This is a genomic window from Bacillus sp. SRB_8 (assembly GCF_003264205.1).
In the GTDB taxonomy this organism is placed as follows: domain Bacteria; phylum Bacillota; class Bacilli; order Bacillales; family Bacillaceae_G; genus Bacillus_A; species Bacillus_A mycoides.
On the sequence record NZ_NADT01000019.1, the window covers coordinates 366,437 to 422,573 of the forward strand.

The window sequence follows — 56,137 nt, forward strand, 5'->3', positions numbered from 1 at the left end:
ATAGAAGACTCATATAAATAACTTTTTAGTGCTTCCCTGTTTCTCTTTCCAAACCAACCACCTATCCAATCTATTAATCCCATTTCTTCACCCACCTTTCTAATAAGTCCTTACTTTGAATGTCCCTGGAGTGAGTTGTTTATATTCATTTAATTCCGAATCAAAATTCAAGGCATGCAAAAAAGCGAAAAAACCATCTGTTTTTCGCTTCTCTTTCTCTATCTTTTTATATTCAATATTTCCATTCATTTTTTCTTCTTTGTATACATTACCAACATACCAACGCATAAGAGGGTCGTCTCCAAAAACAATTGCTTGTTTAATAAACATTTCCTCCACAAGTGGGGCTAGCATACTATGTGTTGCTGGTCCACGACGTACAATTTCAACCTCAAATCCCGCTTCTGTTAATGCTTCTTTTAAAATTGTAGAACGATACAAGTCCATACTAATTTTCTTGATGCGATATGTTTTGTTCATCATAACAAACCAATTCAGCACATGTTCCGAACTTATTGACTTATCATATATAACAGTTAACAAGCCTTTTTCAATAGCTAGTTTAATTATATCTTGATTAATATCTTGTAATTTTGGAGCTGTATGATGCATGAAGGTATGTTGCACCCAATAACGTTTCCCATTTGCTTTAAATAGAAGTCCTACTGAACAAAAATCTCTAATTTGTGCAAAGTCTACTGCGCCTATACATTCCATACCTTGTAGATTTTTTGGTAATGCTTGCTCAGTCGCTAAACGATCTTCATATGTCGCAACCTCTTTCAATACATCTTCCATTGGGAGATTCATACGCTTAGTCATGAACTCTATACGAAAAGAACTATTATGTTGCATATCATGATATTCTTGTTTCATCTCATCTTGAAGATTTTCATTATAAGGGTATGATGGATTTGCTTTCTCCCACATTTCCTCATTGTCTACTTCTGATTCATGGTCCAATTTACAAATAAAAGGGAATAGAGTTGATTGAGGAAGATCTTTATTTAGCACCATTTGAGCTTCTTCTTTCAAGTCGTCTAATACACCGCCACGTACACGTCCATCTGTTGTAATGTAAAACGTACGTGGATCTTTTTTCTTACCTAATCCCGATGTAAAAACCTTCACACTATCGTAATTCTCGTATTCGTGGATTTCATCAAAGATAACAACTCCACTACGCTTACCATCTTTTGTTCGAGCGTTCGAAGTATTATATTCTAACTTTGATTTTGTTTTACGATGTTGAATTAGCATCTTAGATTTATAGAATATCTTTTTCATTTTCTTTGAGAACTTAGGATCATCCAAAACATTGTATACATCTTCAAAGGATGTTTTCGCTTGTTTTTCTGATGTTGCGACAATATCTATGTCATAACTCCTTATGCCATGATGCCCTGTCATCATATGAAAACAGTTATAAGCAATATAACCGTTCTTTCCCGCACCACGCCCTAGTAACATAAAAAATCTATTGAACATTAACTTACCATTTTCATATTTAACACCATAAATAAATGCATTACAAAATCTTTGCCACGCAAATAATTCGAATGGAAAATATTTCTCTGGAACACTCACAGAGTTTTCAATCGCTTCTGCATCAATGACGACTCCAGGCTGATCTAGCTTCCAACGTAAAAATCCCATCAGTTTCTTTTGCTCTTTACAAGCTTGAATTTCCCCTTCTTCAACCATCCTCATGTAATCATCGATGTAAGGGTGATAGTTATACATCTTCTTCGCCTTCATCCCTGTTTAAGCTTTCCAGTCCCATCTTCTTCAGAAGTTCTGTCATACTTTTAATTGTTTCACGATATTCTTTCCCCGCAGGGTTTGGTTTAGTTCCTTTCTGACCACCACCATTGTCCCATGAAATCATTCTTTCTTTTTTCCATTCTCTTTCTAAATCTTTTGCTGCATCCCACATAGCCATGTACTTATCAACTAGGTCAATGTATACTGCGTTATCCATCTCTGCGACTTCCAATTGTTGTAATAAATCTTCTTTAATTTGCATCCTTTTAGATAGTTTCCGCAATCATACCCCCCCTTTACATTAAAAAATCAAAAAATGTTTTAACCGCTCTCCCCCTCCCGTTGAAAGCTCCCCCGAAAGAAAGTCGATTTTATTTTAAGGGGGGGACTTATTTAACTTGTATATATCGTTCAACAAAAGAAATAATGTAATGTATTTCTTCTTCTGTAATTTGCAAGAACATTTGAACTCTATCTATATCTAATAGTTGTTTTACTTTATCCATCGTTAAATTATTACATCGATTACGATTAATAATATCTCTAACTTGTGTGTATCTATAATAAATAAAGCGAGCACCTGCATTAAAGATGTCTCGCTCTATGCTTGTTCTGTTCGTTGGTTCTGACATCGCTACTCTTTCAAGGTATTCAGTGTCGTACTCACGACCGTTATCGTTTATAATCATGCTTTACCATCTCTCTTCGTTAACAAACGCTGGTGGCTTGTCCTGTACCTTTAAACGGTCATGTACTTCATTGTGACATGTATTACAAAGAGACATAAGGTTATCAAATGTTAATGAAAGCTCTGGATATTCTTTTACTTCCTTGATGTGATGAACACAATCAGCCTTACGATACTTCCCTTTATCTCTACACATACAACATTCAAAGTTATCTCTCTTCAAAGCCTTGACCCTTAGCTCACGCCATTCCCTAGACTTATAGAACTTCATAAGCTTGTCATCTCTTATTAATTGAATGAGCTCATTTGTCTCCACCCTTATTCATCATCCTTTTCAATTAAATGCTCAATCCCCTTTAACCCATCACCGTCAACATGCATAGTTACTCTTCTTAGGATTTGAATCACATCATCTAAAGTTTTAATCTTATTTGGATCAATCTTATGCCTATATGGAGATTTAAGTGTTATTCTTTTATCTTCCATCATTCATCCTCCTCTAAAATAAAAAGCACCCGAATGGATGCTTTTCTCTCAATTATTCATTTATGTTTCAATTGTGGTACGTGAAGTTTTATTCTTTTCCCAATCACCTAATGTTGTTACATTCATCTGCGTCAAAATTATTAAGTAACTGGAAGAAGAGCAAAAGCCCTTCTCCGTATACACAACGTGAATTACAATTGGATATGAAATCAAGAAACAACTATTCATCCAATCTGCAACCATCGCCATCGGTCATGACGATCCATTTTCGATTATCTGGAATCTTGTAAGTAATGTTTTCCGCTACTACTTACAATACAAATATATCATGTTAAAAACCAAAGCGTGTCCGTAAATAGTTCGCAAATTGTCCGCGAATAGTTCGCATTTCTTTATAATAACGATAGATCACCAATCCATGTCAGCATACCTTTCCGCCAACATTGCTTCACGTCTAAAGAAAAACTCTAAGTTTTCATCTGACTTTATAGCATTTTTATATAATGTTAGGTTTTCATCATCAAAATATATATCCATTCCGGACTTAATTATTCTCATAGCTCTTGCCCATTCATTATCTTTACATAAATATGTTTCAAATTGCTCAATAACTTGACATATCTCCATAAAAGTTTCCTCATTTTCATTTATGAGTGAAAAGTGATTTCGCTGTGTCATACTAACTGGAATAAATCCTATCCCATCAACTTTTGCTGATAACGAACCATCTTTTTTTTCAAATCCACCATGAGCAAATTTATTACGATGTTTTTCCTTAATCGATTGTAGTTTGTCAAAATACTTCATTACTTCTGGTTTTCTACTAGGTTTAAATACTTTTGTGAATTTTAAAGTCCAAGTATCTGCAATAAAAATTGATATACTTTCAGAGTTTTTATCAAAATCACTAAATGGTAAGAGTAATACCATTAAATGCTCTTGAAAACTAAAATAAGCATCTAACATAGCTTGAGTATAAAAAAATGCCTCCTTATTCCTCTGCACTTTTTCATAAAAATTTGTATAACCAATTTTATCAGTTGTTTCAACCTCACATTCATTCTGATTATATAAGTTGTGGGCTTTTTCTTTAAAATACAGATACCTATCTCTCAGCAAAGAACTTTCATTAGAAAATGTAATATCACCTTTATTAACAATTTCCTTCAATACTGGAGACATTAAATTATCAACAATTTTAATAGCTCCATTTATTTTTTTAATTAACGACTTCACTATCGATTCATCATCCGTTTCAGAAATTAATCTAAATCCGAATTTTCTAACCGTAAAATAAAAGTTTATTCCTTGATATTTAAATGGGACTTCCCACAGTACTTTTTCCATTGGTTGATATTCATACTCAAACCCTTTCAAATCTACCAGCATAAAAAAGACCATGTCAGGCTGCGGTAATTTAATTTCTAATTTATTCGCCATAAATCTATCAACTTTTAAAACTTCTTCCACCTCAAAACCTTTCAGCTTTATAGCTGTAAATCCTTCAGTACATTTCTCAAAATTATTCCACTGTTTTATATTCTCCTTTTTAAACCTAGCTACATAATCTACCACTATGTTCCCCCTAATTAACTTATTGATATTTGCTATTAATTTATCATATTTTCATTGTTTTTCATTAATTTATTTAGAATTTGAATTAGCTATAACCTAGATTGTGTTGAATTAGACCATCTCGTTTCCCCTTAGAGCTATCAAGCTTTTCCATACTTCTTATAAATGAATTTGACACTTTTCTTTTGTAGCTAATTCAAAAATGGCTAAAAAAAAGAACTGTTTAGATTTTGAATTTCTTTTGATAATCATTTAATGTATCTTGTTCAATCCCTATATATCTTAATGTTTCTTTTTGATCTGTATGATTTAACATTCTTTGCAAAACAACTACATCTTTAAATTGTTTGTAGTGATGGTATCCATATGTCTTCCTTAGTGAATGAGTCCCAATTCGTTCTAGTCCGAATTTTAGGGCCGCTTGATTCAAAATTACATATGCCATCGATCTAGTAATAGGTTTATTCTTACCATTTCTACTTTTAATAAGAAACTCGTTCTTAGGTTTCCCCTTCGCATATTCCCTCAATGCTTTCTTTAAATCAGAAGGCATCTTTACCTCTTTAACCTTTTTGGTTTTCTTTTCACGAATAAATATACTCCATCCTTCTACATCACGTACTCGTAAACGTAAGATATCCGAAATACGTAATCCTGTATTAATCCCAAGAAGGAACAGAATGTAATTGCGCTCATTCTGTTCCTTAAAATATTCTTTGAGCTCCTGAATCATTTCTTTATCTCTTATTGGTTGAACGAGATTCATACGCTTGGCACCTCTTTTTGTCTACGCGTTTTTTGATATACCTCTTTTTTTAGATTGAATGCTAGACGTAGTATAGCTCGTCCTTTTAACTTATAATACTTTGTTTTACCTATACCTAAATCCATCCAAATGTCTGGATCATATCCAACTTCATCTTCCATATAAAATTTCACTATGACTTCACGTTCATCATCTCTCAAACGATTCACAGCATCATAAAGCCAATCCATGAACTCTTTTCTTTCTTGCTCATACTCTATTCTTTCGATAGCAATATTCTCTGTTGAACTATTAAATCCATTTGTAACTGATGGAGGAACAATTGAATATGACGGCGTCACTTTTGGCAACATATCACATGGCATTGTTGCTAAATATCTACGATAATCTTCGAATACTTTTTCAACCTCTTGTTTTGTTCTTTTCCCATCTACAATTGGCATTTTAAATGATAATTGTTTATTCATATTAAATTCCTCCATTTTTATTATTTTTGTCTTAATGCACCACGTCTACGTTCATAACGTGGTCCATAAACCCCCATTAAATTTTCAATGTCACGAGTGGTTAGCTTCTCTTCTTTCTTTTTCTTATGTTTCTTTTTTGCTTGCTTAGATTGCTTTTTCCATTCACGTATTTGATCTTTTAAGTTCTTCATTCTCCACATCCCCTTTCAAAAATAAAGAGGACACCATTTCTTAAAACAGCTTGATTGCTGCTCTAAAAATTGGTGTCCTCTAGTTTTCTAGCCGGACTATATTCAGTTTCTTTTCACTTTAAAATACCAGCTTGTACAAATATGTTTCTCCAAGCTCTTTTAACTCTATATTTTTCAAAGGATTTCGCACGTCGAGCAATAGCTTTTCTGGTTTTCTTTTTCTTTAATTTAGACATTTCTCTTAACCTCTCTTTCTATTCAAAGGATTATTTTATTAAGAATTAATTATTTCTTTAATTCTATTAAGCTTGTCTAAGTTGTTATCTTGTAATGTTTCTCGATCAATACTGATGCTTGCTCGTCTACGTGTATTCATCGTTTCGATATAACAAGAATGTTTATCTTCCTTATCCTTAGCAACCATTTGAATCCCTTCAAAAGACGCATCACATACATACTTGGTATCTTCGAACAATTCTTTCCACATTTCCTTTAGATACAGTTTCATGTAATACTCTATATCCTCACCGCACGAAACGCTTAACTCCACTTCAAACTGATCGTCCATTGTTGCCACAAGAAAAATCATATAAGCTCTTATTTCAGTTAATTTACCTATGTTTTCTCTCATTTCCCTCTACCTTCCTGAATAAAACTCAATATTCCGTCCATACTATAGATAACCCATCTTTAATGTGCTGTAACCAGTTAGATCTTCTTCAAGAATGAGCAGTTAGCTTTTGTTAACTGCTCTTTTATCGTTTTGGATGGCCACACGCTTCTGTATAATCCCAATACCCTTTACATTCAGTTGAGTTAGATGTCATTTTGAAGTCTGCTAAGCTTTCTGATACGCATTCCTTTGAATTAGAACGATTAGGAAAATACATATTCCAATAACACTCTGTGCAGCTACACGTTAATTCTTGATCACCCTGCACTTGAGCCACTTTTGTAAATAACGCTTCAAATTCATCACCCATATCAATTCCTCCTTGAATAAATCCCCAAATTTCGTTCATACTATAAATGGGCTGATACAGCTTGAATTCACAGTGACCTCTGTAATTTTCTTTTTCCCTTTCTCCGAGGGCTGAGCAGTTAGCTTTTGCTAGCTGCTCTTTAATATTCTGTTGATGCAATGATACAAGGACTTGTAATGTTGTCATTTTTAATTACCCATTCAAATGTCTTGCGGACTACTATTGAATTTCCAAGTGGTCTTCCACATTGGAAATTATCCTTTTCACTTTCTGGTAATTCATCTATGTCTACATACGTAACTTCTTGCAAACTAACCTCCCCAACAAAACCTTCGTTTATATCTTCATCATCAAATCCGCATTCTTTCTTGTAATACGCTTTTGCTTGATCTTCAGTTTCAGCACAAACCCAATCAAAATCATTCATTTTAAAAACCTTCATCATATCCATTCCCCTTTTCTACAAAATGAAATTTTTATTAAAGTACTTATACTTTATTTCTCAACCACAACGTATGGAATCATAATGAAATAAATGGTAATATATAGACATCTCAATTACGTTAGAGCTTGTTTCCCTGCAAGCTCTTTTTTTATTAAAATAGCGTTTTTATAAAAAATTAGTCGTTCCACTTAAAATGGATGTAATGTTCATAGTAGGAGCCTCCTAGAAGGCTCTTCTTTTCTTCTTTCTTAAATTCAACTTTCACACCGTCCATCAATTCTTGTAACTTTTCTATAAAAATTTTCGAAAGCATCATATGCTTATCTGGATTATCATAACGAATTTGATACTTATAACCTGAATATCCCTTTCCAGCACTTTCGATTATTGCCGATTCCATTTCCTCTGCAAATTCCAATACTTTTTCATCGATGGCTTTTCCTTGGATTTCTTTCAAATTACCTAATAAGGACATTTTCATTCTCCTTTTCTCTCAAATAACGATTTTGTTTAGTTTTCTTCCTTAATTTCCTTCGCTAATTTAACCGTTCCAATGTCTTCATAAGGCTGATCACTATAACCTTTATCATGCAGAATCTTAACTACATCTTGCATATCCTTCCAAGCTGCTGTACCTTGTCCAAATTTAATAATCACTGTATTCATTTTTCATTCTCCTTTTTATCAGTAAATTTAAATATAATAATTGAAATATTTAGTAATTTGATATAAAATATTCTAGTCATATTAACTCCAGCATTAAGAGTTCTCGAATTTCAGCCCCTTGACGCGCACCGTTAGGGGGCTGAAATTATTTAAATAAAGATTTTATAAACAAAACCAATACTGGTATTTTTCTTTCTTTCCACATCTTTTACATGTCCACTCTTCTTCAAATTCACAAACCGTATCCTTAGTTACTTTTGAGCTCCATTTATGCCCAATAAAGAAACATTTGATTTTAGGATTCAAAGTTATATTACCTATGGAGGTTTTCATATCTCATTCTCCATTTCTCTCAAATAAGGATTTTGTTTAAATTAAGATTTAACAACATCTGCCCCGTTCAGAAATTCTTTTAGCGATTCTCTGCAATTTGAACACATATCAACTTTGCCAGTCGCAGTTACATCATCGTATTCATCTAATCCGTTCATTCTTCGTTGAATTGATGCTAAATAGCTTTTTACATGTTCACGAAATTTAAATTCAAATGTAACTGTGCATGTTTCTTTAGGATTAATAGCTGCTTTACAACGATCACAACACTTTGCCATCTCTCATTCTCCTTTGTTCATGATTTTGTAACAGATGTATACAAGTTTGTGTGTTACACTAAATTCATTCGAAGAAGTCATTCGTTATTGACCCGAAAATTCTTGATACCCTATCCCCTGCCCTAGCTTCCCTTGCTAGGGCTTTATTATTTTCCATTCAAATAACTATTTTGTTTAATTTTCTAGTGCTACCTTACTTTCTACAAAATAAGTAGGGTTTACATCTGACGCATTGTAATAGGTACCACCTATCCGAACTGCATTTTTATGAGGATTATAATATTCAACAAGCAACAGTGCTTTATCGTTATCCGCTGGTGTTACAACATCACCATTTTTAAATCCATCAATTGCACGTCCATGTTTTTCAAATAATCTACGACGCTTTTCTTGTGCAATTTCTTCTGCATTTGCTTTTCTAATGTATTCTGTTCGCGCAACCCTTAAGAGTTCACCTGGCGCCGCATCGTACTCCATTTCTATCTCATCGATTACTATAAGTTTTCCAATCGTTTTATTTTGATTAACTTCACATGCAACCCAATCTCCAATTTCAAACGGTTCCTCATAATCAATAAACTCTTTTCCAAAGAAATAGGAAATATCTATAATTACATTCTGCCAAGGTAACTTACTTGCTTTAAAACTAAATTCAATCAAATTCATTTCCTTGTTATATCTATAAATAGACTTCCCATCGTCAATTACATTTGTTTTCAGTCGTTCAATTGCTTCAAATCCTGTATATTTTTTCATCTCTCATTCCCCTTTACGAATAATCTTTTTTTGTATTACACATACTACCTCTAAGCCGATCTCTCCCCGGCTTCACTCTTTCAAATCGGAGATTGCTCCTCCGTGTCGCTTAAAAACATGGTGGGTAACTTAGTCAATTACCTGCCATTTTCTATTCAAATAACGCTTTGGTTTAGTTTCCCAATAGCTCTGGGTTAACAAATATATTCCCAATTATTATTCCTGATAAAATACTTTCATCGATTGGCCAATTTTCACCATCACCATTTACACTTGCGCAAATTCCAATCTGGCCATCTCGTTCTTTGCTACCGATTGGCTCTACAACCCATCTATTTTCTGGGGTTTCTATAATATCGCCTTCGTAAATTTTTGTTCCTTTTGAATCATTCTGGCCAATAAATTGAATCATGTTTAACTCCTTTAATTCTCTGCCCCAGTATTCATTAGTTTTGGGATTCTTAATGTGAATAATGCCGCTATCGAAATTAATGTTTAAAACATCACACATCACTTTCTTGTACTTGTCATACGCGCGAAACTTAATCATTGCGATCATTCCCCTTTTCTAATAAAATTCAAATTTGGTTTTACTTCACATCAACACGTTTTTGACTAGCTTCCCTGCTAAAACCGTCTGGATACCTTTTCGCTAGTTTAGAAATGTTCATTTCAGCAATATCTTGTAAGGTATATCCCATTTCGTGCGCCATAATCCCTACGTAATACATAATGTCTCCCAGCTCTAAAGCTAGTTTGTGAACATTTCCATTCTCTTCTCCTGGACAATGAGCTGGCTGAAATCCATGCCCATGATAAATTGCTTTTTTGACTAAATCAGCAACCTCGCCAGCTTCCCCTGTAAGCCCTAAAGCTGCATTAGAAACACGGAATCCAAAATCATTTCTCTTATTCCAAGTACGTAAAGTTGCTTCTTGATATTCATCCAGTCCACAAATTTGATTGATATTCATTACAGCTTGTCCTCCCTTTGATTGACTAACTAATTTAGTTGTTGCATATACACCGTTTTCCATTGCTTTCATTTTGATTTCCCCTTCCTATTTAGCAAATCCCAAATCCTATTGGACGATTTTCAATCATATATTTATCAGCTTGATCTATAACAAGAAGTGCCACCTCTGATTGGTGTCTCCTTAATGCTTTTGCCATTTCTAATAAACTCATATTTTGTTTCCACATTTCACGAAAACGTATAATGTCCCTTTCATCCCAAATGAAGTTAGCTTCTTCTAAAGCGATGTAAATTTTCAAACGTGATTCCTTCATCGCTTCATGATTTCTTGCTACACTCATAAGCGAACCTACCTTCTAAAAATGATTATTTTATCTTTTCAGTAAACTTAGTATCCACACGATCAACTTTCCCGTTAACCCAAACGGCAACTTGCTCGCCGAATCCACTCACTGGCGGATTAACCGCTATAACATTTCCATCCTTAACTACATAAAGCTTATTGCTAGTAACATCAATTTCTATTTTTTTCATATGTCCATCTCCCTTTTACTACCGCATGTATTCGACTACATCAGGTTTAAAACCACTTCCTAAATAAATCCTTACCGAAATAGCTTCTTTGTTATCCCTTGCTGCCTTACACAATTCTTCAGCTGTATCCCAATTAAAAAACTTATCTAAAGCACGTTGGAATCTCCATATTGCCATTACATATTGCTCAAAGATGTCATAACGATCATCTTGTTTAGTAGTGCGAGGTAATTCATCCGTACCCTTTGCACTCTTTGGAACTTGGACACGTACATCAGCATATGTAACGCGTCCAGTTCCTTTCTTCACATTGGCTTTCATTACATCAAACTCACAAATGGCTGGCTCTACATCGAAAATATTTAATTGCTTAGGCATGTGTCATCACACTCTTTTCAAGAAGGTCCAGTAACTCACTTGCCCCTTTCTTACTCAAAAACATTCGTCCGTCCAGCAATTCTATGTTTGATTCAGAAACTTCACCTGTTACAAAGCATGACTTTTCATGTTTTCTTAAAACGATGTTTTCCCCATCAACATGAAAGTCTAATGCTGTTCCTTCAGCAATTCCCAAAGTTCTGCGTAACTCTACTGGAATTACTACACGCCCTAGATCGTCCACTTTTCTTGCAACACCTGTGTTTTTCACTGTTACTCCCCCTTGTTAGCTTGCTTTTTGTTGTCTTTTCCGTTCTACTTCTTGCTTCATTGATTCAAAGCGTACTAGCCATGCTTCCCAACGCGTTTGATTTTCTTCTTGCTGTTGTTTTGCCACTTCACAATTACAACCGTTCGTTTCAATTACACCTGGATAAGTTTCTTTACGAATAATTCCTGTATCATGGCATAATGCACACATTGTTATTCCCCCTTTTTAAAATTGCGTAATCTATAATTATCCCCATGCATTTCTAACATTTCGGCGTTTTCCATCATCCGACTAAAATCACGTTCTCCATACATTCCTGCTAATTCACCGACCGTAAAATTAGTAGTAAATAAAGTACTTTTACCTATACGGCTATCTACAATTTCGTTTGTCTTCGTTTGCTTCCAAGTGACGCCTTCTTTATCTTTCTCCGTGAATTCCGCTCCAAAGTCATCGATAATCAAGACATCAACTTTTGCTAGAAGGGACATAAGCTTGTCCTCTGTCATTTCACTGTTTTTATTCCAAGTTGATTTGATTTTGGTAAATAGCTTATTCATTTGAATAAACATTGCACTGTGACCCTTTTTCATAAGTTCTTTAGTGGCTGCCACACACAAATGACTTTTCCCTACTCCATAATCACCCGTTATTATCATGCTTGTTGGTTCTTCTCTATTGAATGAAGTAACAAAATCCATAATCGTTTCTTTCGCATCAGCCAATTCTTTTTTAGTTGGTACATAATTTTCAAATGTAGCTTTTTTGAGTTTGTCATTTATTAAGCTGTTATCAGCAAATGAATCATATAAATGAATGATTTCGTTTTTCTTTTTTATAGCTAGTGTTTCTATAGCTAATTTCTGATCTTCTTTTTCTACCGATCTACATTGAGGACAAAATTCCTCATTTGTTTCTATATCTATCAACATGCGTTTACTGCAAACGTCTTTAAATTTTTCTTTCCCTACCAAAAAGGCATTCTTGCATCTATTAGGAGACAATACATATTTTTGATTAGCGTTTCTTGAAGTCGTATTTGTCGATGAAGCTACTATCTTTTTGATTGCTTGCATTGTTTTTCTCCCCCTTTTTACCTTTGTTTTTAAACTCTGTTTCTGATGCATGTACATCTGCTAATGTACGAATGTTTTTATTAACCCACTGTTTTAAAATTCCCTCAGCGTAGTTCCATTTTTTCTGTTGTTTCAATGCACGTTCCATGGATGCTTGTACAAGTTCTTCGCTTGTATCGTTTGCCCATTGGGTAATACTATCGGCTACGAATGGATTTAAAATCCCAAAATTATTTTCATAGAATGAGAAGATATTACTACTACTTACATTCTTTGTAGTATTCTCTGTAGTAATCTCTGTATTTGTCTTTACTTCTAAGTTGGGAGAGTCCTTACTTTTAAGTAAGGAGGGTGATGACTTTGGAGTAATAGGTCTATTTACTTCAAAGTAAACAGGGTCTTCTTTATTTTGATACATACTAGAGATCAGTTTGATTTCATTTGCTACCGGTTCTACAAACATCACATTATTTAAAACTTTCCCTTCAACATGGATAGTTCGAAATTCAACTTTGATAAGAGTCATTTCCGTTAATAAATCACATGCCCTTTTCACCTGTAATTTTGAAAACCCGAATGTTTCTGCTAATTGTTGATAACTCTTTTGCAATTTATCTGATTTGAATTTTTTCTTGTATGTTACTTTTCCGCTTTCTTCATCACGGATAACCGTAGGTCTGTACCAATAAACGATTTCACTTAAAACCATAATTGCTACAATATGAGGTTTGCCATTGCTAAAAGTGATGTAATTAAACCATTCATGATCTACCACATTACCTTTAAAAGTTAATCCACCAATTTCAAATATAGTGTTCGTCATAAACTATTACCTCCTAATACAAATCGCCAGATGTGCTTGTCCGCTTTTAATAATTTTTTGAATCTCATACTGTGGATAACGAACACTGAGATACTGTTCAATCATTCGTTTTAATTCATCTTTGCTTTTTGCTAACCCCCAGAACGTATTAGGTAATAGCACTTGATAAACAATTAAATCCATGTACTATTTCTCTACTTTCCGTGATACACTAATAACAACTTGTTTTTTGAAAAGGACCCACTGCAATGGGTCTTTTTATTTTCTTTCACATCACTCCAAGCCCATTGTTTTATTGGTTCGTAAGTAATGTAAAACAACCATACACTACATGCGATTAACATTCCGAATATAGCTAACAATGTTGAATCTTCCACTAAATCACTCCCTTTCTATATAAATTCAGCATATTATTAATCATCAATTTCAACTGTTACATGGTGAATCTGTGTTTTTAGAGAAACCTGTTGTGTAAGTATGATAGTTGATGTTGGTTCACCATCTTCAATTAACCTCTTAATCTTACGAGTTGCTTCTGCTTTTGATTCACACTCGTAAGCATTTAGTCCATATCCCCTGTTGTGAAGTACAAAATATTTAGTTTTCTTCATTTTCTTTTCCTCCTATTGAACTTCCGTCATATTTATTTGTGCATTTGTAGCTGTAATTTCTTCATCTAAAACCGTTGGAATTGAATATTCTTCATTGATGATTTGGATTGCTCTATCTAAATGATGACGTTTGATAGCTTTATAACTATTCACACCAAACTCTCTATGTAGTTGACTATAAATATCGCTATATAGTTTTCTTCTAAGGCTAATATCCTGGTATGCATTAGAATCCTTACCACCCAGCAGAAGAACGCCTAACTTTCTTACAGCCTTTGATATTTCGTCACATTCAACAGCATATAAAGGGGCATTTTCACGTAAGTCCTTTACATCAGATTTAATCTCCTGGATTTCCTGAGTATGCCCTTCCAAAGCTTGAAACGTTAGTTTTAAAACACCCATTGGATCTGTTGGTATTTTTTGCTGATTTTGTATGCGTTGTTTCATTCGCTTGAACTCTTCAATAAACTTAATCTTCATTTGTACAGCTTCTTTTGTGTTGTAGCTCATTACAACTAATGTAAAGGCTTCTTCAGTCAGGTCGATTTTAGGATAACGGCGCCCTCTGTTTTCATAAGTTCGCTCCTTAAAATTTAGGAGTGAAAATTCTACTCCTGCATAATCCATTTGAGTTTTGATATCAGACATAACATTGTCATGACGTTTATTAAATACTTCTGCAATCATCAAACTATCTGTAACAACTTTCCCATTACTTTCAAACACTAGCTCACTATGTATTGGTGTTTCGTTAACTTCAGTTAATTGATTCATTTCAAATCCCTCCTATCTATAAACTTGGAATAACCTTAGTTTTATTCATATTACGATGTACCAAATGTAATCCATTACTTACTTTTTTGAAAATTAACCAATTATCAGGATTAAGATTGCATGACTCAATATGAATCTTTTCCTTCTTGGTTGGCTCTTTATCATTCTTCAATTAACTCACCTCCCTTCGAGATGAAACTTTACGGCTCATTGCATACATTCTTTTCTTCACTACTAATTCGGTAATTATCAATAAAGCTGGGTTATTTCGCATCTCAGCACATCGCTTACGTACTTCAGATGCTTTCATTAATTTACTCGCGGATAATACTCCGTTCATGGCCTTTCACCATCCTTAATTATTTTTTAAAAAGAGTATCAATCGTTGTTTTAAAATGTTTAGCAAGTATTTTTGCTTCAGTAAGGCTAAAATCTCGTTTGCCACATTCTTTTAAGTGATAGCTTTGCTTTGTTATACTTATCACTTTGGCTGCTGCTTCCTGTGTCATGCGTTGTTCTCTACGAGCAATAAAAAGATTTTGATACATGTTTCATATCACCTCGGTTCGAAAATTATTAATAAATAATACGTAATATCTTATTAATTACTAATTTACGACAGCATTTTTCGACATTTTATTTTTAAAAAAAGCGAGACTTTTCTTCTGAAAAACACTACCTTTAAACGGTAGTTATGTTTAAAAAAAATCATCATCAAAGTTCCCATCGTTTATTATGGGTAATCTAATGTAATCAGAAGGAATTTTGTATACAATAGATGCTTTTTGCAAAATATGACCTGGAATAGCAGTTATACCCTGTTCATAATTACGTAGGGTTTTTCCTGTAATATCTAATATTCCAGCTGCTTCATCTTGTCTTAATCCTGCATTTACTCTAGCAGCTTTTAATGTTATCTGAAACATCAAGTTACCTCCTTTCGATAATTTCTAAACCCAATATACTACCTTTAAACGGTACGGTCAATACCAAACATTATATAAAATACTTTTAAACGGTATTTTATATCTTTACACAACTACCGAAAAACGGTAAAATACTATTATAAAGTGAGGTGAGAAAAAATGGATGCACAAAAAATGAAAGAAATTTTTGCAGCTAACTTAAAAAAATTTTTAGAACGTAATGGTATCACACAGACTTATCTAGCAAACGACATAAATATCCCTGAAACAACTGTTTCAAACTGGATTAAGGCTAATACTTATCCAAGACCAGATAAAATACAATTATTAGCTGATTATTTTAAGATTAATCGTTCTGACTTAACTGAAGATAAACCCTCTAATTTATATGATGCTAATGTTCATCCGGTTAAGGTGCCGAAATTAGGAAAAATTGCATGTGGTCTACCTATATGTGCTGAGGAAAACTTTGAAGGGTATCGTTATGAAACATCTGATATTTTACCACATGGAGAAATATATTATTTAGAAGCCAAAGGAAATTCAATGGAACCAACTATACCTAATGGGGCTTTTGTATTAATTAGAAAGCAAGATGATGTGGAAAACGGAGAAATTGCAGCAGTTCTTGTTAATGGAGATACTGAAGCTACTTTAAAAAGAGTAAAAAAGCAAGGCAATGTTGTAATTTTGATGCCAGATAACCCTTCATATGAACCAATAATTATCACTCCAAATGTACCGGCACGAATTATTGGGAAAGCAATACGCTTTACAAGAGATCTTTAAATTTCTAGCGCTAGCAATTTAACATCGAGAGAGTAGACGACGGTCTACTCTTTTACTACAAGAAAGGAGATTCTTATGACAATTTATAAAGATGAAAAAAGAGGAACTTATTACTTTATCGCGAGAATCCGACAGTTTGATGGCACTTTGAAACAAGTAAAACGACGTGGCTTTAAAACACAAGAAGAAGCACGAATTGCAGAAGCAAAAGCTCTCATTCAAACGGAATCTAATTCCAGCTTAACCTTTTCACAATTAGCCGAAGAATATTTTGAATGGTACTGCCAGAGGAGAAAACAGTCTTCTATAAACACTATTAAAAATATGATATATAATCACTTACTAAAAGAATTTGGAAAAATGAAGATAGATAAGATTACACCAAAACATGTCATGAATTATCAGAATAAGATTATTCATGACTATTCAGCTGAAACTTTAAAAAAGATTCATAACGTACTTTCCGCTATATTTAATTTTGCAAGTAAGTTTCACGGCTTAAAACGTAATCCAGCACGAATTGCAGGAAATTTTGAAATTGAGTCTAATAAAAGAATGAACTTCTGGGAATTTGAAGAATTCAAAAGGTTTATCAGTGTTGTAGACGAATCGATATATATAGCCTTTTTTTCAACACTCTATTATAGTGGAGCTAGAAAAGGCGAACTTTTAGCTTTAACTTGGGAGGATGTTAATTTTGAAGAAAAAACAATTGATATCAATAAAACAAGCTATAATAAACATATTACTAAACCAAAAACGAAAGCATCCAACCGAATCATTATGTTACCTACTATTGTAATGGATCTACTAAAAGAAATAAAAAATAATGCTACATTAGAAATTCCTTTGAAAAAGGATTATGTGGTGTTTGGTGAATTTTATGATAGTATAGCAACTACCACATTAGCTAGAAAATATAAAATCTTTTTAGCGGTATCAGGAGTGAAAAAGATTGTACTTCATGAATTCAGGCACTCTCATGCATCTTACCTCATTAATAAAGGTGTAAGTCCGCTTATCGTAGCCCAACGCCTAGGTCATTCAAATGTAGCAACAACTTTAAACACTTATAGTCACTTGTATCCATCCAAACAAGCAGAAGTAGTGGCATTTATGGAAGAAGATTTGTTATAATCGTTACCAAAGCGTTACCACAACCGTCTAAACGGTTGGTATTACTAGCTTGAGGTATATGTCGCTAGTAAAAACCAAAATAACTTAGGGCGCTTTTTCATAAAGTGAATTCCTTCGAACAATTGCTTCTTAAATGTTGCTTTCCGTTTTACTTCTTTTTTCTTTACATACGGTATACATAAGAAAAGAAAAAATGCTCCTGCAAAAGTTAACATATCCACTAACAAGATCCATTTCAAAGAAATAATCTCAATTAAAAAGCTAGCAGCTGCGCCTGAAATAACTTGCGTTAATTGTCCTTGTATTTCCATTGTGCCACTTAAACTTTTATAATGCTCTGATTGAAATATTTCTTGGTTAAATGCAAATATTGTGGGATAGAATAATAGATAATAGAAAGAACCTGCTATATAAATAATAATGTAATGAATAGAATTGTATGATTGCCCAGCAAATCCCCAAATGGCCATCATTCCTATAATGGCTATCCCGATACCTTCGTTACATAACAATAAAGATTTTCTTGAAAAACGATCTATGCTTTGCCCAATGAATGGTGTTAGTAAAAACATGATGAGAGTTGCAACGATAGAAACATAACCAAATGTTGTCTCTCCTCCACTTTCCTTAATTAACAACCACGGAATCGTTATCATAACAATCCCGGAACCAATAGCTGATAAACTATTGGCTCCTAGAATGTAATACAAGCGAGAATCATGATAAAGAGAGGACATATCACTCAACTCCTAATTGTTTTTTCACCTCTTTATATACGCTCATATATGCTTTTAATTCTTTAACTAAATCATGAATTAATGGTTTTGCATCTTCTCCAAGTTCACTATCTTGCACATGTAATCCATCAAGCACGACTTGTTTTGGAATTGCGTTTGCGTAAACGCCTCTAGCGACAGTGCGCATACTATTTAATGCGTTTATTCCCCCTTTACCTCCTCCAGCAACTGCTAGTAATGCGACAGGCTTATGGATGAATTCACTGCTACTTAAGTAATCTAACGAATTTTTCAGCGCTCCGCTCATCGCATTATGATATTCTGGTGTACATAGTACTACTCCATCCGCAGCTTTCACTAAAGCTTTTAATTTTTTTACTGCCTCTAATTCACGTTGTGATTCTTCTCCATTATATAAAGGCAATTCCGCTACTGCTAAATCGTATAACTCCCCTTCAAATTGCTCTGCAATATATTTTGCCACAACGCGAGTTCTACCGAATTTTCTTGGTGTACCGTTAATAACGACTAGTTTCATAATTATTTCTCCCCTTTGTTTTCAAGTTACATTTATATATTATCAGAAATTTCTATACAAAACACAGTAAAAAGAGGGAAAAACTTTCATTAAATAGTATGAGAAATAAAAAAAACTCATACTTTCGTATGAGTTTCACAAAACTAATATTTCCTATTTTTTCACAACCTCATGTCCACCGAATTGATTACGAAGTGCAGAAACCACTTTTCCGTGGAATGTATCATCTTCTTGTGAACGGTAGCGCATAAATAATGACATAGCGATAACTGGTGCCGCTGCTTGTAATTCAAGCGCAGTTTCAACAGTCCATTTCCCTTCTCCTGAAGAGTTCATAACACCTTTAATGCCATCAAGTTTCGGATCTTCTGCAAATGCTTTTTCAGTTAAGTCCATTAACCAACCACGGATAACCGATCCGTTTGCCCATACTTTTGCAACATCTTCATAATTGAAATCAAAATCACTTTTATCTAGTACTTCAAATCCTTCAGCGATTGCTTGCATCATTCCGTATTCAATACCGTTGTGAACCATTTTTAAGAAATGCCCACTACCGACGCGGCCTGCATATGAATAACCATTTTCTACTGCTAAATCTTTAAATAAAGGTTCTAGTTGATCATAAATTTCTTTTTCTCCACCAACCATTAAGCAAGCACCGTATCTAGCTCCTTCCACACCACCTGATGTACCGATATCTACATAATGTAAACCAAAGCTTTTCGCTTCTTCAGCACGGCGTAACGTATCTTTATAGAATGAATTTCCGCCTTCAATAACGATATCGCCTTCCTCTAATAATGGATATACATCTTTTAGTACTGACTCGACAACTTCTCCTGCAGGTACCATTACCCAAATTGTACGAGGTGCTTCTAGTTCAGCAATCATTTCTTTTAACGTATGACGAGCAGTAATCCCTAATTCCCCTGCCTTTTCAACAAGCTCATTATTTACATCGTATACAACTACTTCATGCTTGTCTTCATGTAAGTGTTCAGCTAATGGGAATCCCATTTTTCCTAATCCAATTAAACCTAGTTTCATATTAATCAATCTCCCATTCTATACAAATATATTTAATAACGAAATTAGCCCAAGTGCTACAACAGATAATATTGTCTCCATTGCGGTCCATGTTAATAATGTTTCTTTCACAGTCATTCCGAAATACTCTTTAATCATCCAAAATCCAGAATCATTTACATGCGATAAAATTAATGACCCTGCTCCTGTTGCAAGTGCCAGTAACTCTACATTCACTCCTGGTGTACTTGCCGCAATCGGTGCCACTATTCCTGCTGCTGTCATCATGGAAACAGTAGCAGAGCCAGTCGCGATTCGAATAAGTGCAGCAATTCCCCAACCTAATAATATCGGTGAAATATGTGATTCTTTCGCTATCTCCGCAATTGTAGTTCCAATTCCAGAATCTAATAACACTTTATTAAAGGCACCACCTGCACCGATAACTAACAGTATGTTTGCAATTGGGCCTAAACAATCATTTGTAACTTGTAAGACTTTGTCTTTAGAAAACCCTTTTGCATAGCCAAGACTAAAGAAAGAATATATCGTTGCAATTAATAATGCGACTATTGGATCTCCAATAAAATGCAATACTTGTGCAAGTTGGCTTGTTTTATTTAATGCTACTTCCGCTATCGATGCACCTAGCATAAGAAATACTGGAAGTAAAATAGTAAACAATGTATTTCCGAAGCTAGGAAGTTCCTTCTTCTTATCTCTTTCAATAAATTGCTCCGCTATATCTAACGGTACTTCTTTATGTATACGAGCACCAATCCATTTCCCGTAAAGCGGACCTGCAATTATTGCAGTTGGAAGTCCGACAATTAATGCATATAAAATTGTCTTCCCTACATCTGCTTTAAATATACCTACCGCTGCCATTGCTGCTGGATGCGGTGGAACAAGTCCGTGTACAACCGAAAGACCTGCTACTAGCGGAATACCGATTGTAATAAGTGATACCCCTGTTTCTAACGCAATTGTAAATACTAACGGAATTAATAGTACAAATCCAACTTGGAAAAATACCGGAATCCCTACTATAAATGCAACGAACATCATTGCCCAGTGAACACGCTTTTTCCCAAAACGTCCAATTAATGTGTTAGCAATTCGTTCAGCACCGCCAGACTCAGCCATCATTTTTCCAAGCATTGTTCCTAAAGCTAAAACAATCGCTAAAAACCCTAACGTATTACCAAGACCTAATTTAATAGAATCGATAATCCCCGGATGTTGTGGTGAAGTTCCAATTAAGGGCATCCCCATTGCTAGCCCAACTCCGATTGCTGTTAAAATTAACGCGACAAATGGATGCCATTTTACTACCGTAATTAGTAAAAGTAATATAACAACAGCCGCTAGTACGATCCCAACTACCATTTCTCCCAATCCCCCTATTGTTTACGTTGGAAAGCGGCTATACAATCAAATTCTTCTTTCAAACGATTGTAAAGTCGTTCATACATATAAAACATCTCTAAATATAAAGCCGTATTTTCTTTATTCGGTACATGGTGATGGACAATATCAATCCAATCCTTCACCTCTTCAAGAGAATCAATTTTCCCAATTGCATACAAAGCAAGTGCTGCTGCCCCAAGCGCAGATGCTTCATGACTTTCTGGAACAAGCAATTCTTTCCCCATCATGTCAGATAACATTTGTCTCCAAAATGCAGATTTCGCAAAGCCTCCTGAAACACGTATTTCAGTAAGTGGCCCTGTACAATCTCGAATGGCAAGTGCTACTGAATACACACTCATACAAACACCTTCCATAACTGCTCGTATGAAATGTTCACGTTTATGCTGAAGGTTTATCCCGAAGAATGTACCTCGAGCATTTGCATTCCAGTAGGGTGCACGTTCTCCAGATAGAAACGGTAAAAATAGTAATCCATCTGCTCCAGCTGGTACACTTTCTGCATACTTAATTAATAAATCATAAGGATCAATTCCAAGCTTTCTTGCTACCTCTTGCTCTGGGCTACCAAATTCATCACGTAACCATCTAAGTAATATTCCACCGTTATTCGTTGGTCCGCCGATCACCCAGTGCTCATCTGTTAATGCGTAACAAAAAGTTCTTCCTTTTTCATCTGTATTAACACTCGATGAAATTGTTCGAACCGCACCACTTGTCCCGATCGTAATTGCAGCTGAGCCAGGTGATATTGCACCGACACCTACATTTGCAAGAACACCATCACTTGCACCAATAACAACCGGAGTATCCTCACTAATACCCATCTTTTGTGCTAATTCCGGCTTCATTCCCGATAAAATATATGTAGTTGGTACAGGTGTTGATAATTGTTCTGGTGACATATTTAACATAGTTAAAACATCTTCATCCCAGTTTAATGTTTTTAAATTAAATAACCCTGTAGCAGATGCGATAGAATAATCAACTACATAGCGTGAAAATAATTGATAAATGACATACTCTTTAATGGAAATAAATTTATGAGCAGTTCTGAATAACTCCGTTTCTTCTTCTTTCATCCACAATAATTTAGAAAGTGGTGACATCGGATGAATCGGTGTACCAGTTCTTCTATAAATGTCATGACCATTCATTTGTTGTAATAGTTTTTCTGATTGCTTTGTGCTTCGATTATCTGCCCAAATAATAGAGCGCGTTAACGGCGCACCGTTTTCATCTACAGCAATTAAGGCATGCATCGCTGTACTAATCCCGATAGAAGAAATATCTTCCGGTGACACATTACCCTTTTCAATGGCAACGCTTACAGTTTTATATACAGCAGCACATATTACATCAGGATCTTGCTCAGCCCATCCGACGTTCGGTTGAATACTTGGATAATCAATTGCATGTGAAGCAACGACTTTTCCTTTTTCAGTGAATACAACCGTTTTCGTACTTGTGGTACCGATGTCAACCCCGATTACTCTCCCCCTTGTTTCCATGCGAACCTTCCCTTCGTTTCTAGCAAAATACGATCTAGTAAACCGTTTACATGAATTAGTATATAAAATATTTTTTCATAAATCAAGTTATGAAAAGAAAATTTTTTTCAAACCAAAATGTACCTCTCATCTTCTAAATCATTCTCTTTATCTTTTTTAAATAACCTTTTTAATTTATCAAACATTCTTTCCCCTCCACCTAAAGATAATAATATATAAGTTCTCGTTTTCTTAGCTTGATGGACATAGGGCGTGGCTGCCTACTATCACTTTTTTACCTTGTAAATATATGTTCCATACTATAAAATCTAATAGTATTTATATTTTTCTGAAAAATCAAAACAAAATATGAACTTTATTGTATAATGTTGTAAAAAGATGTCGGAGGGATTTAATGTTATATAAAATATCTCAATTCACAATAAAACTTTCATCAATTCTTTTATCACTCTTACTATTACTAAATTTACCTTATTTATTTATCACTCAACAGGGATTCACTTTTCAACCAATTCATTTTTTTAATCAGATCGTTACTATGTTAAAACAGGTTTTCTCCCCTGAATCATTAGTAGTTATGGGATCAGACCCAAAATTTGGTCATTTCAAAAAGACACCATTATTTCCAACTGTTTTAGAACCTTACCTATATTCATTTACTGTATTATTTATAGCCTTTTTGCTTGCACTCTTTCTATCATCTAGTATGGCATTTTTTTATTTTTTAGCAAAAGATTATATAAAAAAATGGATAAACCGAATTGTGTTCATATTAGAAGCTGTCCCTGATATGATGATGATGATTTGTTTGCAAATATTTTTCATATGGGTACTTCAGAAATTCGGGGAATCTCCTGTCACCATTATTTCTTTTAATGAAAATCGAGCTTATTTACTCCCTATTTTATCTTTAGCAGTCTTACCTACATTACAAATGTTTCGGATGATGGTGTTATACATAAAAGAAGAACATGAAAAACATTACGTAGAGGTTGCATATGGAAAAGGACTTTCATCAAGTTATATACTATGCATTCATTTATTCAAAAATATATCTATCCACTTCTTTCATCATTTAAAAACGGTTTTTGTTTTCTTACTTTCTAACTTATTCATTTTAGAATTTGTTTTTAATATGGAAGGCATTATTCAATTTTTATTTAAGAAGGCGTTTATTTCACCTCCAGCTGCATTTATCATACTTGTTATGATTATTTTACCGTTTTATGCCATTTTTCAAATAATCTCATTCATGATGAATAGATGGAAAAAGCAATTGAAAGGAGCAGCATTATGAAATCTATTTGGAAATCAAAACGATTTTTAATCGGCTTTACTTATCTATTCATACTTGTTTCAGCTAGTTTTATTTATAGTTGGTTCTTTAAAGATAACATCCCAAAACCTCCTCAGTTACTTTACAATGACAATAACGAATTACTTGGAAAGGCCCCCTTTTCGCCATCGTTAATGCCGCCTTTTGGATCTGATCGTTTTGGAGAGTCTGTTTTCTTACAAATTGTAGAAGGAGCAAAATTCACCATTTTATTAGCTGTGGCAATTAGCTTCTTTCGAATTTTATTCGGAACATGTATAGGAATCCTCTTAAGTTTATATGCTCCAAAATTCAAGAGATTTTTCCAGGCATGCTCAGAAGTTTTTTACTATATTCCTACTTTATTTATCGCATTTATACTCATCACGCCCGTTAATATTGTAATCATATCAAATGCTGATAGATTAGATCCAAATATTTCATTTGCGTTTTATCAAGTTCTCGTACTTATTTTCGTCGCTCTACCTACACTTTCTTTATATATCTCCTCAGAGGTTGATGAATTTATGAAACGAGATTACATTTTAAGTTCACAATTACTGGGTGCTAGCCGTTTTCATATTATCAAAAAACACTTACGAGTCTTATTACTTGATCGCTTATTTGTGTTATTTATGGAACATATCGTCCAAACACTCATACTCGTTATCCATTTAGCGTTGCTTGATATTGTAATTGGTGGGATACAAATGCGTGAACTCTATGACGGAGTACTCAAACCTGTTTCTCTATCGAATGATTGGGCAGGCCTTATTGGATTAAATCGTTATGAAATGAATATTTCATGGTGGATTATTTTGTATACTCTCGTTTCATTCTTTATTACGATTCTATTTATTAAGCTTATGACAATCGGGATTCAAGATGCACTGAAAGCAAGAGATTCGCAAGTTGTAGCAATTCAAACCGTTCCAAATCATAAAAAATTTGTTAAAAGTAAAGATTCTTTTTCGTTTGTAGATAAAGTGAACCTTTAATCATGTCTCATCAATCAAGTATTAATTGGCATTGATATTAGTAGAATATAAAAAAGATGATCCCTATTGAATACGAGGGATCATCTTTTTTATGCCGTCTAACTTTTTTAAATGACCTTTGCTAGACTCATGCTTTTTATATTTAAAATGAATTATTCACACTCACAATTATGCTGTTTAAAATCGATTACCATACGCCCTTGAATTCTACCTTGTTCCATTTCTTCGAATACATTTTGTACTTTATCTAGAGAACACGTTTGAACAACCGGCACTACTTTTCCTTCTGCGCCGAACATAAATGCCTCCTCCAGATCCTTACGAGTACCAACTAGAGAACCAACTACTTCAATTCCGTCTAATACAAGTCGTGGAATGTTTAAATCCATAGTTTCTACTGGTAAACCTACCGCAACTACTTTACCGCAAGCACGTACTGCATCAACTGCTGAGTTGAAGGCTACTTTAGAAACTGCTGTTACTACAGCAGCATAAGCACCACCAAACTCCTCTTGAACAATTTTATCAGCAGGACCTTGAGAAATTGGATTGATAGTCATATCAGCACCAACTTCTTTTGCTAAGGCTAATTTGTCGTCATTGATATCTACTGCAATTACCTTTGCACCAAATACGTTTTTAGCATATTGAATAGCTAGGTTACCTAATCCACCACAACCATAGATTACGATAGGTTGACCAGGTTTAATGTCTGATACTTTTATAGCTTTATATGTAGTTACGCCCGCACATGTGATTGATGATGCTTGAGCAGGATCTAATCCTTCTGGTACCTTCACCGCATAATCAGCTGTAACAATACATTGTTCAGCCATACCACCATCTACTGAATAACCAGCATTTTTCACTTCACGGCAGAATGTTTCTCTCCCCGTTACGCAATATTCACAACGTCCACAAGATTGGAACATCCATGCAATACTTACACGGTCACCTATCTTTAGTGAAGTAACACCATCAGCAATTTTAGTAACAATACCTACACCCTCATGACCAAGGATGCGGCCATCGGTGTTTCCAAAATCATGATTCGCAACGTGTAAATCAGTGTGGCAAACTCCACAATACTCTACATCTACTAGCGCTTCACCCGAGTGTAACGGACGTAATTCTTTTTCAATAACTTCAATATTTGCTTTGCTGTTTTTATTAACTACTACTGCTTTCATATGTGATCTCCCCTTTAGTGTTTTAGAGTTTTAATGAGTTTATCTCACAACTACTGTCCTCACTATTTTGGCTAATTATTGTACCAAATTTAAGTGTTCAATCATCATTACAGGTTCATCATAACATGGAATTTCATAAGCTTATTGTAAAATATTGAACAATATTTGAATTATTACCCAATACGTATTTTGATGTATCAAGCTACTTGTTAAATTTCATATGCAAAATATCGAGGTTTAAAAAATGAATGGTCTAAAAGATGAGAGATTATTATTATAGGTAATTGGCATATTTCTATAGACACTTAGAACAAGTAGATCTAGAGGGTATATCAACAGACTACTCGCCAATATAAAAAGCTCTTCATTTGAAGAGCTTTTTATATTCGCTTCATCGAAATAGTTTCACGTATACTTTGTAAATTTTGTAGTGTTTCCTCTTGTCGCTGCAATGACAATCCCACATACAAAGTATCTAATAAACTAAGCTGCGCTAATCGTGACGAACTTGCTTCTGTACGAAATTCCGTCTCACGCGTCGAAGTATATAATGTTATATGAGCAAGTTGGCTTAATGCCGATTTTTGATAGCTCGTAATCGCAATAATTTTGGCCCCTCTTGCTTTCGCTACTTCTAACGCTTCAAGTAAACCTTTATTACTGCCCGAATGAGAAATTGCAATGACCACTGCTTCTTTTGTCAGCAAGCCAGCTCCCATAATTTGAAAATGTGAATCCGTATGAGCAATACAAGAAATACCCGTTCTCATAAACTTATGATAAGCATCCATCGCAATAATACCTGAACCACCATTTCCATAAAACTCAATTCGTTTCGCTTCATTCAGCGCACTTACTGCCTGTTCCAACGCGTTATCGTTTAACAAATGTAATGTATCTTGCAGTCCTGTAATATGTGAATGAAAAACTTTTTTAGCAACAGTGACAATATTATCTTCTACCGATACTTCCTCATGAATATTTTGCATCGGGGTATGTACAATCTCACGAGCTAATGTAATTTTCAAGTCTTGGAACCCTTGAAAACCTAAGTGTTTGCATAAGCGGAATATCGTTGCTTCGGAACTATTCGTAACTTCCGCTAATTCCGTAATCGATTTATGTACAACATCTTGTGGATGTTTCAAAATATGTTCGGCAATACTTCGTAATTTCGGTGATAAACCATTTAACGAAGCCTGAATCTTTCCAATCCCACTTTTTGTACCAGGCATAGCGTATCTTCCCCTTCCATAGTAGCTTTATCCCGTATTAACGGGCAGTAAGGCTCCCACCTCAAAATCCGATGAATGCAAGGGAGTTAGGTGGGAGATCAACTGCCCGTAAAAACCCGATTGGTTCAACTAATAATCAGTGGGGATGGCCCCCCACTGATTAAAGTTTCACTTTATTGTACCTAATTATTGAAAGAAGAAAAACCTTTATTCGGCATCTCTATACATTTTAATTTCTCATATGTATTCTTCCGTAGCATATGACACAATTATTCATACTTATTTCTAGTTTTCCCCATGCTTTACTGCGTATAAGGCAGCTTGTGTACGATCATCTACTTCCAATTTAGCCAATACGTTAGAAACGTGTGTTTTCACAGTTTGTTCTGTAATATGAAGTTCTGCTGCAATCTCCTTATTGCTTCTTCCTTTCGCAATTTCACGAAGTACTTCTTGCTCCCTTTTTGTTAACATAGAAAAAGGATTCTCTTTTTCTTTCTTGACTGCTGATCGTCCTAATAGTGCTGGTGTTACTTTCGGGTGAAAATTTGCGTTTCCTTGATATACCGCAACGATTGACGCAACAAGTTGATCTGGCTGCACTTCTTTTAATTGATAACCATCTGCCCCAGCTTCTAATGCTGGTAAAACGTAATCTTGTTCTGAAAAACTACTGAGCATAAGAATTTTTATTGTCTCATCGTATTGTTTTATACGTTTTGTCGCTTCAATACCATCCATTTTCGGCATTGATAAATCCATTAATACTACATCTGGCCTTTCTGTTTGAACGAATGTTAATGCTTCTTCACCATTTGCTGCTTCCCCAATAATTTCAAATTCTTCTCTCGTCTTCAAAAAGAATACGAGTCCCCTTCGAACGATATGATGATCTTCTACAAGTAATAATTTAATTTCCACTGACGTTCTCCCTCTCAAACCGGTAATTGAATTTCTATCTTTGTCCCCTTTTCCGGTTCTGCTTTTATTCGAAAAATTCCCCTCATTAATTCAATTCGTTCTTTCATACTTTTCAAACCAAGTGCTGACTCTCTTACTTGATCCTGTATAAATCCTATTCCGTTATCTTCTATGTAAAAATGCAACTTATTATTTTCTATCCTTAAATGAACACATACTTTTTCACATGAGGCATGTTTTTTACAATTATGTAATGCCTCTTGGCTTATACGCCATAAAACTTCTTCTATTTCATCTTCAATTAAAACCATTCCATCAATTCGAACTTCCACTTGAATCCCTAACAGTTTTCCGTAATTTTGAATCGCTTCTGCTAAACCTTTCTCTAATCCTTCAGGCCTTAATTGCCAAATCAAAAGTGTCATCTCTTGTAATGCTTCCTGTGATAATTCTCCAATATAACTTAACATCTCTTGCAAGTCTCTATCCTTCGTCATATTTAGAGTCCCTTTCGCTGTTAGCATAATTGAAAATAACAATTGTTTAACAGAATCATGTAAATCACGAGCCAATCGATTTCTTTCAGCTACAACTACATATTTTCGTTCTTTCTCAACTAATTGAATACGTTGTATTGTCGTTCCAATTTGAAATGCAATCGCTTCTAATAACGCTAACTCCTCCTCAGAAAAATGTGTTTTATGAGGCGAAGCTACATTTAATAGACCAAATTTCTCTGATCCAGATCTTAGCGGGATTGTCGCATGATGTGTAACATCTTCTGTCTCGCCCCAATTACATTCAATCGCATCCTCTATTCGTTTACATTCAATAATATTTGTCGCTTTTTCCAATCTTCCATTCACAAAACGTTCTACACACCAACAATCTCCTTCACACATCGGCTTCTTTTCCTGCCACGTAAGAGCTGGGGGTAAGTTTTGGTCTACAAGCATACGATGCTTTCCACTTTCATCAATAAAGAATATCCACCCTGTTTGTAAATTCATAACTTGTAATAATGTATGTAACACTTTTCCTAACATTTCCTGTAAGTTTGTTGCTTCATTTAGTAACTCAGCAATTTCTTTTAATGCCTCTAAACGATGCATCTCTTTTTCATCTTTGTTCATTCTCATCACCAACTACCATTATAACATTAAGAAATTTCAAAATACTACAAACAAAAAAGAACCGAATTCCTTCAGCTCTTTTTTCGGAGATATCCCATACAGTTCATTCAAATCTACTGATTCACAAATCTAAATTCTAAACCAAAACAGAAATTAGCTAGTTTTCATTAACTGTCTGATAAAGATTGTCCCACATGGATATTCTGTAAACTTTCAGTGTTAACGAACATATTCGCTGCTGGCATTTGCACTTGATTTTTATGAAAAATAGACATTAATTCAAATCTTACTTGTCTAGAAGTTTCAAAATAATCTTCCGGTTTAATCAAACCTGTAATACAAAATTCATATCCAACATATTTAAGGTTAGGATTTAAGTCTGTAACTCCAACATATTTAAATGGTTCAACAGCTTCATCATCTACTCTATACAGACTTTGATCCAATTTTTCATTACAAACAACACACACTTCTTCTAACAATTCCTTAACTCTTGTAGGATCTTCCTGATAACTTACCGTGATGCGTTCAATAACTCGCATCCATCCTTTATTAAAATTTTGTATCGTTCTAATCTCTCCGTGTGGTATGGTAAGGAGTTTTCCTGACCATTCACGAATTTGCATAAAACGAACACTAATTTCCTCAATGGTTCCTGAATTTGTTCCGTTAAAAGTAACAAAATCGCCAACACGGAACTCTTTGTCCGCTAATCTTGCAAAGCCTAATATTACATCTTTTAGCATCTGTTGTGCAGCAAAACCGATGACAACTCCCGCTATCCCTGCACCTGCAATAATACTTTTTATATCTACAAATTGACTAATTAAATATATGATAAGACTGATGATAATGATATATCTAAAAATAGATCGAATTACACTTTGAATTGTCTGCTCTACCTCTTCATCAAAAAAGCTTGATTTTCTAAAAAACCAATCAATAATGCGATTTATAACAAAAGAAATAATGATAAGAACTAAAGCAAATAGTAAAAACCTTAAAAGTAAAAATTCCCTTACATAATTAAAAAACTCTTCAGTATACGTTAATAAACTCATCCATCCACTTCCTTACTAATAAAAATTTCATACAAAGCTACTATATTTTAAATACGCATTTATCATCTCAACACTTGTTTTCGAAACATCTTTTATCCTGATCTTAAATCGTACTTTCTTAACTATGTATTTGTATTCATTGTTCATCTTCAACAATATAACCCTTTAATCAATCTTTCAACTTCAGATGTTCTTTTCTATTTACTATAACCGATACGATAAACTTAACTAAATCTATACAATTCAATCAAATTTACACAAGTTAGTGCTTCAAAGTGTTCTCGCAACCCCGAAGGGACGAGGGGTATAACACTCCACACGAGGCAGTATCGTTACCTCCTATTATCAAGCAATTATTTTACCCATCTTGATAAATTTATCGACGCATTCAAATCTCTATCGTGATGGCTATTGCATTGAACACAGTTCCATTCACGAACCTTTAAACTCCACTGCCCTTCTGGTTGAACTGAATGGTCGTATTTAACTCCACAACTTGAGCAAATCTTGCTTGAAGCGAACCATTTATCAGCTTTTACATATGCAATGCCGTACTTCTCACACTTGTATGATAAACATTGAAAGAAGAAGTTTAATTTTTGAAATGAAAATGCTTTCGATAGTTTTTTGTTTTTTAACAGGTTTGAGATATTTAAGTCTTCCACAACAATCCTCATTGGTTTGGTTTTCACCAATTTAGCTGTTGCTTGATGGATATGGTTATTTCGGATATTCGTAATTTTCCTAGATAACCGAAGGTGCTCAGTTTTAGCTTTTTCATATCCGGCAGATTGAAATTTCACACCTTTTTTAAATCTCCTAGACATATCTCTTTGCGCTGACTTTTTCCTTTTCAAAAGTTTTTTAACCTTAGCATCTTTGTTTATATTTCGTTCTTTCGTACCATTAGAAGCTACAAACAACTCTTTTAAACCAACGTCCACACCAATCGACTCATTGGTTAGTTCTTGTGGTTCGAATTCTTTTTTGAACCCTACACTAATCCACCAGTGACGACCATCAAATGTAACTCTTGGATTTGATGGTTTTTTGTTTCTTGGTAGTTGTTGGCTTGTTTTTACTTCTCCAATAGACTGAATATCAACTACTTTCTTTCCTATAATCAGTCTTTCATAATTGGCATAAAATCCTTGGATTAAATCTTTTTTGGTTTTATAAGAAGTGTGATAACCATTTTTGTACTTTTCGAACGAATTTTTCCTCGCCTTGTCAAAATCTTTTGAAGCCTGTTTGGGAACTTGTGCATTGATGTCTTTTAACCACTTATATCTCTTTCGCTTCTTGATCTTTGTAAATCGTTTCTGTAAAGCTAACTGTGAAACAGATTTTCCAAATAGCTTATAGTATCTATCACTCATTCTTTTACAATAGTTATAAGCGAATCTTGCAGCACCAGCATGGTTTCTAAGCACTTTTTCTTGTTCAGGCGTTGGAATCAGTCTGACTTTCTTCGCCAATATCATCAGAAGTCAACTCCTTGATTATCTGTTTGGTCTTTTTAGAGCGCTTGCCTTGAAGTTTACAACTAAATACTGTAATGATTTGAACAAGGTCTTCTACGACCTCCTGTTCTTCTGTTTTAGCAGTATTGTCAATTATTTCAATCGCTGTTCCGTGTAGTTGACAGATTTTTTCAACCAACTCATAGCCGAACCTCACAAGCCTATCTTTGTGCATGACAACAACTTTTTCAACCTCATTGTTCTCAATGCGTTCAATTAACTTGTTAAAGTCTTTTTTCTTATAATTGATCCCAGAGCCAATATCTTCGATAATTTCAAATTGATAACCTCGTGCGATGAGATATTGCTTCATTCTATCGACTTGTCTTTCTAGGTCATTTTTTTGACTCGAAAAACTAACTCTACAATAGCCAATTATGATGCGGTTATTCGGTCGCTCACCTTTTAGATAATGAATGATTTGTTCTTCTGAATAATAGCGTGTTTTGCCAGCAGTAATCTTTTCAGGCACTAATTCACCGCTTTTGTGCATTCTCCTAAGACTACTAGGATGCAACCCTGTTAATTCCGACACTTGACTAACTCGTAAAAATTTCATCACTATTCTCACCTCATTGGATTTACCATAACACATACGTTCGATAGATTAAATGAGATTTAATAGATTTGATTAAATTTATCTTGTTCAACTAAAGGCGCAATCCCTTGGCCAGTTCTCTTATGAACTTCTCACGTTTTCACATGAGCGCAGACTATATGTTTATCTCTTTAGAGATAGAGGATTTTTCCATCACCATAGGCTTGTGATGTACTCTCGTCAATTATACGAGATAGTCGTTGAACGTTCATCTTATCAATTTTAACTTAGATGATTCGATGTGGAAGACCCATTGTTCTAGTGTTTAGAATTTAACCTTGCACCTTCTGATGAATTTTTTCTGCTTTCGCAACATTCACGCTCACCATTTCTAGCCACGTTGTAGTTCAAACAGCTTTAGGGATTGCCCGCAGTTAACCCTCACTACTAGCCAATCACTTGACTAGCAGGGCTTACTGATTGATATATTTAATTAACTTTAGTTATAATTGGTTAAATAAATCGTAACAGTTAGCTACCCCTTTTAATCCCCTAAAGGGATATTACAATAGAATTTTTTATAAACGACTTTCTTTTAAGTCCGCAATACTCACCTCGTTAAAAGCAGACGAAGCTGAATCATTACATGTACAATTTTTTGATTTAAATGGGCTACCAGAAAAGAGTATCCCGTTCATTAAAAAGTTAATTCAACAGCAAGTCGTCTCTATTTAAATGTGAAAAAGAGACCTTTTGAAGGCCTCTTTTTTTCACTTCACTTCTGCATTTAAACAAGATTTAAAATGTCCAAGTGCATATTCATGCCCTTGCGCATTAAAAGATGCTACTGCTTTTTCATAAACCACAATTTGAAACCCTTTGTTATAAGCATCTACAGCTGTATGAAGGACGCAAATATCTGTACATACACCTACAAGATGCACTTCCTCTATTCCTCTTTCTCTTAGCTTCATTTCTAGATCCGTTCCTGCAAAAGCACTGTAACGTGTTTTGTCCATATAGTATACATTCTCTGCATTTTTATATTTCTCGCATACATCTTGTAATTCACCAAATAAGTCTCTTCCATTTGTACCTGCTATATTATGAGGTGGAAACAATTTCGCTTCTGGATGATATACATCATTGTCTTCATGTTTATCGATCGCAAATACTACGTAATCACCTTTTTCAATAAATTGTTTCGTTACACTTACAAGTTCCTTCTCAATTTCTTGACCTGGTTTCCCGCATGTTAAAGCACCTTTTTCAGCTACAAAATCATATGTATAATCAATATTTATAAGAGCTCTTTTCATAACTACAATCTCTCCTTCTTCTGTTTCACAGTAAACAATAGAAAATTTGTTATTACGACATCGTATGTACTATTCGACATTTCAAATGAAATCCCTACATTTCCAACTCAATACTTACCTTAATCCGAGTTTATCATAACGCGAAACTTTAATCATAGGGGGGTATTATCCTTCACCAATCGGGCTTTTACGGGCAAGTTGATCTCCCACCTAACTTCCTCGCATGTACCGAATTTTCAAGTGGGGTTCTTATTGTCCGTTAAGGCGGGATAAAACCGATACACAATGACAAAACATACAGCTCCAATTAACAAGTCATGAATGTGATAATTGAGCGTAACTTCAACCGCCTCTTGTAAAGTAAACCAAATGACCGAAAACATTATAATAAATAAGAAAATACGAATAACTCGTTTCAAACTTTCAATTCCTTCCTCTTACATGATAGTAAAGAATAAGTTCTTTCTATTCATTCGTACTAGAAAGTGAAACAAATTATTCTCAATGACATAATTCAATCCAAACTAAAAAGTACACTACTTTTGAGTAATGTACTTTTTTCCATATTAAGACGCAGGCTTCGTTTCAAACTGAGCTTGATTCAAGCTAATGACTTTTCCTTTTGGGTCATTGTTTTCAAACTGAGCTGCGGTAATCGTATGACTACCTGTCTCAAGCGTCTTTTCTTTTAATTGTACTGTTGTCTGTGTTGTACTAGTTACTTGATGTTTATCTGCAAATATTTGATCTACAAATACAAATGTTTCTTTATCGTTTTGAAAATTGGAAAGTTCTAATTCGACTTGCTGAATTAAAGTATCCTTTTTTATGAATACAGTTGGTATATTGCCATTTTCAGAAGTACCATCTGGAGTAGTTACTTTTACTTTCCCTTCTCCGATTGGCACTGCTCCTTCAGGAAATACGACCATATTCTCATCACTTGCATTTACAACTTGTTCTTCCTGGTTTGACTGTGCATCCTCTTTTTCCTTTGGAGTACCACAGCCTACTAATAACAATACAGACAATCCAGCGATTATGAATTTCTTCAAAATTCATTCCCCCTGTTATTTCATTATAATTTATTATACAAAAATAACTTCTTGATTTTAAATCTAGTTTTTAACACTTTCATGAACAAATATTAGCTTGCTCACGATTACTGTACCATACTTTCATTTTAAGAACATTAATTTTTTTAAAGAAATAAATAGTAATTCCACTCTATTCATCATTTTAGCCCAATTCACTAAAAAAATATCCATTCAAAATAAAAAGACATTGTCATTTCAATGTCTTTTCTACATAACATTTAGAAAATAAATGTTGTAATCTCATCAACTTCTTTTCGAGAAAGTTTCTTCGGCTTATCTTTCGGAAACCCGAGTGAAATTACCATATTAATTTGTTTTTGAGGCTCAATTTGTAAATATTGTCGCAGTTCATCTTGAGCTAATAATACAGGTCCTGTCATTGGACAAGTACCCAGTCCTCTCGCATGTGCAGCCAACATTAAGTTTTGTGCTGCTAAACAGCTACTCTTAATTCCTTCCTCTTCCCATACTGAATCAGGAACGAAGGCAATTGGATCAAATATCTTTTCACGAAACTTTGATTCATATGGTGTTGCCAAACATACGATTAATACTGGCGCCTCAGAGAAAGCTGTCGCATATGGACCGAAAGAACGTGTAAGTAATTTCCCTGCTTTCTCTTCTCCATTTTCTGCTGCTTTTGCTGCAAGTTTATGTAATGCATCCCATGTCATTTGTTCAATTTCTTTAATTTTCTCTCGGTTCATAATGACCAAGAACTCCCACGTTTGTGAGTTCGTATCACTCGGTGCATAACGAGCACAATCAATAATTTCTTTTATATCACTAGTGGATACTTCTTGTTCTGTAAACTTTCTAACACTTCGTCTACCGTGAATTACTTCTTTAAAATCTTCATAATTCATATATTAAATCCCCTTTTTACAGCGTTTTTAAAACTTGTCCTATGGTTGAATTATATCATGAAAAAAAGCTGGGGGAATACCAGCTTTTTTCCTCATTATTAATTTGTCACTTTAAACAAACTAATACTTTCTTCATATGCAGCTTGTAGTTTTTTCGTAATTGGTCCTCTTTCGCCGCTTCCAAACTTCTCATCACCAATTTGAACAACAGGGAATATTTCAAGTGGTGTCGCTGTAAAGAAACATTCGTCAGCCTCGTATACTTCTTGCAATGAGAATTCACGCTCTTCTACTTCAATATGTAAAGCTTTCGCTAATGTAATAACGTAGTGACGAGTAATGCCGTGTAGAATGAAATTATCGGCCGGATGTGTAATTAATTTATCATTTTTCACCATAAAGAAATTCGAATGACACCCTTCTGTTACAACTCCATCTCGTACTAATATCGCTTCTTGATACCCTTGCTCGTTTATTTTATTTTTAATCATGATATTAGGTAGAAGGTTTAAAGATTTTATATGACAGAACTTCCAGCGTATATCCTCTTCTACAGTAACCTTTATTCCTTGTTCCATAGTAGCGGTAGGTCTTGGAAACAAAACAATATTCGCAAAATATGTTGGCTGTAAATCTTTTTCATACACATGATTTCGAGCTTGAGCTCCACGTGATATTTGAAGATACACATTCCCATCCTCTTGAAATTGATTTCTTTCAATCATTTGATGAAGTTCTTCAACTAACTCTTCCTTTGTAAACGGCGGAACAATATTTATTTCCCTCATAGATTTAAAAAAGCGTTCCAAATGTAAGTCTAATAAATGAGGCTTCCCATCGTATAGCCTAAATACTTCATATATGCCATCACCAAATTGAAAGCCCCTCTCCTCTAATGGGACCATCGGCTGTTCTTCCTTCGTATTCACAATTCTTCCGTTAAACAAAATCCAATCTTTATGAGTAGCTTTCATTCCTTTCCACTCCTTTATTCCATGATTGGTTTTATTGTACAACTTATCCACACTTAAAAGAAGGAATTTTCTGTATTTAACTAAACAAAAAAAGTACATCACCTATTTAAAGTGATGCACTCAACCATTCATTTATTTCAAAAAATATTTTTCAATATCATCTAGCATTAAGTTTGCAGCTTTAATACCGCCTGCTGTATTCCAAATTACTTCATCCACTTGGAATACTTTATTGTCTTTAGAAGCCTGCAGCTGCTTAAAGAGTGCGTCTTCTGTCCATTCTTTTGCTAACGTGGTTCCTTCGTTATTCTTATCTGCATCTTTATCAGATGTGAAGTAGAATATGTAGTCCCCATCCATATTCGGAATTTGCTCTTTTGTAATTCCTTTTATCGCAAACTCATCTTTATCTTGTAGTGGTGGTCGCTTAAATCCAATATCATTTAAAACAGCACCTGAGAATGAGTTTTTCTGATAAATACGAACGTCACCTGGTACGAAGCGAATAATAGAAACTTTAGAATTCAATTTATCTCCTAACTTCTCTTTCATTCCTTCAATACGTTTTTTATAATCTTCAAGAGCCTTTTGCCCTTCTTTTTCTTTATTTACAGCTTTTGTATAGAGTGTAAAGTTTTCTTTCCAATCCCCGCGCAATGTTTCAGCGTACACAGTTGGCGCTATTTCGTTCAATTGCTCATATATTTTTTCATGACGCATTTTATTACCGATAATTAAATCTGGCTTAAGCTTCATAACTGCCTCTAAATTAATATCACGCTCAGTACCTACAACTTTCGTATCTTTTAAATCTTTCGCTAAATGAGGATACCATTCATCACCAGCACGTGGTTTTGTAGTTCCAACTGGTGTTACTCCGACAGCTAAAAGCGCCTCCGCACCCTCATTTGTTAAAACAACTACTTTTTTAGGTATACCATTTACTGTTGTTTCACCCATTGCATGCTTTACAGTATACGAATCTTTTGCTTTAGCCGATGGATCATTTTCTTTTTTCTCTTCTTTGCTACACCCTGCGATTATTACCATAAGTATCATAATGCAGAACATAAATATTTTTTTACTATGTACCATATGTCCTCCCTAGATGAAATCGATTATCATTAACAATTAAAGATTAATGTATATTACATACATTGTCAATGTATATCAGAAAACTTTTTCAATATATACATTTTAGATTCTATCCGCTGTTCAAATGTTTATTTTTAAAATAAAGTGTATAAGTATGAAAATAATAAACGTTCTTAAAATGCGTATCTACGTTATACATAAATACGCATTCATATTACATTATAAACTCATTTCCTAATATTGATTATATTTAATATATGATGGATCATTATACACCCATTGATTTCCACCAAGGTTCAACCAACCGTTTTGATTAATATACACTAAATACGATTCAGGATTATTTAATTTACGAATAACTGAAGAAGATGTTGATGGACCACTTCTTAAGTTCACATTCGTTCCTTTTATATAAGCGACACCAATTGGACTTCCATCACTATTGCTCGTCTTTACAAAATTAATGTACGAAGGGTCATTATACACCCATTGTCCATTTCCTAAGTCTAACCATCCGTTACTTTCCTGATATACGACATACGATTCTGGGGAGTTTAGTTGACGAATAACTGAAGAAGACGTTGATGGACCACTTCTTAAATTCACATTTTTCCCAAGGATATAAGCAATCCCCTTCGTTTGTGGTGTTGGCTGAGGATTTGGAGGTTGTGGATTTGGAGGATTCGGATTTGGAGCTACTCCAAAAATAGCTGCTATTCCGTTTGCATATGCTTGACTTAAATCTTCAATAAATTGTGGGTTTTTCAATAAATTAGCATCAAACGTTGTATCAATAAAAGCAGTCTCAGTTAAAATTGCATCCATTGAAGTCTCTCTTAGTACCGCATAATTTGCTTTTTTTGCCCCTCGATCACGAAGACCATATTTTGTTAATACAGGATTGACTGCTGCATGCATCTTTTGTTGCTTTTCATATGCGGAACTACTATTAGATAGCGCGTTGTAAATATAACTTTCAAATCCAGTTCCACCGCCACTATTAATGTGAAATGAGATAAAATAATCTGCACCAAATGAATTAGCAATATTAGCACGTTCTGATAAAGAGATAAACACATCACTATCACGTGTCATTTTAATATTGATTGGATAATTTGCAGATAAAATATCTCGCACACGTCTAGCAATTTGAAGTGTTAACTCTTTTTCCACTAACCCATTACCAACAGCACCAGAATCATATCCACCATGCCCTGCGTCTATAACAAGTTTCATATATCTTTTTCATTCCTTTCTTTATTGTAATAAGCTTTCATTCCTACTCGTCCTATTTTATGTTAAGTGTACAAGTTCCGTTACAAGTACAAATAAAAAAACCCCCTTATGTAAGGCGGTTTCTATCGCTTTGCTTTAGCCAATTTAAAATGAATATATACGATTGATAATGGATGTAACGTATGCAAAATAAAAGAAATAAAAGAAATATCCCACCGCCGCTATATAGCAACCCAAACTTCAAAAAAATGTTCAAAAGAGGTGGGAAATACGTTATGTTTTGCAATACAAATAGCATACAAAACAAAATTACAAACACGGGTATATATTGTAATTCATATGGTCTTCTCTTCTTATACATTCTTTTCCGAATAAAAGTCTGGCATAGTTCTGCTACTATAAAACAACCTCCAACTAATACAAGACCAGAAGTTATCGTCATACGTCCACCTACCTTATATTCATATCATCACCTAATCAATATTCACTATATTTTCTTTACATATATTTCATTTTCCTCAATAAAACCAGATCCCTCTATGAAAGATTTAGCTTGTTCCGTAAACATTTCTTGCAATACTTTTATTTCTTTCACATTTCTCTGTTTCATCATTTCTTCAAATGTAAAATACGTATTTGTCCCGTATCCATAACCTTGATAATCAAAATGAATAATTAACTGTGACAAAATAGCACTCTCTTCTTGAACGCTATAATTTATTACACCAATATATGTATCATCAACCTTTACACAATACTGAACCTTTTTCTCATCTAAGCTGTGTGAGTGAAACATTTCTTTTACAGCGCTTTCATTTTCTGTATTTACTTTCTCAAACGTAATCATATGTTGTCCATCCTTTTACTATTATTGTATCAATAATAAATGCAATTTATGAAAAAAACCTTAAGATCGAATGCGACCTTAAGGTTTTTTATTAAACTAAGCTATACGCACGCTTTGTTTCTTCGTGGAACTTATTCGTATCGTATTTATGCTCAACATAAATTTGATGCCATACCATAAACGCAAGTACAGTCCAAATTTTACGGCTATAATCGCCTTTATCTGCACAATGTGCTTCCAGTAAGTTTAATACATACTGTTTTTCGATTAAATGCTCAGTTTTGCTTTCTTTAATAATATTTACAGCCCAATCGTGCATTTCATCTTTTAACCAGTGACGAATTGGTACTGGGAATCCAAGCTTTTTACGATCTAACACGTGATCCGGAACAATTCCACGAGCAGCTTCACGTAATATAGCTTTCGTTGTTCCGTTTGCAATTTTAAATTCTGTCGGAATTTTAGATGCAACGTCAAATACTTCTTTATCTAAGAACGGTACACGAAGTTCTAATGAATTTGCCATCGTCATTTTATCAGCTTTTAATAAAATATCGCCGCGTAACCATGTGAACATATCAATGTACTGCATTTTACTTACATCATCATAATCTTTAATTTCGTTATACAATGGTTTCGTGATATCCATATAGTTAACACTTTCATCGTAATACTTCATTAATTCAGCTTTCTCTTCTTCACGGAAGATTTTCGCATTTCCATAGTAACGCTCTTCGATTGGCGTACATCCACGCTCTAAGAAGCTTTTTCCTTTAAACCCTTCTTTAAGAGCACCACTTAATGCCTTTAGAACACTCTTTCCTGGGCTAGGAATGTAAGAGAACATTTTTAACGAGTTTGGCTCACGATAAATGTTATATCCACCAAATAACTCGTCTGCACCTTCACCAGAAAGAACAACCGTTACATGTTTACGCGCTTCTTTCGCAACGAAATACAATGGTACAGCTGCTGGATCCGCTAAAGGATCATCCATATGCCAAATGATTTTTGGGAACTCATCCATAAATTCTTGCGCTGTAATGAATACGTTATGGTTTTTAACTCCTAATTTCTCAGCAGTTTCTTTCGCAACATCAACTTCACTGAAACCACGTTGTTCGAAACCAATAGAGAATGTTAATAGATTTGGATTCATTTCTCTTGCGATAGAAGCAATAATAGATGAATCGATACCACCAGATAAGAAAGAACCTACTGGTACATCACTACGCATATGTACTTTTACAGAATCGTATAATACATCACGAATTGCTTGGATATGCTCCTCTTTCGTTGCGCTTGAAGCGTTGAAATAAGGATTCCAGTAGCGATGGATTTCCATCTCTTTACCGATTTCTTTTACGAAGTAATGACCAGGCTCAATTTTGTTAACATCAATTGTTAATGTTTCTGGCTCTGGACCATATTGGTACGTAAAGTAGTGTTGTAGTGACTTTGGGTTTACCCCTTTGTCTTCCATTACATGCATAATACTTTTCTTCTCAGATGCGAAGAATGTAGTATCACCTTGTTGTGCGATGTATAAAGGCTTAATACCGAAGTGGTCACGTGCACCGAAAAGTGTCTTTTCTTCACGATCCCAAATCATAAATGCGAACATACCACGAAGGTAGTCTACACATTTTTCTTTCATATGTGCATACAATGCAATGATAACTTCTGTATCAGATTGTGTAGCAAAAGTTGCACCTTTTTCAAGTAACATTTCACGTAGTTCTACATAATTGTAAATTTCACCATTAAAAATAATTACATATCGATCATTTTCATAAGTTAACGGCTGATGTCCTGCCTCTAAGTCAATGATACTTAAACGGCGGAAGCCAAATTGTACATGTTCATCACGAAAATATCCTTCGTCATCTGGACCGCGGTGGAAAATCATCGTGTTCATATTTTCAAATTGATGTTTTTCTGTTTCTGAAAACTCTCTAGGGTTTTCACATAAACATCCTACAAAACCACACATACTTCTTACCCTCTTTCAGTTTTCATTCTGTCTCAATACTACTATATCAACCCTATTTATACTAGCATAATCAACTGAATATGGCGACCAAAAACTATAAAAAACTCACTCCATTTCACATTTTTAACATTTTTTTATGAAAACATGAAAACTAGGCACTCACCTTTCTCCGCTTTTGTCATATGATATTGCAAATTGATTTCTAGGAGGTAATACCATGAGTGAAGAAAAAAAAGATTCTTCTCGCCCACCAGTTCGTAATTATTTAAAACAAATTGATGATTTTTTCGAACAAACACCTCTTCGTGGCGTAATTGCTGATTTAAATCATTTTTTCCAAAAAGGAAACCGTTTATTAACATTCCCAGTAGATTTATACGAAGTTGGTGACGAACTCGTCGTTACAGCCGAACTACCAGGTATACAAAAAGAACAAATTCAAATTGAAATACAAAGCGAATACTTAAAAGTCTCTGTAAAAGAAGATATACTTGAAGAGACGGAAGAAGAACAGACATCTCATAACTATTATCGCCGAGAACGTTCCATTTCAGAAGCGTCAAGAATTATTAAGTTACCATATTTAATTAATAAAAAAGCAACGAAAGCTTCTTATCAAAACGGTGTATTAGAAATTCGCGCACCGAAATTACCACAACAGCATGACATATTATCCATAGACTGAATACTAATAAAAGAAGGGTGCTAAGCACCCTTCTTTTTAATCAGCTAATCGCTTCATATCACGTATAATATCTTCGTATGGCGTATTGCTAATGCCGCTATATTTTTTCATTACTTTTCCATTTTGATCGACTAAGAAAAATGATGTACCGTGTATTACTTGCCCATTCTCTGGTTTATCTACAAGCGACTGGAAGTTATCTTTTGAAAACTTTGTAATATCCTCCAGTGAATAACCAGTTAACAAGTTCCAGTTACTTGTATCCTCTGTAAACTTTTGAATGAATGCTTTCAAATTTTCTGGTTTATCAAGTTCAGGGTCTACACTAAACGAAACAAACTGAACGTCTAATTTCTCTTCCTTAGCCATTTTCTGTAATTTCGCCATATTAGCAGTCATTGGCGGACAAACTGTTTGACAGTTTGTAAACATGAAATCAGCTACCCAAACTTTCCCTTTTAAATCTTTTGTACCAAACGGCTTTCCTTCTTGATTTGTAAATTGGAAAGTTTCTAAATCCCAGTTTAACGGTTTACGGAGTTTTGCCCCTGAACTGCTACAACCTGCAAGTACAAAGAGACAAAATACAACCATAAGACCAATTAACTTTTGATAACGCTTCATTATTAAACCTCTTTTCTCTATCCTTAATTTATGTAAGTTATGTATATCATAACAAAAGTAAACACTATGAGAAAATTGTTTACATCATTTGTTCACGAAATCGTACGAATTTACGTATGTTACTTCTTTATTTCAAGCGAATTACTAGACAAAATATATTTTACTACTATTATTTCTCTAACCATTATTTGCGAAACGAAGTTCATTGTTAAATTTGTAAATAAATCCCCCTATTTTTTTACAATTGCTTAAACATTAATCCATGTTAAACACTGTATTCCTTAACAACATTTCGGTACAATACAACTACAACGATTTTAAATGAGGTGATGTTCATGGCAAAGCGCTATGAAAATATGGATAATGCAAGTACAAAAAAATCAATTCGCTCCTTCTTACGTTGGCGTAAAGAGAGAAAGCAAAACAAAAAAGACTTTTCTTTTCTAGTAGAACAATCACCTGTTAAACAAAGTAAATTTCTACTAAATAACTTTGAAAAAACGACTGTCACATGGATTGGTCATTCAACTTTTCTCATTCAAACGAACGGCTTAAATATTTTAACAGATCCAGTATGGGCTAATAAATTAAAGTTAGTTCCACGACTTACTGAGCCAGGGCTCACTATAAAAGAACTACCTAAAATCGATATCGTTCTTATTTCACACGGTCATTACGATCATTTAGACTTTTCATCTCTTCGTCAACTAAATGATGATGCCTTATACCTTGTTCCTATTGGGCTAAAAAAATTATTTACTCGTAAAAAATTCACCAATGTAGAAGAATACAACTGGTGGGAAAGTACAACAATTGATGAAGTCTCTTTTCACTTCGTACCTGCCCAACACTGGACAAGAAGAACATTATTTGATATGAACACCTCTCACTGGGGAGGATGGATCATTGATAATATGACTTCTTCAGAAACCATTTATTTTTGTGGTGATAGTGGTTATTTCCAAGGATTTAAAGAGATCGGCAAACGTTTTTCAATCGATATTGCACTTATGCCAATTGGTGCCTATGAACCAGAATGGTTTATGAAAGTGTCTCACGTTTCACCAGAAGAAGCTGTGCAAGCGTATCTAGATATAAAAGCTACACATTTCATTCCCATGCACTACGGTACTTTTGCTTTAGCAGATGAAACACCAAGGGAAGCAGTAACACGACTACGAAATAACTGGAATTTACGAATGCTACCGTGGGAACAACTACATGTTCTCTTTTTAGGTCAAACTTTCACTTATAGCCCTATTGTCCCAGTTAAAGAACCAGTAAAAATCACAGAAACTTCTCATGTATAATAGTACTAATTTTTGCGAGTAATTTATCATATACTTTAAAAAATTGAAAAGGGTGTTTTCCATGAAAGATTATTTACAGACTCGCTATATAATTAGCGGTAGCGCCTGTATTGCCCTTCTCATTTCTTATTTTCTGTCCTGAAATAATAAAAAAGCTACTTGAAAATTCATTTCAAGTAGCTTTTTTATTACTCTGCTAAATACATAAAACCAATTGCTCCTGGTCCTGTATGAGTACTGATAACTGGTGTTGTAAAGAAAATCTCTGATTGAGTGAATCCATTCACTTTTTCAACAGCAGCTTTTACACTTTCTGCTAAAGGAATTGCTTTAGCATGTGGAATCGCAACAGCTTTCACCACTTTTCCAGCAGTATCTTCCTCGAATAGTTTAGCCAACGTTTTTACAATCTGCCCTTGGCTACGTACTTTCGTTACCGGATTATATACGCCGCCTTCTAAACTTGCAATAGGTTTAATATTAAGTAATGAACCGATAAAAGCTTTCCCTTTACCGATACGTCCACCCTTCACTAAGTTCTCTAATGTATCTACGACAACATATAAACGAGTATTCTTTCTTACTTCATCAATACGTTTTAAAATATCTTCTAGTGAGCATTCTTCTTTTGCCATTTTTGCAGCTTCAATTACTTGATATGCTAAAGCATGTGTAATAAATTGAGAATCAACAACTGTTACTTTCGTATCTGTCATTGATGCAGCACTATTCGCTGTTGCGACAGTACCGCTCATTCCACCTGTCATATGAATAGAAAGCACTTGGCTTCCGTCTTCGCCTAGCTTGTCATACATTTCTACAAATGTACCCATAGCCGGTTGTGATGTTTTTGGTAATTCTTCGGATTTAATCATTTCTTCAATAAATTCATCCGGTTGCAAATCTACACGATCTAAGTATGTTTGTCCATTTACAGAAATAGATAATGGTAGAACATGAACATCATACTTCTCAATCACTTCTTGAGATAAATCTGCCGTTGAATCTGTTACAATTTTAATTTTTTGCATATTATATTCTTCCCTTTCCAATACGCTCTCCCTGTTATTATACTAGTATTCCCGAGGCTTTCAACAATTTCGAATGAATTTCACCAAATTAATTATATTTTTATACCTAAAATGAAAAAGACAGAGCCTACCTAACTCTGTCCCTGCTGTGTATTATGCATTCTTTTCAAGAGTATTTGTCTTATATACATTTGAATAATCATTCCACTTCAAACAACTTTGTAAATATTCACGGAAAGAGTACGAGAATCTTGGGTTTTTATGTTTTTGAATTTTTGCAATAAACAATTGAAGACGAGACTGAATTAGAAACGCTAATGGATGCTGTGTTTGTAGGACAGGGATTTCAAATATTTTAATACAATTCCCTGTTGCATGAGTGAAATAAAAACTTTTCGTAATCACAATATCAATCCTCTTTTTCGTTGGATTTTTGAACTTCCTCCACTTTATTCTTTAACACGTTTTTTAGTGTAGGTTTCCTATGAATACTAAAATATCCTTAAGCTGCCCCATTTAGAAGTTAATACTTCATTTATATCCACCTAATTCGAACCCTGTCCTATATATCCTTTGAGACGGGAGTCTTATTACCCATATATAGCTTGATAACTTCAGTATAAACTTATAAAAATGAAAAGTTTGTCTAAATTTTGGAGATTCTATAATTTTTTCCTTCTATATATTGTATACAATTATAGCTAGAGTATAACAAATAAATTAAAAAGTGCCTTTATAACGAGGCACTTTTCGACTGTATTTCTTCTTCTCTTTTCTGTTTTCGTTTACTAACTATCTTTGATAAAGCGATACTAATTTCATAAATACAAATAAGCGGTACCGCTACTAAACTATGTGATAAAAAATCTGGCGGCGATATACATGATGCAATTATAATCAACACGACATAAGCATATCTTCTTATTTTCTGAAGAAATTCTGCCGTTAGAAGACCTATACTCGTTAAAAACATAACAACTACAGGTAATTCAAATATAACAGCAAACGGAACTGTTAAATTTAATACGAAATGAAAATATTTTTCCGTTGTAAACATCGTATTAAACATCTCATTACCAATTGTAGTTAGGAAATGAAATAAAAATGGCATGACGATAAAATAACCGAAAGATAGGCCTGCTATAAATAATATAGACAATACCGGTATATACATTAATGTCATTTTTTGTTCATTGGGATGTAAACCTGGTTTTACAAATAACCAAATTTGTATCGCAGCAAAAGGAATTGTACAAACGATAGCAAATACTGTAGCAATCGAGAAAAAAATCCACAACACATCACTTGGACCGAGAACAGTTAATTTCATTGGTAAATCTTTTACAAGCCAAAAATAAATATCCTTCGTAAAAGTAAATCCAATAATTAAAAATAATACAAAGGATAATACTGTATATATTACTCGTTTGCGAAGCTCAACAATATGTTCTACTACGCTCATTTCCCGATCTTCCATCTCGTTCACCACACTTTATTTATCCATTCCGAGAAAAACTTCAGCATATTCTTTTATTTATTTTTTTCTTTCTCTTGAAATGCCTCATCAGTCAATTCTTTTGTTGATTTTTTAAATTCTTTTAACGTTTCCCCTAAAGCTTTCCCAATTTCCGGTAACTTTTTTGGGCCAAATAAAATTAACACTGCTACTAAAATTAAAATTAACCCTGGAAAGCCGATATTTGAAAACATTTCCCCATCCCCTTCATAAGTAGATTCCTTGTCCTACTATTCCATAAGTTCATTTTGTCAAAAAATTTCGTAAACGTCAATGTATCCGTTGTCTTTTGTCAAAAAAATTCAAAAATATAATCAATTAAATATCATTTTCTATTCCTTTTGTATATGATATGGTTAAGGAAAATATAACTTATCTCAATACAGTGAAAGGGATTAACATTATGACGCAAAAAATTAAAAGAATGACCCAATTTGTAAAAGAAGAAATTGCGAATGCAATTACCCATGGTATCGGTGCCATTTTAAGCATCCCTGCCTTAATCATATTAATTATTCATGCTTCCAAACATGGCACAGCATCTGCTGTTGTTGGCTTTACCGTTTATGGCGTAAGCATGTTCTTACTATACTTATTTTCTACACTGCTACATAGCATCCATCATCCAAAAGTAGAAAAGTTATTTACCATTTTAGATCACTCCGCCATATATTTATTAATTGCCGGCACGTATACACCATTTCTACTCATTACACTGCGTGGCCCGCTCGGTTGGACTTTACTCGCAATTATTTGGACCCTTGCGATTGGTGGCATTATTTTCAAAATCTTCTTTGTTCGTCGCTTTATTAAAACATCAACATTATGTTATATCATTATGGGTTGGCTCATCATCGTTGCCATTAAACCCCTTTATGAAAATTTAACCGGTCACGGCTTCTCACTACTATTAATAGGCGGCATTTTGTATTCTGTCGGAGCTATATTCTTCCTTTGGGAAAAGCTTCCGTTCAATCATGCCATTTGGCATCTCTTCGTACTAGGCGGTAGTACAATGATGTTTTTCTGCGTACTGTTTTATGTCTTACCCGCAGCATAAAAAAAGTTTCAGCTTGTTTAAGCTGAAACTTTTTTTATTACTTATGTAATTGAGATGCAATAATATCTTTTGTATGCTGGGTTAACTCTTTAGCATCCATACTTGCATATTCTTCAGGTGTAATTGGCTTAGAAATTGTTAATGTTGCATGAGCTGGTTTCATACGATTTCCATTAGCCTCAAACATCTTATATGTACCATCTAAAGTTACTGGTAATATAGATACGCCAGATTTTACAGCAAGGTGAAAACTCCCTGCTTTAAACTCACCGATTTCGCCACCCTTACTTCTCGTTCCCTCTGGAAAAATCACGATAGAATGCCCGCTCTTTAACAGTTCAATTCCATCTTTAATTGCCTTAAGAGATTGACGACGATCGCTGCGGTCCATAAACACACAATTCATTAGTTCCATCCATGTTGGCACAACCGGAAACTTTTTAATTTCCGCTTTTGAAACGAATCCAATTGGCTTATTTAAGTAACCTAGTAACACAGGAATATCCATATTACTTTGATGATTACTTACAACTAGCACTGGCTTGTCTTTCGGAACATTTTCAAGTCCCTTTACTTCTACAGTCGATCCAGTTACACGCACCATTTTCTTACCAAACCAGTTTGTTGTTTTATACACAACACTATCTTTTTCTTGCGGTGACATCGCATTTGCTTTTCTTTTTATACGCCACAACCTTGGTGTAATCGCAATTACGATTAAAATTAAATAAAAGATTTTAAAAAACGTTTGAATCATACAGAACCCCCACCTATTATCATTCCGACCTTCATTATACTAGACAAACGAAGGAAAAAGAAGAAAAAATGTCCAAACAACAAGTGTTTGGACATTTTGAAGTTTTCTATATTAGAAACGTTTTGCTAATTCGCGTGCACTTGCAATTGCTGCTTCTTTAATGTCTTGTGCTTTTTCAGGATTTGCATTCATTCCTTCAACTGCAATATATTCAGTGTCTGATACACCCATGAATCCTAATACTGCATTTAAATGATTGCGACCGAAGTCCATAGATGCGTATGCTCCTTCAGAGTAAACGCCGCCTGTAGCTTGAATATGAAGTGCTTTTTTTCCTTCTAGTAAGCCAACTGGACCATTTTCAGTATATTTAAATGTTTTACCTGCGATTGATAAGTTATCTAAGTATGCTTTCACTACTGCTGGGTAGCTGAAGTTCCACATTGGAGTCACGAATACATAACGATCTGCATGCATAAATGTTTCTAAGTTATTGTTCATTGCTGCAACTTTTTGTTGTTGATTTTCACTTAAAGCTTCGAATCCTTCGCCTGCTGCAAATTTACCCCAAGCAGCGAATACGTCTGCATCGATTGCTGGTACAGTTGTATTGAATAAATCAATTGTTACAACTTCGTCTTGTGGATGTTCGTTTTTATATGCTTCGATGAAAGCTTCCCCTACTGCCATACCGAAAGAACCTTCTGCTGAATTTGGATTTGCTGTAATAAATAGTACTTTTGTCATTGTATTATCTCCCTTTTTCTAATTTATCTTTAATTCGAGATTTATTATTTTATAGTAAATAACTTACCTTATGTAAGTATAATACAAAAAGTTTTAATGGATGTCAATAAAAATAGCTACTTTTTTTCGTAAGTTAATAAGTTATATTATTTCAGTTAGTTTTTGTATATACATATTAAGGTTTTAATCAAATAAAAAACTATCTCCATATTTCATGGAGATAGTCTTCTTCAATTACTACTTTTGAAAAACATGTTTCACTTTTTCAGCTGGAATATTACTTCCACCTCTACCTTTTACATCTTCAATCATCATTGTAATAACCATATCAGGTGAATTTAAATCAAACGCAGCGAACCAACCTAGTTCTTTTCCTTCTGCCTCTTTTGATACTTTTAATTCTGCTGTTCCTGTTTTACCAGCAAGGGTCATACCATCAATTTTCGCAATTTTCCCCGTACCATCTGGATCGTTAATTACTTTCGTTAAAGCCGTTTTCAATATATCTTGATTTTCTTTAGAAATCACGTTCTCTTTCCAAGCTTTTGGTTGTTTATCTGTTTTAATAAGATATGGCGATGGAATCGTTCCATCATTTACAATCGGTGCATACGTTAAAGCTAAATGAAGAGGAGTCATTAAGACTTGTCCTTGTCCATATCCTGTATCTGCCATTTGAATATCATTTTTTATGCCATCATTTGCGATTTTAGAAGCTGGGAATCCATATTCAATTGGTAATTTCTCATCGAATCCGAATTTTTTCGATTCACTCATAAATTTATCTTTTCCGATTTTCAAAGCTTCTTGTGCGAAATAAATATTATCCGAGTATTTCATCGCTTTATCAAAATCAATCGGATTTGCATCTTTTACACGCGTTACATAATAATTACCCCAAGAAGAATCTTTCGTCCATTTCAATCCTTCAATTTTCAACTCTTCTTTCGGATCGATTGTTTTCGTTTCAAGACCGATTGCAGCTGTAATTGGCTTAAATACAGAACCTGGTACCGATAATTGTGTAAATCGATTCGTCATCGGTTTTTTCGGGTCATTATTCCAAGCCTCGCGCTGTGCTTTTGATGTTCCTCGTGCAATTAAATTAGGATTATAAGCTGGACTACTTACAAGAGCAATTGTTTCTCCACTTTTCGGATTAATTGCCGCACTTGAACCAGCTTCTCCTTTCATTTCATTATACGTTTTTTCTTGAACAACACTATCGATAGTTAAAGTTACATTTTCTCCATCAACAGCATCTGTTTTCGCTAAATTTTTAATTTCTTTTCCTTGTGCATCCTCCATGAAGACACGGCCACCTTTTTTCCCGCGTAGCTGTTCTTCCAATACTTGCTCTAATCCAGCTTTACCAACTGGATCATCGGCTTGATAGCCTTTCTTTTGAAGCGTTTTTAAATCTTCTGCATTTACTTTTCCGATATAACCAGTAAGATGCGCTGCTGCTTCCCCTAACGGATATGTACGAACATTTACAGGTTTTGCTGCAACACCAGGTAAATCGATGTACGTATTTTGCGTTGCTCCCTCAGGCAAAATTCCAATTGGTACGAGATACCCTGGTTTTACCCATTTCGCAGCTAGTTTTTGATCAATCTCTTCTACAGACATATTTAACAACTTCGCTACTGCTTCTTTCGTTTGCGGAGCAGTTTCATCTAATTTTTCTGGAATAATTCCAATCTCAGAAGCTTTCCCATTCGTCGCAAGACCTTTTCCATTACGATCGTAAACTTCACCACGTTTTGGTTGTGTTGCCTGCATACGCACTTTACTATCTTTTGTCATGCCAGGGAAAATGAAATCAGGAGTCCAATCTATTTTCCAAGATTCTTTATCTCCATCTTTTTCTTTCACCATTTTTGCTTCATGGCCAAAAGAGATATTACCACCAACTGTATCCATACTTACTTTAAAAGGAACAGGACCTTCATCTTTTTTATCTTCTTTTACTTCTCCTGCTTCTACTTTTAAGTTTTTCACTTCAATGCCAGAATAAATTTTTTCATATTTCTCAGTGAACTCTTTCTTTGAAATATCTTTTTTTGCCTTTTCTGATAATTGATCATACATTTCTGCAAATTTTTGTTTATTCCATGCTTTTGTATATGTATCAAACGCTTCTTGTGGTTTTTCTTCTTTACCGCATCCAACTAACATGAACGTTAAGCAAAGAAAAAGAATCCCCCATATCTTTTTCAATCGATTCTCCTCCTCTTTCTATATGAATTCTTTTGAAAATTTTAGCATTTTTACATGCTAGATTTCATTATAGCACTATTGAATATCATCTATAAACTTATATTAATGAATACAAATAAAAAGATTGATGTGAATTTCACATCAATCCTTCTTATTATTGTTGCTTCTCATATACATGATAATAGTACGTATACGGATTCTTTTCATCCGTTAAACCTTTTTCAACAAAAACTTCTTTCCAATTTGTCATATCCATTTCTGGGAAGAATGTATCTCCTTCAAATGCATGATGGATTTTTGTTATATATAACTTGTCTACGTAAGGTAAAAAGAGATCATAAATTTGTGCTCCGCCGAAAATAAAGATTTCCTCTTCATTTTTGCATAGTTCAAACACTTCTTCTACAGAATGTGCTACTTCACAACCTTCAACACGATACCCTTCATTACGTGTTACAATAATATTACGTCTTCCAGGCAGTGGTCTACCAATCGCTTCGTAGTTCTTTCTGCCCATAATAAGTGAATGGCCCATCGTTGTTTTCTTTACATACTGCAATTCACTTGGTAAACGCCAAGGTAAATTATTATCTTTGCCAATTACTCTATTCTCGTCCATTGCGACCATAAATGAAACAATCATTTTTTCATCTCCTCTACAATTATACTGCAACCGGTGCTTTAATTGCTGGGTGTGGATCATATCCTTCAATCGTTAAATCTTCCATTTCAAAATCAAACACAGATTTCACATCTGGATTTAATGTAAGTTTCGGGAATGGACGTGGTTCACGTGCCAATTGCTTTTCTACTTGTTCAAAATGATTCGTATAAATGTGTGCATCTCCAATTGTATGAACAAATTCTCCCACTTCAAGACCACATTCATGTGCGATTAAATGTGTTAGTAATGAGTAACTTGCAATGTTAAATGGAATTCCAAGGAATATGTCACCACTTCTTTGATATAACTGACAAGAAAGTTTGCCATCCGCTACATAAAACTGGAATAGCGTATGACAAGGTGGTAATGCCATACTTGGTACATCTTCAGGATTCCAGGCAGAAACAATTAAGCGACGGGAGTCTGGCGTTTTTTTAATCATTTCAATTACATCTTTTAATTGATCAAGCGTCTCACCAGCTGTCGTTTTCCAGGCACGCCACTGCTTTCCGTATACATCTCCTAAATAACCATATTTATTCGAGAAATCATCATCTTCTAAAACGTTCTTTTTAAACAATTCCATTTGCTCATCGTACTGCACTTTAAATTCCTCATCTTGTTGTGAGCGAAGACCGAAATCAGTCATATCAGGACCAGTATACTCATCGCTTTCTACCCAGCTCTTAAACGCCCATTCATTCCAAATATTATTATTATGTTGCAATAAATAGCGAATGTTTGTATCACCTTTCATAAACCAAAGCAGTTCACTTGCTACTAGGCGAAATGGCACTCTCTTTGTCGTTAATAAAGGAAATCCTTTACTTAGATCGAAACGCATTTGATATCCAAATACAGAGACAGTACCTGTCCCTGTACGATCTTCTTTCTTCGTACCGTGCTCCATTACATGACGGCATAAATTTAAGTATTCATATTCAGCATGTTTCATATGTAAGAAAACCTTCTTTCAATCTTATATGAGATTTATCATAACATGAAAAACAGCGAATTTAATAATCCAAATTAATAAAAATTCTTTCAATATTTCTTACAAAATTATTAACTTTCAATATTAAAAAAGGTTTTCACTTTTCTATTACAGAAAGTATAGTGCGGAACATAAAAATTATATTTGGAGGTTGGAAGCATGTCTAAAATCAAAACTCCTGTTTTAAGTACGTTACAACATAAGGTTGAGAAGATGATGAAGGATTTACACGTTCCTGGAGCGGCTGTAGCTGTTATAAAAGATGGTGAGGTCATTATTTCAGAAGGTTTCGGCTATCGTAACATAGAGAAAAAAGAGGCTGTTACTCCGCAGACACGATTCGCAATCGGTTCTGCGACGAAAGCATTCGGTACGCTTTCATTAAGCTTATTAGCACAGCAAAAAAAGTTTAATTGGGATACTCCTGTCCAAACTTACGTACCTAACTTCTCTCTATCCGATATGCTCGCTAACTCGCAAGTTACAGGACGAGATTTAGCTTCTCATCGTACTGGGGTAAGTCGTCACGATGCTCTTTGGTACAGTTCTTCCTTAACTCGAAAAGATCTTGTTGAAAAAATAAAACATTTATCACTTGATGCACCGTTCCGCACAGCATTTCTTTATAACAACTTAATGTATGCGACAATTAGTTATATTGTAGAAAACATTACGAATCAAACGTGGGAGCAATACGTTGCAGAACATATTTTAGAACCTTTAAATATGAGGCATACAAACTTATCTGTTACAGACTCACAAAATACAGATGATTACGCATTACCTTACACTGAAGATAATGGTGAAATGAAAGAAATTCCATTCCGAAATATTGATACAGTTGGAGCGGCTGGATGTATTAATTCTACCATTGAAGATATGGCAAAATGGGTTTTGCTTCATTTAAACGAAGGAAAAACAGAAAATCATGATTTGATTTCTACTGAACTACTCCAAGAAATGTATACACCACACACTCCAATCCCGGATCAGCCAATGTTATCAACAAGTGAATCACCATTAAATAGCTATGGACTAGGTTGGTTTATTAGTGCTTACCGCGGTTATAAACTTATTCATCATGGTGGTAATATTGATGGATTTTCTGCACTTGCGTCATTTATGCCCAACGAAAATATCGGTATTATCGTATTAACAAATTCAGGGCAAACTGTACTCCCTACTTATATTACAAAACATATTTACGACGAACTTCTCGGACTAGAATATATCGACTGGCATGAACGCGCTGTAGAAGATAGTGAAAAAATGAAAGAAATGATGAAAGAGGCAACTACATCACTTCCCGAACCAATAAAAGGGACTACCCCTTCTCATGCATTAGATGACTACACTGGAACTTTTGAGCATCCCGCTTATGGAACACTGAAAGTATACAAACAAGATGATTTCCTACATGTACAATTTATGGATATGGAATTTCAGCTAAAACATCATCATTACAACATCTTCTCAGCATCAATTAGTTTGTTCCAAATGAAAATGGGGCTTTTATTCGCTTATGATATGAATGTAAATGGTGAATTCCCGACTCTTCAATTACACGTACCTGCAACTTTAAGTACTCAGCCTCTTACATTTACGAAAATTAAATAACAAAATAATAGAGGGAAGATTACTCTTCCCTCTATTATTTTGCAATCAGAAATTTACCTTGCAACCTATAATCCTATTATTGAATTTAACAAATAAAATGAGGATAACCCAAATGCTAACTTATTTATCAAAACAGCTTAATGAACAAGCCATGCATTAATTATTATATTCCCTTAAAGGAAAAGACTTTCTTATTACCGATTCAATGAATGTGGAAGAACATCATTATTATTGGTGCGTTTATTTTTCTTATCTCTCCATATAAATTTTTTCAAACACATAAAAACAGTAACTGAAATAGCGACTCCAACTGTAGCATCTGAAGCAAAATGGGCTCCTACCACAATACGACTCATTGGTACTATTATCATCCATAAAAGAATGAGAATCCAAACACCTATTTTTTTCTTTTTAACGAAGCAAAGTATTCTGGTAATAAACTAAACCAAATGACTAACGCTGCATTAGCACTATGGCCTGAAGGGAATGACATAAACTCATCACTTTTAGCAATTCCTTGAGGTATAAACCATTTTGAAAACCCTTCAAATGATCCAATAGAAATCATATGACGATAGCGTTCTCTACCCCAACCTAGTTTTATTAGATTAAATGTAATTAACACA

At 34.4% G+C, this 56,137-nt stretch carries 72 protein-coding genes and 4 pseudogenes (2 of these 76 cut by a window edge); 9 read left to right on the forward strand and 67 right to left on the reverse strand.

Annotated elements, in window-relative coordinates; translation table 11 throughout:
* The 35 genes and pseudogenes from B5P40_RS17355 to B5P40_RS17495 form a co-directional block, all read right to left on the reverse strand.
* Positions 1-83 carry the beginning of a phage portal protein gene (locus B5P40_RS17355; protein ID WP_113709515.1) on the reverse strand. Its footprint begins 1,105 nt before the window's first position, so 83 of the gene's 1,188 nt are visible here — the first part of the coding sequence; the start codon lies at positions 81-83; its stop codon lies beyond the left edge, outside the window.
* A gap of 16 nt (positions 84-99) precedes the next feature.
* Positions 100-1,743, reverse strand: a complete 1,644-nt coding sequence (locus B5P40_RS17360) for a terminase TerL endonuclease subunit (RefSeq protein WP_002192963.1) — start codon at positions 1,741-1,743, stop codon at positions 100-102.
* On the reverse strand, positions 1,736-2,047 hold the full coding sequence (locus B5P40_RS17365) for a P27 family phage terminase small subunit (RefSeq protein ID WP_002192964.1): 312 nt from the start codon (positions 2,045-2,047) through the stop codon (positions 1,736-1,738). Before B5P40_RS17365 ends, B5P40_RS17360 begins: the two co-directional genes overlap by 8 nt.
* Positions 2,048-2,153: 106 nt before the next feature.
* A complete protein-coding gene (locus B5P40_RS17370) occupies positions 2,154-2,453 on the reverse strand; it encodes a hypothetical protein (protein ID WP_113709516.1) in 300 nt (99 codons plus the stop codon).
* Positions 2,454-2,456: 3 nt separating this feature from the next.
* Complete coding sequence (locus B5P40_RS17375) at positions 2,457-2,768, reverse strand: HNH endonuclease (protein ID WP_113709517.1); 312 nt, start codon at positions 2,766-2,768, stop codon at positions 2,457-2,459.
* A 2-nt stretch (positions 2,769-2,770) separates the two neighbouring features.
* Positions 2,771-2,938 (reverse strand): hypothetical protein, encoded by a 168-nt coding sequence (locus B5P40_RS32830; RefSeq protein WP_181462948.1) that lies wholly within the window; start codon positions 2,936-2,938, stop codon positions 2,771-2,773.
* 408 nt (positions 2,939-3,346) lie between these two features.
* Positions 3,347-4,513, reverse strand: a complete 1,167-nt coding sequence (locus B5P40_RS17380; protein WP_113709518.1) for a hypothetical protein — start codon at positions 4,511-4,513, stop codon at positions 3,347-3,349.
* A 223-nt stretch (positions 4,514-4,736) separates the two neighbouring features.
* Complete coding sequence (locus B5P40_RS17385) at positions 4,737-5,279, reverse strand: tyrosine-type recombinase/integrase (RefSeq protein WP_002192968.1); 543 nt, start codon at positions 5,277-5,279, stop codon at positions 4,737-4,739.
* Entirely contained in the window at positions 5,276-5,746 is a 471-nt protein-coding gene (locus B5P40_RS17390) for an ArpU family phage packaging/lysis transcriptional regulator (RefSeq protein ID WP_002192969.1), read from the reverse strand. The genes B5P40_RS17385 and B5P40_RS17390 overlap by 4 nt, the downstream gene beginning before the upstream one ends.
* A 20-nt stretch (positions 5,747-5,766) precedes the next feature.
* The gene (locus tag B5P40_RS32835) at positions 5,767-5,937 is read right to left on the reverse strand and encodes a hypothetical protein (protein WP_002192970.1); all 171 of its coding nucleotides are present in this window, start codon (positions 5,935-5,937) and stop codon (positions 5,767-5,769) included.
* 113 nt (positions 5,938-6,050) lie between these two features.
* Entirely contained in the window at positions 6,051-6,173 is a 123-nt protein-coding gene (locus tag B5P40_RS17395; protein ID WP_002192971.1) for a DUF3983 domain-containing protein, read from the reverse strand.
* A gap of 38 nt (positions 6,174-6,211) precedes the next feature.
* The gene (locus B5P40_RS17400; RefSeq protein ID WP_002192972.1) at positions 6,212-6,568 is read right to left on the reverse strand and encodes a hypothetical protein; all 357 of its coding nucleotides are present in this window, start codon (positions 6,566-6,568) and stop codon (positions 6,212-6,214) included.
* A gap of 124 nt (positions 6,569-6,692) precedes the next feature.
* Positions 6,693-6,920 carry a hypothetical protein gene (locus B5P40_RS34050; RefSeq protein ID WP_002192973.1) on the reverse strand — a complete coding sequence of 76 codons (228 nt, stop codon included), beginning with the start codon at positions 6,918-6,920 and terminating at the stop codon, positions 6,693-6,695.
* Positions 6,921-7,059: 139 nt separating this feature from the next.
* Positions 7,060-7,365 (reverse strand): urease accessory protein UreE, encoded by a 306-nt coding sequence (locus B5P40_RS17410; protein WP_002192974.1) that lies wholly within the window; start codon positions 7,363-7,365, stop codon positions 7,060-7,062.
* A gap of 175 nt (positions 7,366-7,540) precedes the next feature.
* Positions 7,541-7,840: a hypothetical protein gene (locus B5P40_RS17415; protein WP_002192975.1), complete on the reverse strand. Its 300-nt coding sequence runs from the start codon at positions 7,838-7,840 to the stop codon at positions 7,541-7,543.
* A 41-nt stretch (positions 7,841-7,881) separates the two neighbouring features.
* Positions 7,882-8,031: pseudogene (locus B5P40_RS32840) on the reverse strand (DUF8088 domain-containing protein); the annotation flags it as partial.
* Positions 8,032-8,405: 374 nt separating this feature from the next.
* On the reverse strand, positions 8,406-8,642 hold the full coding sequence (locus tag B5P40_RS17420; RefSeq protein WP_002192978.1) for a hypothetical protein: 237 nt from the start codon (positions 8,640-8,642) through the stop codon (positions 8,406-8,408).
* Positions 8,643-8,816: 174 nt separating this feature from the next.
* On the reverse strand, positions 8,817-9,398 hold the full coding sequence (locus B5P40_RS17425) for a hypothetical protein (RefSeq protein ID WP_002192979.1): 582 nt from the start codon (positions 9,396-9,398) through the stop codon (positions 8,817-8,819).
* Positions 9,399-9,570: 172 nt separating this feature from the next.
* Positions 9,571-9,948 carry a YopX family protein gene (locus B5P40_RS17430; protein ID WP_002192980.1) on the reverse strand — a complete coding sequence of 126 codons (378 nt, stop codon included), beginning with the start codon at positions 9,946-9,948 and terminating at the stop codon, positions 9,571-9,573.
* 40 nt (positions 9,949-9,988) lie between these two features.
* Positions 9,989-10,444: a nucleoside triphosphate pyrophosphohydrolase family protein gene (locus B5P40_RS17435; protein ID WP_002192981.1), complete on the reverse strand. Its 456-nt coding sequence runs from the start codon at positions 10,442-10,444 to the stop codon at positions 9,989-9,991.
* A gap of 19 nt (positions 10,445-10,463) precedes the next feature.
* Complete coding sequence (locus B5P40_RS17440) at positions 10,464-10,715, reverse strand: helix-turn-helix domain containing protein (protein ID WP_113709519.1); 252 nt, start codon at positions 10,713-10,715, stop codon at positions 10,464-10,466.
* Positions 10,716-10,740: 25 nt separating this feature from the next.
* The gene (locus B5P40_RS17445) at positions 10,741-10,908 is read right to left on the reverse strand and encodes a DUF3954 domain-containing protein (RefSeq protein WP_002192984.1); all 168 of its coding nucleotides are present in this window, start codon (positions 10,906-10,908) and stop codon (positions 10,741-10,743) included.
* Positions 10,909-10,926: 18 nt separating this feature from the next.
* The gene (locus tag B5P40_RS17450) at positions 10,927-11,286 is read right to left on the reverse strand and encodes a hypothetical protein (protein WP_002192985.1); all 360 of its coding nucleotides are present in this window, start codon (positions 11,284-11,286) and stop codon (positions 10,927-10,929) included.
* Complete coding sequence (locus B5P40_RS17455; RefSeq protein ID WP_002192986.1) at positions 11,279-11,557, reverse strand: AbrB/MazE/SpoVT family DNA-binding domain-containing protein; 279 nt, start codon at positions 11,555-11,557, stop codon at positions 11,279-11,281. Before B5P40_RS17455 ends, B5P40_RS17450 begins: the two co-directional genes overlap by 8 nt.
* Positions 11,558-11,572: 15 nt before the next feature.
* The gene (locus B5P40_RS17460) at positions 11,573-11,767 is read right to left on the reverse strand and encodes a hypothetical protein (RefSeq protein WP_002192987.1); all 195 of its coding nucleotides are present in this window, start codon (positions 11,765-11,767) and stop codon (positions 11,573-11,575) included.
* Positions 11,768-11,769: 2 nt separating this feature from the next.
* Entirely contained in the window at positions 11,770-12,633 is an 864-nt protein-coding gene (locus B5P40_RS17465) for an ATP-binding protein (protein WP_002192988.1), read from the reverse strand.
* Positions 12,575-13,456: a DnaD domain-containing protein gene (locus B5P40_RS17470; RefSeq protein WP_002192989.1), complete on the reverse strand. Its 882-nt coding sequence runs from the start codon at positions 13,454-13,456 to the stop codon at positions 12,575-12,577. Before B5P40_RS17470 ends, B5P40_RS17465 begins: the two co-directional genes overlap by 59 nt.
* A 6-nt stretch (positions 13,457-13,462) precedes the next feature.
* A complete protein-coding gene (locus B5P40_RS32845; protein ID WP_002192990.1) occupies positions 13,463-13,639 on the reverse strand; it encodes a hypothetical protein in 177 nt (58 codons plus the stop codon).
* Positions 13,640-13,650: 11 nt separating this feature from the next.
* Positions 13,651-13,833: a hypothetical protein gene (locus B5P40_RS17475; RefSeq protein ID WP_113709520.1), complete on the reverse strand. Its 183-nt coding sequence runs from the start codon at positions 13,831-13,833 to the stop codon at positions 13,651-13,653.
* A gap of 36 nt (positions 13,834-13,869) precedes the next feature.
* Entirely contained in the window at positions 13,870-14,067 is a 198-nt protein-coding gene (locus tag B5P40_RS17480) for a hypothetical protein (protein WP_002192992.1), read from the reverse strand.
* A 12-nt stretch (positions 14,068-14,079) separates the two neighbouring features.
* Complete coding sequence (locus tag B5P40_RS17485; protein ID WP_002192993.1) at positions 14,080-14,844, reverse strand: phage regulatory protein; 765 nt, start codon at positions 14,842-14,844, stop codon at positions 14,080-14,082.
* A 16-nt stretch (positions 14,845-14,860) separates the two neighbouring features.
* Positions 14,861-15,016: a DUF6906 family protein gene (locus B5P40_RS32850; protein ID WP_181462949.1), complete on the reverse strand. Its 156-nt coding sequence runs from the start codon at positions 15,014-15,016 to the stop codon at positions 14,861-14,863.
* Entirely contained in the window at positions 15,017-15,184 is a 168-nt protein-coding gene (locus B5P40_RS32855) for a hypothetical protein (protein WP_002192994.1), read from the reverse strand.
* Positions 15,185-15,203: 19 nt separating this feature from the next.
* Positions 15,204-15,392, reverse strand: a complete 189-nt coding sequence (locus tag B5P40_RS17490) for a helix-turn-helix transcriptional regulator (protein ID WP_002192995.1) — start codon at positions 15,390-15,392, stop codon at positions 15,204-15,206.
* Positions 15,393-15,542: 150 nt separating this feature from the next.
* Positions 15,543-15,770, reverse strand: coding sequence for a helix-turn-helix domain-containing protein (locus tag B5P40_RS17495; protein ID WP_002192996.1), 228 nt, complete (start codon positions 15,768-15,770; stop codon positions 15,543-15,545).
* A 159-nt stretch (positions 15,771-15,929) separates the two neighbouring features.
* Here B5P40_RS17495 and B5P40_RS17500 point away from each other — a divergent pair, with 159 nt between their 5' ends.
* Positions 15,930-16,559, forward strand: a complete 630-nt coding sequence (locus B5P40_RS17500) for a LexA family protein (RefSeq protein WP_002192998.1) — start codon at positions 15,930-15,932, stop codon at positions 16,557-16,559.
* A 75-nt stretch (positions 16,560-16,634) separates the two neighbouring features.
* A complete protein-coding gene (locus tag B5P40_RS17505) occupies positions 16,635-17,696 on the forward strand; it encodes a tyrosine-type recombinase/integrase (RefSeq protein ID WP_002192999.1) in 1,062 nt (353 codons plus the stop codon).
* Positions 17,697-17,752: 56 nt separating this feature from the next.
* On the opposite strand, the pseudogene B5P40_RS17510 reads toward B5P40_RS17505, so the two are convergent.
* From B5P40_RS17510 to gntK, 5 genes and pseudogenes are all read right to left on the reverse strand, one after another.
* Positions 17,753-18,433: pseudogene (locus B5P40_RS17510) on the reverse strand (MFS transporter); the annotation flags it as partial.
* A gap of 1 nt (position 18,434) precedes the next feature.
* Positions 18,435-18,971, reverse strand: coding sequence for an NADPH-dependent FMN reductase (locus tag B5P40_RS17515; RefSeq protein ID WP_002031805.1), 537 nt, complete (start codon positions 18,969-18,971; stop codon positions 18,435-18,437).
* A 153-nt stretch (positions 18,972-19,124) separates the two neighbouring features.
* Positions 19,125-20,021 (reverse strand): phosphogluconate dehydrogenase (NAD(+)-dependent, decarboxylating), encoded by an 897-nt coding sequence (gene gnd / locus B5P40_RS17520; RefSeq protein ID WP_002189506.1) that lies wholly within the window; start codon positions 20,019-20,021, stop codon positions 19,125-19,127.
* A gap of 18 nt (positions 20,022-20,039) precedes the next feature.
* Positions 20,040-21,389: a GntP family permease gene (locus B5P40_RS17525; protein WP_078176558.1), complete on the reverse strand. Its 1,350-nt coding sequence runs from the start codon at positions 21,387-21,389 to the stop codon at positions 20,040-20,042.
* A 14-nt stretch (positions 21,390-21,403) separates the two neighbouring features.
* Positions 21,404-22,942, reverse strand: a complete 1,539-nt coding sequence (gene gntK, locus B5P40_RS17530) for a gluconokinase (protein WP_113709521.1) — start codon at positions 22,940-22,942, stop codon at positions 21,404-21,406.
* 394 nt (positions 22,943-23,336) lie between these two features.
* Here gntK and B5P40_RS17535 point away from each other — a divergent pair, with 394 nt between their 5' ends.
* Both B5P40_RS17535 and B5P40_RS17540 read left to right on the forward strand, forming a co-directional pair.
* A complete protein-coding gene (locus tag B5P40_RS17535; RefSeq protein WP_113709522.1) occupies positions 23,337-24,239 on the forward strand; it encodes an ABC transporter permease subunit in 903 nt (300 codons plus the stop codon).
* A complete protein-coding gene (locus tag B5P40_RS17540) occupies positions 24,236-25,255 on the forward strand; it encodes an ABC transporter permease (RefSeq protein ID WP_078176556.1) in 1,020 nt (339 codons plus the stop codon). Before B5P40_RS17535 ends, B5P40_RS17540 begins: the two co-directional genes overlap by 4 nt.
* Before the next feature lie 152 nt (positions 25,256-25,407).
* Here B5P40_RS17540 and adhP read toward each other — a convergent pair whose 3' ends face one another.
* From adhP to B5P40_RS17575, 7 genes are all read right to left on the reverse strand, one after another.
* Positions 25,408-26,445, reverse strand: a complete 1,038-nt coding sequence (gene adhP, locus B5P40_RS17545; RefSeq protein WP_113709523.1) for an alcohol dehydrogenase AdhP — start codon at positions 26,443-26,445, stop codon at positions 25,408-25,410.
* A 380-nt stretch (positions 26,446-26,825) separates the two neighbouring features.
* Positions 26,826-27,680: a MurR/RpiR family transcriptional regulator gene (locus tag B5P40_RS17550; protein WP_002012688.1), complete on the reverse strand. Its 855-nt coding sequence runs from the start codon at positions 27,678-27,680 to the stop codon at positions 26,826-26,828.
* A gap of 285 nt (positions 27,681-27,965) precedes the next feature.
* Positions 27,966-28,601 (reverse strand): response regulator, encoded by a 636-nt coding sequence (locus B5P40_RS17555; protein WP_113709524.1) that lies wholly within the window; start codon positions 28,599-28,601, stop codon positions 27,966-27,968.
* A gap of 14 nt (positions 28,602-28,615) precedes the next feature.
* Complete coding sequence (locus B5P40_RS17560; protein ID WP_078176554.1) at positions 28,616-29,734, reverse strand: GAF domain-containing sensor histidine kinase; 1,119 nt, start codon at positions 29,732-29,734, stop codon at positions 28,616-28,618.
* Positions 29,735-29,901: 167 nt separating this feature from the next.
* Positions 29,902-30,795 carry a mechanosensitive ion channel family protein gene (locus B5P40_RS17565; RefSeq protein WP_113709525.1) on the reverse strand — a complete coding sequence of 298 codons (894 nt, stop codon included), beginning with the start codon at positions 30,793-30,795 and terminating at the stop codon, positions 29,902-29,904.
* Positions 30,796-31,148: 353 nt separating this feature from the next.
* Positions 31,149-32,279: an RNA-guided endonuclease InsQ/TnpB family protein gene (locus tag B5P40_RS17570; protein ID WP_113709526.1), complete on the reverse strand. Its 1,131-nt coding sequence runs from the start codon at positions 32,277-32,279 to the stop codon at positions 31,149-31,151.
* On the reverse strand, positions 32,239-32,877 hold the full coding sequence (locus B5P40_RS17575; RefSeq protein ID WP_113709527.1) for an IS607 family transposase: 639 nt from the start codon (positions 32,875-32,877) through the stop codon (positions 32,239-32,241). The genes B5P40_RS17570 and B5P40_RS17575 overlap by 41 nt, the downstream gene beginning before the upstream one ends.
* A 594-nt stretch (positions 32,878-33,471) precedes the next feature.
* On the opposite strand from B5P40_RS17575, the pseudogene B5P40_RS17580 reads away from it, so the two are divergent.
* Positions 33,472-33,591, forward strand: a pseudogene (locus B5P40_RS17580) (NUDIX hydrolase); the annotation flags it as partial.
* A 35-nt stretch (positions 33,592-33,626) separates the two neighbouring features.
* Here B5P40_RS17580 and B5P40_RS17585 read toward each other — a convergent pair.
* The 9 genes from B5P40_RS17585 to asnB form a co-directional block, all read right to left on the reverse strand.
* Positions 33,627-34,175: a cysteine hydrolase family protein gene (locus B5P40_RS17585; protein WP_002012695.1), complete on the reverse strand. Its 549-nt coding sequence runs from the start codon at positions 34,173-34,175 to the stop codon at positions 33,627-33,629.
* 566 nt (positions 34,176-34,741) lie between these two features.
* The gene (locus B5P40_RS17595) at positions 34,742-35,230 is read right to left on the reverse strand and encodes a putative periplasmic lipoprotein (protein ID WP_002031720.1); all 489 of its coding nucleotides are present in this window, start codon (positions 35,228-35,230) and stop codon (positions 34,742-34,744) included.
* 260 nt (positions 35,231-35,490) lie between these two features.
* Positions 35,491-36,138, reverse strand: coding sequence for a nitroreductase family protein (locus B5P40_RS17600; protein WP_002012699.1), 648 nt, complete (start codon positions 36,136-36,138; stop codon positions 35,491-35,493).
* Between the two features lie 98 nt (positions 36,139-36,236).
* On the reverse strand, positions 36,237-37,112 hold the full coding sequence (dat, locus tag B5P40_RS17605) for a D-amino-acid transaminase (RefSeq protein WP_012260874.1): 876 nt from the start codon (positions 37,110-37,112) through the stop codon (positions 36,237-36,239).
* A gap of 132 nt (positions 37,113-37,244) precedes the next feature.
* Positions 37,245-38,207 (reverse strand): ABC transporter substrate-binding protein, encoded by a 963-nt coding sequence (locus B5P40_RS17610; protein WP_113709528.1) that lies wholly within the window; start codon positions 38,205-38,207, stop codon positions 37,245-37,247.
* Positions 38,208-38,441: 234 nt separating this feature from the next.
* The gene (locus tag B5P40_RS17615) at positions 38,442-39,443 is read right to left on the reverse strand and encodes an N-acetylmuramoyl-L-alanine amidase (protein WP_078176648.1); all 1,002 of its coding nucleotides are present in this window, start codon (positions 39,441-39,443) and stop codon (positions 38,442-38,444) included.
* 106 nt (positions 39,444-39,549) lie between these two features.
* A complete protein-coding gene (locus tag B5P40_RS17620; protein ID WP_078176649.1) occupies positions 39,550-39,885 on the reverse strand; it encodes a hypothetical protein in 336 nt (111 codons plus the stop codon).
* A 45-nt stretch (positions 39,886-39,930) separates the two neighbouring features.
* Positions 39,931-40,290: a GNAT family N-acetyltransferase gene (locus B5P40_RS17625; RefSeq protein ID WP_113709529.1), complete on the reverse strand. Its 360-nt coding sequence runs from the start codon at positions 40,288-40,290 to the stop codon at positions 39,931-39,933.
* 91 nt (positions 40,291-40,381) lie between these two features.
* The gene (gene asnB, locus B5P40_RS17630) at positions 40,382-42,283 is read right to left on the reverse strand and encodes an asparagine synthase (glutamine-hydrolyzing) (RefSeq protein ID WP_002012706.1); all 1,902 of its coding nucleotides are present in this window, start codon (positions 42,281-42,283) and stop codon (positions 40,382-40,384) included.
* Positions 42,284-42,500: 217 nt separating this feature from the next.
* Here asnB and B5P40_RS17635 point away from each other — a divergent pair, with 217 nt between their 5' ends.
* Positions 42,501-42,968 (forward strand): Hsp20/alpha crystallin family protein, encoded by a 468-nt coding sequence (locus tag B5P40_RS17635; RefSeq protein ID WP_002012708.1) that lies wholly within the window; start codon positions 42,501-42,503, stop codon positions 42,966-42,968.
* 36 nt (positions 42,969-43,004) lie between these two features.
* Here the strand turns inward: B5P40_RS17635 and B5P40_RS17640 are convergent, their stop codons facing one another.
* The gene (locus tag B5P40_RS17640; RefSeq protein WP_002141632.1) at positions 43,005-43,592 is read right to left on the reverse strand and encodes an SCO family protein; all 588 of its coding nucleotides are present in this window, start codon (positions 43,590-43,592) and stop codon (positions 43,005-43,007) included.
* 335 nt (positions 43,593-43,927) lie between these two features.
* On the opposite strand from B5P40_RS17640, the gene B5P40_RS17645 reads away from it, so the two are divergent.
* The gene (locus B5P40_RS17645; protein WP_002065197.1) at positions 43,928-44,902 is read left to right on the forward strand and encodes an MBL fold metallo-hydrolase; all 975 of its coding nucleotides are present in this window, start codon (positions 43,928-43,930) and stop codon (positions 44,900-44,902) included.
* 188 nt (positions 44,903-45,090) lie between these two features.
* On the opposite strand, the gene B5P40_RS17650 is transcribed toward B5P40_RS17645, so the two are convergent.
* From B5P40_RS17650 to B5P40_RS17665, 4 genes are all read right to left on the reverse strand, one after another.
* A complete protein-coding gene (locus tag B5P40_RS17650; RefSeq protein WP_078176669.1) occupies positions 45,091-45,933 on the reverse strand; it encodes a DegV family protein in 843 nt (280 codons plus the stop codon).
* A 153-nt stretch (positions 45,934-46,086) separates the two neighbouring features.
* A complete protein-coding gene (locus tag B5P40_RS17655; protein WP_002012715.1) occupies positions 46,087-46,338 on the reverse strand; it encodes a DUF2535 family protein in 252 nt (83 codons plus the stop codon).
* 328 nt (positions 46,339-46,666) lie between these two features.
* Positions 46,667-47,410, reverse strand: coding sequence for a twin-arginine translocase subunit TatC (tatC, locus tag B5P40_RS17660; RefSeq protein ID WP_012260868.1), 744 nt, complete (start codon positions 47,408-47,410; stop codon positions 46,667-46,669).
* Positions 47,411-47,463: 53 nt separating this feature from the next.
* Entirely contained in the window at positions 47,464-47,643 is a 180-nt protein-coding gene (locus B5P40_RS17665; protein ID WP_002012719.1) for a twin-arginine translocase TatA/TatE family subunit, read from the reverse strand.
* A 209-nt stretch (positions 47,644-47,852) separates the two neighbouring features.
* Between B5P40_RS17665 and trhA the strand changes: the two genes are divergently transcribed.
* Entirely contained in the window at positions 47,853-48,509 is a 657-nt protein-coding gene (gene trhA, locus B5P40_RS17670; protein ID WP_002085872.1) for a PAQR family membrane homeostasis protein TrhA, read from the forward strand.
* A gap of 37 nt (positions 48,510-48,546) precedes the next feature.
* On the opposite strand, the gene B5P40_RS17675 is transcribed toward trhA, so the two are convergent.
* The 5 genes from B5P40_RS17675 to B5P40_RS17695 all read right to left on the reverse strand — a co-directional run bounded on the left by B5P40_RS17675 (position 48,547) and on the right by B5P40_RS17695 (position 53,855).
* Positions 48,547-49,266, reverse strand: a complete 720-nt coding sequence (locus tag B5P40_RS17675; RefSeq protein ID WP_002141628.1) for a lysophospholipid acyltransferase family protein — start codon at positions 49,264-49,266, stop codon at positions 48,547-48,549.
* A 111-nt stretch (positions 49,267-49,377) separates the two neighbouring features.
* Positions 49,378-50,013, reverse strand: a complete 636-nt coding sequence (locus B5P40_RS17680) for an FMN-dependent NADH-azoreductase (RefSeq protein WP_012260865.1) — start codon at positions 50,011-50,013, stop codon at positions 49,378-49,380.
* A gap of 237 nt (positions 50,014-50,250) precedes the next feature.
* Positions 50,251-52,236 (reverse strand): penicillin-binding protein 3, encoded by a 1,986-nt coding sequence (gene pbpC, locus B5P40_RS17685; RefSeq protein ID WP_012260864.1) that lies wholly within the window; start codon positions 52,234-52,236, stop codon positions 50,251-50,253.
* A 154-nt stretch (positions 52,237-52,390) separates the two neighbouring features.
* Entirely contained in the window at positions 52,391-52,879 is a 489-nt protein-coding gene (locus tag B5P40_RS17690; RefSeq protein ID WP_002031690.1) for a dihydrofolate reductase, read from the reverse strand.
* A 19-nt stretch (positions 52,880-52,898) separates the two neighbouring features.
* Entirely contained in the window at positions 52,899-53,855 is a 957-nt protein-coding gene (locus B5P40_RS17695) for a thymidylate synthase (RefSeq protein WP_002085878.1), read from the reverse strand.
* Positions 53,856-54,053: 198 nt separating this feature from the next.
* Between B5P40_RS17695 and B5P40_RS17700 the strand changes: the two genes are divergently transcribed.
* Positions 54,054-55,511 carry a serine hydrolase gene (locus B5P40_RS17700; RefSeq protein WP_002031694.1) on the forward strand — a complete coding sequence of 486 codons (1,458 nt, stop codon included), beginning with the start codon at positions 54,054-54,056 and terminating at the stop codon, positions 55,509-55,511.
* Between the two features lie 194 nt (positions 55,512-55,705).
* Here the strand turns inward: B5P40_RS17700 and B5P40_RS17705 are convergent.
* A pseudogene (locus B5P40_RS17705) lies at positions 55,706-56,137 on the reverse strand (phosphatase PAP2 family protein) (it continues 431 nt past the right edge of the window).

Excerpts from the sequence above, each read along its gene's own strand:
- B5P40_RS17360 (WP_002192963.1), bottom strand. The coding sequence starts at position 1,743 with ATGTATAACTATCACCCTTACATCGATGATTACATGAGGATGGTTGAA.
- B5P40_RS17370 (WP_113709516.1), bottom strand. The coding sequence starts at position 2,453 with ATGATTATAAACGATAACGGTCGTGAGTACGACACTGAATACCTTGAA.
- B5P40_RS32830 (WP_181462948.1), bottom strand. The coding sequence starts at position 2,938 with ATGGAAGATAAAAGAATAACACTTAAATCTCCATATAGGCATAAGATT.
- B5P40_RS17385 (WP_002192968.1), bottom strand. The coding sequence starts at position 5,279 with ATGAATCTCGTTCAACCAATAAGAGATAAAGAAATGATTCAGGAGCTC.
- B5P40_RS17390 (WP_002192969.1), bottom strand. The coding sequence starts at position 5,746 with ATGAATAAACAATTATCATTTAAAATGCCAATTGTAGATGGGAAAAGA.
- B5P40_RS32835 (WP_002192970.1), bottom strand. The coding sequence starts at position 5,937 with ATGAAGAACTTAAAAGATCAAATACGTGAATGGAAAAAGCAATCTAAG.
- B5P40_RS17395 (WP_002192971.1), bottom strand. The coding sequence starts at position 6,173 with ATGTCTAAATTAAAGAAAAAGAAAACCAGAAAAGCTATTGCTCGACGT.
- B5P40_RS17400 (WP_002192972.1), bottom strand. The coding sequence starts at position 6,568 with ATGAGAGAAAACATAGGTAAATTAACTGAAATAAGAGCTTATATGATT.
- B5P40_RS34050 (WP_002192973.1), bottom strand. The coding sequence starts at position 6,920 with ATGGGTGATGAATTTGAAGCGTTATTTACAAAAGTGGCTCAAGTGCAG.
- B5P40_RS17410 (WP_002192974.1), bottom strand. The coding sequence starts at position 7,365 with ATGATGAAGGTTTTTAAAATGAATGATTTTGATTGGGTTTGTGCTGAA.
- B5P40_RS17415 (WP_002192975.1), bottom strand. The coding sequence starts at position 7,840 with ATGTCCTTATTAGGTAATTTGAAAGAAATCCAAGGAAAAGCCATCGAT.
- B5P40_RS17420 (WP_002192978.1), bottom strand. The coding sequence starts at position 8,642 with ATGGCAAAGTGTTGTGATCGTTGTAAAGCAGCTATTAATCCTAAAGAA.
- B5P40_RS17425 (WP_002192979.1), bottom strand. The coding sequence starts at position 9,398 with ATGAAAAAATATACAGGATTTGAAGCAATTGAACGACTGAAAACAAAT.
- B5P40_RS17430 (WP_002192980.1), bottom strand. The coding sequence starts at position 9,948 with ATGATTAAGTTTCGCGCGTATGACAAGTACAAGAAAGTGATGTGTGAT.
- B5P40_RS17435 (WP_002192981.1), bottom strand. The coding sequence starts at position 10,444 with ATGAAAGCAATGGAAAACGGTGTATATGCAACAACTAAATTAGTTAGT.
- B5P40_RS17440 (WP_113709519.1), bottom strand. The coding sequence starts at position 10,715 with ATGAGTGTAGCAAGAAATCATGAAGCGATGAAGGAATCACGTTTGAAA.
- B5P40_RS17445 (WP_002192984.1), bottom strand. The coding sequence starts at position 10,908 with ATGAAAAAAATAGAAATTGATGTTACTAGCAATAAGCTTTATGTAGTT.
- B5P40_RS17450 (WP_002192985.1), bottom strand. The coding sequence starts at position 11,286 with ATGCCTAAGCAATTAAATATTTTCGATGTAGAGCCAGCCATTTGTGAG.
- B5P40_RS17460 (WP_002192987.1), bottom strand. The coding sequence starts at position 11,767 with ATGTGTGCATTATGCCATGATACAGGAATTATTCGTAAAGAAACTTAT.
- B5P40_RS17465 (WP_002192988.1), bottom strand. The coding sequence starts at position 12,633 with ATGCAAGCAATCAAAAAGATAGTAGCTTCATCGACAAATACGACTTCA.
- B5P40_RS17470 (WP_002192989.1), bottom strand. The coding sequence starts at position 13,456 with ATGACGAACACTATATTTGAAATTGGTGGATTAACTTTTAAAGGTAAT.
- B5P40_RS32845 (WP_002192990.1), bottom strand. The coding sequence starts at position 13,639 with ATGGATTTAATTGTTTATCAAGTGCTATTACCTAATACGTTCTGGGGG.
- B5P40_RS17480 (WP_002192992.1), bottom strand. The coding sequence starts at position 14,067 with ATGAAGAAAACTAAATATTTTGTACTTCACAACAGGGGATATGGACTA.
- B5P40_RS17485 (WP_002192993.1), bottom strand. The coding sequence starts at position 14,844 with ATGAATCAATTAACTGAAGTTAACGAAACACCAATACATAGTGAGCTA.
- B5P40_RS32855 (WP_002192994.1), bottom strand. The coding sequence starts at position 15,184 with ATGAACGGAGTATTATCCGCGAGTAAATTAATGAAAGCATCTGAAGTA.
- B5P40_RS17490 (WP_002192995.1), bottom strand. The coding sequence starts at position 15,392 with ATGTATCAAAATCTTTTTATTGCTCGTAGAGAACAACGCATGACACAG.
- B5P40_RS17495 (WP_002192996.1), bottom strand. The coding sequence starts at position 15,770 with ATGTTTCAGATAACATTAAAAGCTGCTAGAGTAAATGCAGGATTAAGA.
- B5P40_RS17500 (WP_002192998.1), top strand. The coding sequence starts at position 15,930 with ATGGATGCACAAAAAATGAAAGAAATTTTTGCAGCTAACTTAAAAAAA.
- B5P40_RS17505 (WP_002192999.1), top strand. The coding sequence starts at position 16,635 with ATGACAATTTATAAAGATGAAAAAAGAGGAACTTATTACTTTATCGCG.
- B5P40_RS17515 (WP_002031805.1), bottom strand. The coding sequence starts at position 18,971 with ATGAAACTAGTCGTTATTAACGGTACACCAAGAAAATTCGGTAGAACT.
- gnd (WP_002189506.1), bottom strand. The coding sequence starts at position 20,021 with ATGAAACTAGGTTTAATTGGATTAGGAAAAATGGGATTCCCATTAGCT.
- B5P40_RS17525 (WP_078176558.1), bottom strand. The coding sequence starts at position 21,389 with ATGGTAGTTGGGATCGTACTAGCGGCTGTTGTTATATTACTTTTACTA.
- gntK (WP_113709521.1), bottom strand. The coding sequence starts at position 22,942 with ATGGAAACAAGGGGGAGAGTAATCGGGGTTGACATCGGTACCACAAGT.
- B5P40_RS17535 (WP_113709522.1), top strand. The coding sequence starts at position 23,337 with ATGTTATATAAAATATCTCAATTCACAATAAAACTTTCATCAATTCTT.
- B5P40_RS17540 (WP_078176556.1), top strand. The coding sequence starts at position 24,236 with ATGAAATCTATTTGGAAATCAAAACGATTTTTAATCGGCTTTACTTAT.
- adhP (WP_113709523.1), bottom strand. The coding sequence starts at position 26,445 with ATGAAAGCAGTAGTAGTTAATAAAAACAGCAAAGCAAATATTGAAGTT.
- B5P40_RS17550 (WP_002012688.1), bottom strand. The coding sequence starts at position 27,680 with ATGCCTGGTACAAAAAGTGGGATTGGAAAGATTCAGGCTTCGTTAAAT.
- B5P40_RS17560 (WP_078176554.1), bottom strand. The coding sequence starts at position 29,734 with ATGAACAAAGATGAAAAAGAGATGCATCGTTTAGAGGCATTAAAAGAA.
- B5P40_RS17565 (WP_113709525.1), bottom strand. The coding sequence starts at position 30,795 with ATGAGTTTATTAACGTATACTGAAGAGTTTTTTAATTATGTAAGGGAA.
- B5P40_RS17570 (WP_113709526.1), bottom strand. The coding sequence starts at position 32,279 with ATGATATTGGCGAAGAAAGTCAGACTGATTCCAACGCCTGAACAAGAA.
- B5P40_RS17575 (WP_113709527.1), bottom strand. The coding sequence starts at position 32,877 with ATGAAATTTTTACGAGTTAGTCAAGTGTCGGAATTAACAGGGTTGCAT.
- B5P40_RS17585 (WP_002012695.1), bottom strand. The coding sequence starts at position 34,175 with ATGAAAAGAGCTCTTATAAATATTGATTATACATATGATTTTGTAGCT.
- B5P40_RS17600 (WP_002012699.1), bottom strand. The coding sequence starts at position 36,138 with ATGAATTATGAAGATTTTAAAGAAGTAATTCACGGTAGACGAAGTGTT.
- dat (WP_012260874.1), bottom strand. The coding sequence starts at position 37,112 with ATGAAAGCTACTCATAAAGATTGGATTTTGTTTAACGGAAGAATTGTG.
- B5P40_RS17610 (WP_113709528.1), bottom strand. The coding sequence starts at position 38,207 with ATGGTACATAGTAAAAAAATATTTATGTTCTGCATTATGATACTTATG.
- B5P40_RS17615 (WP_078176648.1), bottom strand. The coding sequence starts at position 39,443 with ATGAAACTTGTTATAGACGCAGGGCATGGTGGATATGATTCTGGTGCT.
- B5P40_RS17620 (WP_078176649.1), bottom strand. The coding sequence starts at position 39,885 with ATGACGATAACTTCTGGTCTTGTATTAGTTGGAGGTTGTTTTATAGTA.
- B5P40_RS17625 (WP_113709529.1), bottom strand. The coding sequence starts at position 40,290 with ATGATTACGTTTGAGAAAGTAAATACAGAAAATGAAAGCGCTGTAAAA.
- asnB (WP_002012706.1), bottom strand. The coding sequence starts at position 42,283 with ATGTGTGGTTTTGTAGGATGTTTATGTGAAAACCCTAGAGAGTTTTCA.
- B5P40_RS17635 (WP_002012708.1), top strand. The coding sequence starts at position 42,501 with ATGAGTGAAGAAAAAAAAGATTCTTCTCGCCCACCAGTTCGTAATTAT.
- B5P40_RS17640 (WP_002141632.1), bottom strand. The coding sequence starts at position 43,592 with ATGAAGCGTTATCAAAAGTTAATTGGTCTTATGGTTGTATTTTGTCTC.
- B5P40_RS17645 (WP_002065197.1), top strand. The coding sequence starts at position 43,928 with ATGGCAAAGCGCTATGAAAATATGGATAATGCAAGTACAAAAAAATCA.
- B5P40_RS17650 (WP_078176669.1), bottom strand. The coding sequence starts at position 45,933 with ATGCAAAAAATTAAAATTGTAACAGATTCAACGGCAGATTTATCTCAA.
- tatC (WP_012260868.1), bottom strand. The coding sequence starts at position 47,410 with ATGGAAGATCGGGAAATGAGCGTAGTAGAACATATTGTTGAGCTTCGC.
- B5P40_RS17665 (WP_002012719.1), bottom strand. The coding sequence starts at position 47,643 with ATGTTTTCAAATATCGGCTTTCCAGGGTTAATTTTAATTTTAGTAGCA.
- trhA (WP_002085872.1), top strand. The coding sequence starts at position 47,853 with ATGACGCAAAAAATTAAAAGAATGACCCAATTTGTAAAAGAAGAAATT.
- B5P40_RS17675 (WP_002141628.1), bottom strand. The coding sequence starts at position 49,266 with ATGATTCAAACGTTTTTTAAAATCTTTTATTTAATTTTAATCGTAATT.
- B5P40_RS17680 (WP_012260865.1), bottom strand. The coding sequence starts at position 50,013 with ATGACAAAAGTACTATTTATTACAGCAAATCCAAATTCAGCAGAAGGT.
- B5P40_RS17690 (WP_002031690.1), bottom strand. The coding sequence starts at position 52,879 with ATGATTGTTTCATTTATGGTCGCAATGGACGAGAATAGAGTAATTGGC.
- B5P40_RS17695 (WP_002085878.1), bottom strand. The coding sequence starts at position 53,855 with ATGAAACATGCTGAATATGAATACTTAAATTTATGCCGTCATGTAATG.
- B5P40_RS17700 (WP_002031694.1), top strand. The coding sequence starts at position 54,054 with ATGTCTAAAATCAAAACTCCTGTTTTAAGTACGTTACAACATAAGGTT.